Here is a 51,566-nt window from a genome sequence, read left to right as displayed (position 1 = left end):
CCTCGACGATCTGCGGGACCGCGTTGGGCCCCTGCACGACGGTGTTGCGCACCTCGAACCGCACCGCGGGCAGCGGCTCGCGCAGCGGGTAGCAGCCGGTCGGCCCCGGCAACGGGAGTCCGGGAGGGCCGCAGCCTTGATCGCCCGCGTTGCCGGTGATCGCGTCGGGCAGGGTCAACCGCGGCTCGCCGCCCTGACCGGTGCGCGGGAACGGGACCGGCAGTGCCGGAGTGCCGGGCTGCCCGACGCCGGGGTCGACGAGCTCGGAGGGCACCTTGACGGCGGGATCGAGCCCGAGATCGGAGAACGCCGCATCGATGAACGGCTGCGCGAACTGTCCTGGCAGCAGGTTCACCAGCGAGGCCTTGAAGAACGGACCCGACCCCAGCACCTCGCCGAACGACATCGCGTAGCGGCGCAGCAGATACAGGGTCCGTTGCAGCTCCTGCTTGCGGTTGTCGAGGATCTCCAGAACGCCGTTGAGCTTGTCGACCGCGGGCTTGAGCGCGGTTCTGTTGTCGGCGACGAGGCCGGAGATCTGGTGGGACACCGCGGTCAGGTTGGTCATCAACGCGTCCACCGAATCGCGTTGCGCGAGAACCTCGGTGAGCAGCGCATTGCTGTTGGCGACCAGCTGGGCGATCTGGTCGCTGCGCTTGGCCAGCACGGTCGTGACCGTGTTGGCGTCGGCGAGCAGGTGGCGCAGCTGGGCGTCGCGGGCGTTGAGGGTGTCGGAGAACTGGGCGACGCTTCGTAGGGCGTCCCTGAGTTGCGGTGGGGTGTCGGCGAACGTGTCGGCCAGTGTGGTGAGCGACTGGGAGAGCTGGCTGGTGTCCAGCGCGCTGATGGTGGTGGTGAGATCGCCCAGGGCGGTGGGCAGGTCGTACGGAGAGGTGGTGCGCTCCAACGGGATGGCGCCCGAGAGCGTGCCGTCCCCGCGCGGTGTCAGCTCGAGCATCTTGGTGCCCAGGACGGTCTCGGTCTTGATCGCGGCTTCGGTGCGGTCCCCGAGGTCGACGGTGTCGCCGACGGTGAAGTCGACGCGCACCGTGGTGCCGTCGAGGGCCACATCGGACACGCGGCCCACACTCATGCCCGACACGCGCACGTCGCTGCCGGCCTTGATGCCGCCCGCCTCGGTGAAGAACGCGGAATAGTCGTGCGAGCGTTTGATGAACGGCAGTTCGTCGTAGGAGAAGGACGCGACGACGACCGCGACGAGCACCCCGATGCCGACGGCGCCCACGGCGAGTTTGTTGCGTTCGGCGAGTGGCTTCATTTCGGGGTGCACCGTCCTGTGTCCTGGCCGGCCACCTTCACGAAGACCGGTTGGCCGCCTTTACCGTTGAGCTTGAGCACCGCGTCGCAGAGGTAGAAGCCGAAGTAGTCTCCGTAGAGGCCCTGCCGGGCGAGAATCTGGTAGGCATCCGGCAGGGTCTTCACTAGATCGTCGACGTAGTCGCGGTCGGCCATCACCTGCCCCGCCACCCGGTCGGTCTGGGCGACCGTCTGTTTGATCGGTTCTCGGGCCACGGTCAGCAGATCGGCGATCGATCCGGCGGCGGCATTGATGTACGCCACGCCGGTCGAGATGTCGTCACGGCGGTCGGCCAATCCCTGTGCGAGCTGCGAGAGCTTGTCCAGCCCTTCGCCGAACTGGTCGTCGTGTTCGGCGAAGGTGCCGAGGACGGTGTTGAGGTTGGTGATCACCTGGCCGATCAGTTCGTCGCGGCCCGCCAGCGTCGACGTCAACGTCGAGGTCTGCGCCAGCACCGAGGAGATCGTGCCGCCCTGGCCCTGGAACACACGCAGCAGTTCCCCGGACAGGGCGTTGACCTGGTCGGGGTCCAGGGCACGGAACAGCGGGCGGAACCCGCCGATGAGGGCGTCGACGTCGAGCGCGGGCGCGGTCCGGGCCAGCGGAATGGTCTGTCCGGGTTCGAGTTTGCGCACCCCGCCCGGCCCGTCCTCGAGCGCCAGGTAGCGGTCGCCGATCAGGTTCTCGTAGCGCACCACCGCGCGTGTGCCCTCGGTCAGCGTGAGGTTCCTGTCGATGGCGAACTCGACGGTCACGGTGCCGTCCTTGTGCAGCGACATGTCACGGACCTTGCCGACCTCGACGCCGGCGATGCGCACGAAGTTGCCGCCCTTGAGTCCGGACACATTCGAGAAGACCGCTTGGTAGGTGGCGCGCGAGTCGAATCGGAAGTTCCCGAACACGGTGACGAGCGCGAACATGAACACCAGACAGACGGCCGTGAACGCGGCGACTTTGGCGGCGACGCGCGGGAGTCGGGCCCTCACGGTTGACCGCCGGGCGGGGGCGGAGCCACCGGAGCGCCGTAGGGCGGTGCGCCCGGGTAGGCGGGGGCCGGCCCGGGTGCGGGACCCCCGGGATACCGGATCCGGGGTGGTTCCGGATCGGCCTTGGTGACGGGGAAATAGTTGGCGATACCCGGGAAACCGATACCGGGATTGGGCCGGACATCCAGACCGGTGCCGAAGCCGGTGTCGGTGACCAGATACTTGACCGGGAAGTTCTTGCTGACGTCGGGCAGGGAGCCGCAACTCGGTTTGCCGCCCGGACCACCGGTGGCGTTGGTCTTCGGCAGATTGTCGGGATAGCGGTACGCGTCGTCACCGAACAGTAGCGCCGCGTCCATGATCACCGATTTGCCGTTGCCGCCCAGTGCGTCCCGGCCGCCGTGATCGAGGAACCACTGCGCGCCTTGCAGCAGGCAGGTGTAGGTCGGGGAGTATTTCATCAGCAGTGCCGTGGTGGGGTCGAGGATGTTCATCGCGCGCACCAGGGCGCTCTGATTGCCGCCGATCGTGTCGATTCCCGCGCGGGAGAAGCCGACCGCCGAGAGCAGCAGCGTGTCGAGGTCCGCGGCACGGGCGGTGATCGTGGTGCTCGTCGTCGAGAAGGAGTCGAGCACGGACAGGATGTCCTGGGCGGCCTCGGAGTAGGCCTGCGCGGTCTGGCCGAACAGTTGCCAGTCGCGTCGCACGGTGGACATGCGTGGGTTGACCGCCAGCAGAACGTCGTTCGCGCTCGTGATGGCCTCGCCGAGCACCTGGCCCCGGCCGCGCAGCGACTCGGCGACCGCCGACAGGACGGCGTTCAGCTTCGCCGGATCGACCGCACGCACCACCTGGGTCAGGTTCTCGAACACGGTGTTGACCTCGACGGTGACGTTGCGGGAGGGCAGCACCGCGCCCGGTTGGAGTGGTGCGCTGCTCTGCGCGCCGGGCGGCACGATCAGGTCGACGTACTTCGCGCCGAAGGCCGTGCTGGACTTGATCTCGGCTTCCACATTGCTCGGGAGGTACTCGAACGGTCCGGGATCGATCTTCAGCTGCAGCGTCGACAGATTCGCCCCGGCGCCGGTCTCGGTGCCGATCGCGTCGACGCGGCCGATCTCGACGCCGCGCAGCTTCACCTTGGCGCCGTCCTCCATCACCAGGCCGGACCGGTCGGAAACGAGCGTGACCGGAACGCTGCGCCTCAGCGAACCGGAGAAGAGCAGCGCCGTCATGATGCTGATCGCGATCACGACGAGCGCGAGCACGGGCGCCCACCAGATGGGGTCGATGCCGCCGCGGCGGGGTGAGTTGTCCATCCCCTCACCCCGACAGGTGGAAGTTCCCGGACTGCCCGTACACGGACAGCGTGATGGACAGCAGCACGAAAACCGTTGCGGTGATCGAGGTCCGGACAGCCCGCCCGACAGCCTCCCCCACGCCCGCCGGTCCGCCGGTGGCGGTGAACCCGTAGTACGTGTGCACCACCATCACCGCCGCCGCCATCGACAGCGCAGCGATGAACGACCACAGCAGGTCGCTGGGATGCAGGAAGGTGGAGAAGTAGTGGTCGTAGACGCCCCGGGACTGTCCGTAGATGACCGTGGTACCGAATCGGGTGGCCAGGAACGACATCAGCACCGCCACCGTGTAGAGCGGGATCACCACGATGACGCCGGCGACGATGCGGGTCGACGCCAGGTAGGTGACGGCCCGGATACCCATCACCTCCAGTGCGTCGATCTCCTCGTTGATGCGCATGGAGCCCAGCTGGGCTGTCGCGCCGGCGCCGATGGTGGCCGCCAGTGCGACGCCGGCGGTGGCCGGGGCGATGAAACGGACGTTGAGGAACGCGCCGAGAAAGCCGGTGAGCGCTTCGATTCCGACGTTGGACAGCGTGTTGTAGCCCTGCACGGCGATCAGCGCACCGGTGGACAGCGTCAGGAAGCCGATGATGACGACGGTGCCGCCGATCACCGCCAGCGCGCCGGTGCCCATGCCCATCACGGCAATGAGCCGCAGCACCTCACCCGGGTAGCGCCGGATCGCATCGGCCGTCGAGGCCAGCGCGTGCCCGTAAAACGCCGTCTGCTCCCCCAGCTGCCGGGTCCGGTCGACGACGCGCTCGCGGGTGGACGGCCGGTCCTGCACCGTCATGGCGCGACCTTCACGCCGAAGGCGGTCGCCAGGATGTTGATCAGGAACAGCGCCATGAACGCGAACACGACGGTCTCGTTGACGGCGTTGCCGACCGCGGTCGGCCCCCCGCCCACGGAAAGCCCTTTGTAGCAGGCGATCAGGCCCGCCGACAGTCCGAACAGCAGAGCCTTGACCAGTGAGATGATCACCTGGGGCAGCCCGGTGAGCAGCGTCATGCCGAACACGAACGCTCCCGGCGTCACGTGCTGCACGTAGACGACGAACACGTAGCTTCCGGTCAGGCCGACGACGGCGACCACGGAGTAGAGCATCAGCGCGACGAAGGTGGCCGCGACGACGCGGGGCACCACGAGTGCCTGCACGGGATTGACCCCGATCACCTTCATCGCGTCGATCTCCTCGCGGATGGTGCGGGCACCGAGGTCGGCACACATCGCGGTGGCGGCCGCTCCGGACACCACGATCGCGGTGACCACGGGACCCACCTGCGTCACCGAGGCCAGCGCGGCGCCGGCGCCGGAGAGGTCACCGGCGCCGACCTCGATCAGCACGATGTTGAGGGTGAACACGATGAGCACGGTGTAGGGAATGGACAGCACGAGCGTCGGCACGATCGACACCCGGGCGACGAACCAGATCTGCTCGATCAGTTCGCGCCAGGCGAACGGGGGCCGCAGCATGGCAGCGAAGGTTTCCCCGGCGAGGACGAAGAAGTCGCCGACGGCCTCCACCGTCCTGGCGGATCTGGCCACGCTGACGGCCATCGGGTCTCCACTTCTTCGCCGTTGTCGAACGGAACGGGAGTCTAGAGCGCGCCACGGCGGCGTCGACCCGGTCGACGGGTACCCGTGCACACCGATTCAGCAACCGCCATCGCGTTGTCGCCGAGGTCAATTCCGCCCGTCGCCCATCCGGCCACGTCGTGGGGGTCGAGCACCGCCGACCCGCGCGGCCACCACTGCGGCGCCGCTGCTGTGCGCGGATCAAGGATCATCGCGAGCCGAAATGCGGCACCGGTTCCACCGCGCGACGACGGGCGTAACCCGTGTTATCCCATGCGCTTTCCGGAAGGGACAGCAAAGATTTGACCACCCAGCGTCGGTGACGGTGCCGCCGACGCTCGACAAGCGCGCGGAATGCCGGGGATTGCCGCGCGCCGCTGTGCAGACGCGCGCGCTCGCGGAAGGGTGCCCCCGCGCAGGCGGACGGTGGCGGGGCACGGCAACGCCTGCGGGCCGCCGTCAGGTCTCGCCGCGGGGTTCAAATCAGGGCGATCAGAACTCCGCCGACAAGCACCGCGGCCGCACCGAGCACCAGGGTCAGCCACGCCCACGTCGCCGACACGCCCGCCGAGGCCGTCGCCTCGGCGATCCACCACGGTGTCGTCGGATCCTCCACGGGCGCGACCGTACCGCGCGGCCGAGCCGCCCCACAGTTCTGGGACCACGTCGCCCTTCAGAAGCGGCAAGCGATTCCGTTGCCGTGCACCATGTTTCCCGTCGGATCCGGATTAAGATCGCGCTGCGCGCATTGTGGCGAGCGTGCGTGTCTGTTGGAGACACACCGTCTAGATTCACGAGTTTCCGCACACTCGCGCCGATCCTCCACTGCTCCCGCACTCACGACGCTGGCGACCAACGTGCGTGGACTCGCGAAAAACCGCGGCGTGTCGGTCACAGACACGCACGCTCGCGGGCAAAGGTGAGGAGGCTCAGGCCGAATCGGCGTTGGCGATCATCGCGGCGACGACCGCCGCGCCCTGGTTGCGGACGTTCGCGCCACACACCAGCGCCTCGACGACCCGGGCGGCCGCCGCTCCCATCGCATGCTGGCAGCGCCCGTGCACCGAGTTGGTGGACGACTGGCTGACGATGCCGTCGCGAACGTCGACCGGTTCGAGATTCCAGGTCGACGGGGTGGCCCCACCCTGCCTGATCGGGGTGCCGGAACACGCGCTCCACGACAGCTTGGCGAGCTCCAGAAGGTGCTGCGCCTGCTGCGGTGAGCCCACGACCACCACGCTCTGGGCGACCGAGTCGCCGTCGCCGGGCCCCTGCGCCATCCGGGTCAGCGCCGCGGTGGTCCCGGCGTCCCGGTAGACGTTGGCCTCTGCGGTGCGCACCGTACCCGCGCAGCCCGGAGGCACGGTGCCGGCCGCGAGTTCGTCGGTCATCTCCCCCGTGTCGGGCTCACTCCGAATTCCTTTGCTGCCCAACACGTCATCGAGATCGACGTCGCTGAGCAGGATCGAATCAAGACCGCCCGCCGGGGCGGCGACGGGCGTGCCCTCGACCCCGGCACCGCATCCCGTCACGATCGCGGCCAGCAGGACGACGACTCCGCGGCTCCCCCTCCGCAGCATGACGGACCTACTTCTTGGCCTTGTCCGAGGCGGCCTCGGTCGACAGCGCCGCCACGAACGCCTCCTGCGGGACGTCGACCCGGCCGATCGTCTTCATCCGCTTCTTGCCTTCCTTCTGCTTCTCCAGCAGCTTGCGCTTACGCGTGATGTCACCGCCGTAGCACTTGGACAGCACGTCCTTGCGGATGGCCCGAATGTTCTCGCGGGCAATGATCTTCGAGCCGATCGCGGCCTGCACCGGCACCTCGAACTGCTGGCGCGGGATGAGTTCCTTGAGCTTGGTGGTCATCTTGTTGCCGTACGCCGAGGCGCTGTCCCGGTGGACGATCGCACTGAATGCGTCGACGGCCTCGCCCTGCAGCAGGATGTCGACCTTGACCAGCGCGGCCTCCTGCTCGCCCGCCTCCTCGTAGTCGAGGCTGGCGTAGCCGCGGGTGCGCGACTTCAGCGAGTCGAAGAAGTCGAAGATGATCTCGCCGAGCGGCATCGTGTACCGCAGCTCGACCCGTTCGGGCGACAGATAGTCCATCCCGCCGAGCTCCCCGCGTCGGGACTGGCACAGCTCCATGATCGTGCCGATGAACTCGCTGGGCGCGATGATCGTCGTCTTCACCACGGGCTCGTAGACCTCACGGACCTTGCCCTCGGGCCAGTCCGACGGGTTGGTGACGACCATCTCCGTGCCATCGTCTTTGACCACGCGGTAGACGACGTTGGGCGAGGTGGAGATGAGGTCGAGATTGAACTCCCGCTCCAGCCGCTCGCGGGTGATCTCCATGTGCAGCAGACCGAGGAAGCCGCAGCGGAAGCCGAAGCCCAACGCCACCGACGTCTCCGGCTCGTAGGTCAGTGCCGCGTCGTTGAGTTGCAGTTTGTCCAGAGCGTCGCGCAGCACCGGGTAGTCGGATCCGTCGACCGGGTAGAGCCCCGAGTAGACCATCGGCCGGGGTTCGCGGTATCCGGTCAGCGGTTCGGTGGCGCCGTGGCGGGCTGCGGTGACCGTGTCACCGACCTTGGACTGGCGGACGTCCTTCACGCCGGTGATCAGGTAACCCACCTCGCCGACGCCCAGCCCGTCGGAGGCCTTGGGATCGGGTGAGACGATGCCCACCTCGAGCAGCTCGTGGACGGCGCCGGTCGACATCATCTTGATGCGTTCGCGCGGCACGATCTTGCCGTCGACGACACGGACGTAGGTGACCACGCCGCGGTAGGTGTCGTACACCGAGTCGAAGATCATCGCCCGCGCCGGGGCGTCGGCGTCGCCGATGGGGGCCGGCACCTGGCGGACCACCTCGTCGAGCAGTTCGCGCACACCCTCGCCCGTCTTGCCGGACACGCGCAGCACGTCCGACGGCTCGCAGCCGATGATGTGCGCGATCTCTCCGGCGTACCGGTCAGGGTCGGCGGCGGGCAGATCGATCTTGTTGAGCACCGGGATGATCGTCAGGTCGCGATCGAGCGCCAGGTAGAGGTTCGCCAGCGTCTGCGCCTCGATGCCCTGCGCGGCGTCGACGAGCAGCACCGCGCCTTCGCAGGCCTCCAGCGCGCGAGACACCTCATAGGTGAAGTCGACGTGGCCGGGCGTGTCGATCAGGTGCAGGACGTGCTCTTCGTCACCGACTTTCCAGGGCAAACGCACGTTCTGCGCCTTGATCGTGATGCCCCGTTCCCGCTCGATGTCCATCCGGTCGAGGTACTGCGCCCGCATGTCGCGGTCGGCGACCACGCCGGTGAGCTGCAGCATCCGGTCGGCCAGGGTGGATTTGCCGTGGTCGATGTGGGCGATGATGCAGAAGTTCCGAATCAGCGCCGGCGGGGTGAAGGTCTTGTCGGCGAAACTGCTAATCGGGAATCTCCTGGTGAGCGCGGTACGGGTACCGGAAACGGCCAGTCCAGAGTAACGAGCCCACCCCATCGGGACACAATCGACCGATTCGGCGACGCCTAGACTTGGCGGCTATGGCGTCGTCGTCCTCGCCCTTCAAGACCTTCCAGAGGTTGGTGTTCTCCGAAGCGCCCAAGCTCGTACGGCACCTCCAGCGCTCGCAGACCCTGCAGCGCGGGATCGCCCAGGGCATCCGCATCGGTCTGGACGCGATCGCCGGCGCCTCCACCGCGCCCCAGCCCGCCCTGCCCGCCGGCCGCCCGGTGTCGAACACCTTCGTCCCGACCGCGCACCGGGCCCGCAGGGTGGTCTACGCCCCCGACCTGGACGGCCGCGCCGACCCGGGCGAGATCGTGTGGACGTGGGTGGTCTACGAGGACGACCCCACCCGCGGCAAGGACCGGCCGGTGCTGGTGGTCGGGCGTGACCGCAGCGTGCTGCTGGGCCTCATGCTGTCGAGTCAGGACCACCACCGCGAAGACCCGAACTGGGTCGGCATCGGCTCGGGATCCTGGGACTACGAGGGCCGGGCCAGTTGGGTGCGCCTGGACCGCGTGCTCGACGTGCCCGAGGAGGGCATCCGGCGTGAGGGCGCGATCCTCGAGCGCGCCACGTTCGAAGCCGTCGCGGCCCGCCTGCGCGCCGAATACAGCTGGAGCTAGTCCGGGAAGCTCAGCGCGGCGCGCGCCACATCTGCCACATCGTGGGGCCGCCGCCGGGCACGGTGAGCTCGCCGGTCACCTCGAACCCGAACCGCAGGTAGTAGCCCACGTTCGACTCCTTGGTCGACTCCAGGTACGCCGGGGCGCCCTCGGCGTCGCAGCGGTCCAGCCGCGAGGCCATCAGCGCCTGACCGAACCCCGCGCCCCGCACGTCGGGATCGCTGCCGATGACGGCGAGATACCAGTGGGGTTCCTCGGGGTGGTGTTCCTTCATCAGCTCGGAGACCTCCATACCGCGCTTGGCCTCGCCGCGCATCGCCAGCAGGAAGCTCGGCATCATCGCGAGGTCCTCGCGCGTAGTCGTCTTCCACCGGCCCGGCGGGTCCCACAGTGCCGCGGCACCGACCTTGCCGGCGCGGCCTGCCACCTCCACGGCCTCCCCGGCGAGGAAGTGGTGCCGCGTCATCGCGGCGAAGATGCGCGGCAGCGCACTGGTCCGTCGGGCGTCGTCGGGCACCATCCACATCATCACCGGATCGTCGAAGAACGCCCGCCCCAGCACACGGGAGAGTGCCTTGACGTCCGGTCGGCGGGCCGCGGCGACATCGATGGTCACGCGGAAAAACCCTACGCCGCGGAGCCGATCCGCAGAAGCGGCACCACGCCCTCGCCGACGTGGCGGATCTCGTCGATCTGCGGATACCCGGAGAGGATGAACTCGGTCGCTCCGACGTCGACGTAGCGGCCGAGCACAGCGGCGACGTCGGTGTAGCTGCCGACGGCGGCGGTGCCCGCGCCGTCGCGGACCAGGCTGGGTCCCGCCCACAGGCCCGGCTCGATCTCGAGGCTGCGGGCGTCGCGCAGTACCCCGTCGGTCAGGGCCGCCATCCGCCGCTGTCCCTCCGACACGCTCGCGGTGTAGCGGGCATGGGCCTGCGCCACCTGGTCGGGTGTCAGGTCGGCGAGCAGTTCCTCGGCCCGCCGCCAGGCCTGTTCGGCGGTGGGCCGGGCCACGGTGTGCAGGCGCACCCCGAACCGCAGGGTGCGGCCGTGCTCTGCGGCGGCTGCGCGGACCCGGTCGAACTTCTCGGCGACCTGCTCGGGCGTCTCGCCCCAGGTGAGGTAGACATCGGCGTGCTCGGAGGCCACCGCGATGGCCTCCGGCGACGAGCCGCCGAAGTAGACGGTCGGCCGGGTGGTGACCGGGTAGGCGGTCTTGGCGCGCTCCACGGTGTAGAACTCGCCGTCGAACGAGAACTCGTCACCGGACAGGATGCCGTGCACGATGGTGAGGAACTCACCGGTGCGCCGGTACCGCGCGGACTTGTCGACGTCGTCGCCGAAGCGGCGCATCTCGGCGTCGTCCCCGCCGGTGACGACGTTGAGCGCCAACCGGTTTCCGGTGAACCGCTGGTATGTGCTGACCTGCTGGGCCGCCAGGGTCGGGGAGAGCACCCCCGGCCGGAAGGCGACCAGGAACTTCAGCGCGCGGGTGTGCTGGGCCAGCGCCGCGGTGGCCAGCCAGGAATCCTCGCAGTAGGAACCGGTGGGGGTCAGGGCGGCCTCGAACCCGAAATCCTCGGCGGTGCGCGCGAGCGTGGTCAGGTTCTCCAGCGACGGCTCCAGGTAGGACGGCACCCGGGCCCCGGCGCCGGCCTGGTTGTCCGCGATCGTGGCGGTGTCCCCGTGGGTGGGCAGATACCAGTGCATCCGCGGTGCGCCGCTCATGACGCCGCCCGGCTGCGGGTCGTGAGGCGCTCGACACGCGGGATGATCTCCGCGGCAAAGCGTTCCATCTCCGCTTCGAAGGGTTGGAAGGCCAGCATGAAGGTCTCGATCCCGTCGTCGTGCCAGTCCAGGATGCGCTGCGCGACGGTGTCGTAGTCGCCGACGAGACCCGCGGCGGTTCCGCCGTTGGGTCCGATGTGCGGACGTTCCCGCAGCCGCTGCCACATCACCGATGCCGGGTCGGTGTCGGTGCTGAAGCGTTCGATCGTGTCGCCGTCGCCCGCCTTGTCCGCGGCGTTGAGTTCCCAGTGGTGGCGCAGCAGGTCCTCGGCCTCCCCACCGGTGGGCGCGGTGACGACGAACGCCGCCAACCCGAACCGGATCGGGTCGAGACCGGTTCGCGGGCGCCGCCGCACATCGGCGAGGAGATCTCCGGCCTCGGCCCGCGACTGCCCGTTGAGGAACAGCACGTCGGCCTCGGCCGCGGCCAGGTCGCGCGCGGGTGCGGACTCCCCGCCGAGATAGATCCGGGGCCGGCGCCGGTACGTGCCGGTGGGGTGCAGCACGAAGTCGTCGACGTGAAAGTACTTGCCGTGGAACGTCGTGCGCTCCCCCGCGAGCAAGCGGCGGACGATGTGCAGCCACTCCGACCCGTACACGTAGCGCTCGCCGTGCTCGAGCATGCCGATGCCGGAGCGTTCGAGATCGGGGATCCACCAGGCGTTGACGACGTTGACGGCGAACCGGCCGCCGCTGATCTCCTCGATGCCCTGGGCCTGCTTGGCCAGGATCGTCGGGTGGATGATCGACGGCTTGACCGCCGCGATGATCTCGATGGTCTCCGTCAACGCCGCCGCCGCGGCCGCCGCGCTCCATGCGTCGAGTTGGTCGAGCGACTCGTCGAGCGGGTTCATGGTGTGCTGCGCGATCAGGGTGGAGTCGAACCCCAGCCGCTCGGCGAGCAGGATCTGATCGCGCACCCGTCGCCATGACGCGTCGACCGGATCGTCCGGATGACAGAGGGCGGCCATCGTGCCGTGGACGTTGGCCCACACCCCGAACCGGGGACGGTCAGTCATGGGTCGAACGTCGCATCTTCGGCGGCGCGCACGCCAGGGTTAGGGCCACGGTGATCCGAATTACGCTGCGCCCGTTCGAATACCAGTTCAGATCATGGCGATCCCTAGCCTGGGCGCAGTCGGCGTCGGCACCGTAGCTTCGTCAGCCGTGATCGAGATAGAGAACCTGACGAAACGGTTCGGTGACCGCACCGTCCTCGACGGCATCAGCCTGTCGGTGGCCGACGGTGAGATCCTGGCCGTCGTCGGCCCCAGCGGTGCGGGCAAGAGCACGCTGTCGCGCTGCATCAGCTTCCTGGAACGTCCCACCAGTGGAACCGTGCGCGTCAACGGCAAGGACTTCACCACACTCTCGGCCGAGGACCTCGTGGCGGCCCGACGCAACATCGGGGTCATCTTCCAGACTGCACCCCTGTTGCGCCGCCGCAGCGTCGCCCAGAACGTCGCACTGCCGCTGGAGTACCTCGGCGCCACCGCCGCGTCGGTCGACCGGCGCGTCAGCGAACTCCTCGAGCGTGTCGGCCTGACCGACCGCAGTGCCGCGTTCCCCGGGCAGCTCTCCGGCGGGCAGAAGCAGCGAGTGGGCATCGCGCGCGCCCTCGCACTCGGTCCGTCGCTGCTGCTCTCCGACGAGGCGACATCGGGACTCGATCCGGCCACCACCAAGTCGATCCTGGCTCTGCTCAGTCATCTTCGCGACGAGTACGGCCTGTCGATCATCCTGATCACCCACGAGATGGAGGTGGTGCGCGAGATCGCCGACTCGGTGGCCAGGATCGCCGACGGACGCATCATCGAGAGCGGGTCGGTCGAGGACATCATCCTCGACCCGGAATCGCTTCTGGCCCATGAACTGCTACCCGACCGGCCGAGTGTGCCGCTGCGCGGCGACGGCGAAGTGTGGGAGGTCTCGTATGCCTCGCGCGACGTCCCGCTCGACTGGCTCACCTCGATCCAGGACGCGCCCGGCCTGTCAGGCACCCGGGTCAGCGTGCTGAGCGCCAGCGTGGAGTCGATCCGCGGAATCGCCGTCGGCCGAGCGGTGCTGGCGCTCTCGCCGGGCGCGCCGTCCGGTTTCGCGCGCTACCTGACCGAGCGCGGGCTGCACGTCCGGACAGCCGCACGCCCGTCCGCGGAGGCCGCGGCATGACCACGTCCCTGTTCGCGCAGGAGGACTTCAGCACGCCGTGGCACAAGGTACCCGAGTTGCTGCTGCCCGCCTACGTGGAAACCTGGCTGATGGTCGGCATCACGATGGTGCTGGTGGTACTGATCGGCATCCCGGTCGGGGTGATCCTGCACAACACCTCCGATCTGGGGCTGCACCCCAACCCACGGGTGTTCGCGGTTCTCAACACGGTCGTCAACATCGGCCGCTCGCTGCCCTTCCTGATCCTGATGGCGGCCATCATCCCGGTGACCCGCTTCCTGGTGGGCACCACGATCGGTATCCCCGCGGCGATCGTGCCGATGACCACCGCCGGCGTTCCGTTCTTCGCCCGCCTGGTCCAGAACGCCCTGCGGGAAGTGCGCTCCGACGTCACCGACATGGGCCAGGTGTCGGGCGGCTCCACGTTGCAGGTGATCCGCACCGTGCAGCTGTCCGAGGCGCTGCCCGCCCTGGCGGGCGCCCTGACCGTGAACACCATCGCGATGATCGACTACTCCGCCATCGCCGGATCCATCGGCGCCGGCGGCGTCGGCAACCTCGCAATCACTTACGGATACAACCGTTTCGACGACAACATCATGATCGCCACGGCGGTCTCGCTGATCATCACCATCGCCGTTGTCCAATTCGTCGGCGACCGCGTGGTCAAAGCCCTCACCCCGTAACAGGCACCGGAAGGAAACCCATGACCGACCAGATCAGCCCGCCCTCAGGGTCGGGTCTCGACATCGAGATCAAGAAGAAGAAGCGCTGGCCGTGGATCGCGGCCGCGGCCGTGGTCGTCCTGGCCATCGCCGGGGGCATCTCGTATGCCCAGTTCTCCAACAAGGACAAGCCGTTCGGCACCAACCTGCCGGTGGCGACATGGAGCACCGACATCGCCGCCGAGAACCTGCTCAGCTACATCGCCACCAACATCGCGCCCGACCACGGGATCACCATCGAACCCGTCAAGATCGACAACCTCATCGAGATCAACCGTGCCGTCGACGCCGGCACGGTCGCGGGTAACTTCTTCGAACACCAGCCCTTCCTCAACGACGCGATCGCCGCCAACGGGTTCCAGCTGACGCTGGCCGCGCCGACGTTCACCTGGGATCAGGCCACCTACTCCGACAAGTACCGCAGCTGGGACCAGGTGCCGAGCGGCGCCAAGATCGCCCTGCGCGACGACCCCGCCGGACAAGCCATCGCGCTACTGGACCTCGCCCACGATCAACAGATCACGCTCAAGCCCGGCAAGGACACGCTCGCGGGACTGCCCCAACTCGACGACATCGCCACCAACCCGAAGAACTACCAGTTCGTTCAGGTTCCGATCGGCCAGCTGGCCCGCAGCCTCGCCGACGTCGACGCCGTGGTGGTGCACATCTCCGATGTCTACGCCGCAGGGCTGACCGAAGAGCAGATCCTCGCCCGCGAGCCCGCACCGAAAGGCAGCGAGGGCGGCCTGGTGGTCAGCAACAAGCACATCGACGACCCCAACGTCCAGAAACTCATCGACACGTTCAAGGATCCCCGCATCGCCGAGTTCCTCGAGACCACCGACAACAAGCTGATCCGGGACACGCTGGGCCCGATCTCGTGAGCGCGCAACGGCCGCTGTTCTATTCGGCCTTCGTGATGAACACCGCATCCCATGTGCTGCACGGGTTGTGGCGGGCACCCGAGGCACGCAACCACGAGTTCAACAAGCTGCGGCACTGGACATCACTGGCCGCCAGCGTCGAGAAGGCCGGTTACGATCTGCTGTTCTTCGCCGACGTGTTCGGATTGCGAGCGCCGTGGAACGGCAACTGGCGCAAAGCCGTCGAGGGCGGAATCCAGGTGCCGGTCAACGATCCGTCGTCACTGGCCTCGGCGCTGGCGGTCGTCACCGAGAACCTCGGCATCGTGTTCACCAGCTCGATCGTGCAGGACCATCCGTTCAACTTCGCGCGCAAGATGTCCTCGCTCGACCACTACACCGACGGGCGGCTCGGCTGGAACGTCGTGACGAGCTTCAACGCCAACATGTTCCGCAGCTTCGGGTACGAGGGCACCCTGAGCCACGACGAGCGCTACGAGTGGGCCTACGAGTACGTCGACGTCGCCTACAAGCTGTGGGAGGGCTCCTGGGACGAGGATGCGCTGGTTCAGGACAAGGAACGGGGTGTGCACTCCGATCCGGCCGGCATCCATCGGATCAACCACGTCGGCAAGCGCTATTCGGTGGAGGGTCCGCATTTCTCGTCCCCGTCGCCGCAGCGCACCCCGGTGCTGTTCCAGGCCGGCGCTTCGCCCGCGGGACAGCTGTTCTCGGCGCGCAACGCCGAGGGTGTGTACATCAGCAGCCCCGACCCGGCGGCCGCGTACGCGCTGACGTCCGAGACACGCGCGCTGGCCGCCGAGCACGGCCGCGACCCCGACGACATCGCGTTCGCGCAGGGGTTGTCCTTCGTCGTCGGCGACACCCACCGCGACGCGGTGCGGCGCCATGACGAGATCAAGCGGTATCTCGATCTGGAAGGCGTTGCGCTGCATGCGCTCGGCGATGCCGGCGTCGACGCCGGCCACCTGCCCCTGGACACGCCGATCAGCCGGCTCGGCGAGTTCACCGGCGTGCAGGGCTTCGCGCGGTGGGCCGCCGAGGCGTCGGGCAATGCCGAGCCGACGATCCGCGACCTGGCCTGGGTGCTCGAGGGCGCCAACCGGGTGGTCGGCACCGCCGAGGAGATCGCCGACCGCCTGGAAGAGTGGCGGGAGGCCGGCGTCAACGGCATCAACGTCTACCACGCGACGGTGCCGGGCTCCTTCCAGGAGACGGCCGACCGCCTGTTCCCGACGCTGCGGGAACGTGGCCTCATCGCCACCGACAAGTCGGGGACGTTGCGCCACAAGCTGCTCGGGCGCGGCGACCGGCTGCCGGCATCGCACCCGGCGGCGGCCTACCGCGGCGCGTTCAGCGACAACACGCTGCGCGACCCCGTCATCCCTGGGTGATGTAGGCCTGCAGGCGCTGCTGCTCGGTCTCCAGCTCCTCCATCCGCGTCTTGACGACGTCCCCGATGCTGACGATGCCGCGCAGCCGCCCGTCGACCATGACGGGGACGTGGCGGACCCGGTTCGTCGTCATCAGCGCGCTGAGGCTGTCCACCGAGTCGTCCGGTGAGCACGTCGCCACCAGCGTGGTCATGATGTCGGCCACCGGGCGGCGCAGCAGGTCGGCGCCGACCTCGTGCAGTCCCCGCACCACGTCGCGCTCGGACACGATCCCTTCCAGGCCGTCGGCCGAGACCACGACCATCGCGCCGATGTTGTGCACGGCCAGTTCTGTCAGCAGGCCCGCCACCGATGTCTCCGGGGTGATCGTCGCCACGGACGCCCCCTTGGTGCGCAGCACGTCGGATATCCGCATCACGACCTCCTTGTGATGCGGCTCACAATACGCCGGGACAGATCGCCGCAGACCGAAACCGGTGGCCGCCTATAGTCCGGTGCGATGACCGACACGCCCTGGGAGCCGCCGCTGGCGGGTTCGGAACTCGAGCACCTCGTCGGCGCGCTCGAGCGGCTGCGCACCACGTTCCGCTGGAAGGCCGACGATCTCGACGCCGCAGGACTTCAGGCACGTGTCGGCGCCTCGACGCTGACGCTGGGCGGTCTGCTCAAGCACCTGGCCTTCGCCGAGGACGTGCTGTTCACGGACAAGCTGACCGGAGAACCGATCGGCGATCCGTGGGAGTCGGAGTGGGCCGACCTCGCCGAGGTGCCGGAGGACTGGGAGTTCACCTCCGCGGCGGGGGACCCGCCGGACCGTCTGTACGCGTACTGGGACGAAGCGGTGCAGCGGTCCCGACGCCGACTGCAGGACGCGCTGACCCGGGGCGGGCTCGACCAGCTGGTGCACATCAGCGGACCCGACGGCCGGCACGCGAGCCTGCGACGCCTGCTCTGCGATCTGATCGAGGAGTACGGCAGGCACACCGGGCACGCCGACCTTCTGCGTGAAGCCGTGGACGGCCGCACCGGCGAGGATCCGCCGCCGGGATGGGCGCCCGCCTCCGGCACCGTTTAGGCCGCGCCGGATCACCGGTCGCGGTATACCTGGCCCATGATCGAAGTGACGCTGCTCGGCACGGGCAGCCCCATTCCGGATCCACGGCGCGCCGGACCGTCGACGCTGGTGCGCGCCGGCGGGCAGACCTTCCTGGTGGACTGCGGCCGCGGCGTGCTGCAGCGCGCCGCCGCGGTCGGCGTCGGCGCCAACAACCTGACCGCGCTGCTGCTGACGCATCTGCACAGCGACCACATCACCGACCTGGGCGACGTGCTGATCACCCGGTGGGTGGGCAACTTCGCCCCCGACCTGACCCCGCTGCCGATCATCGGGCCGCCCGGTACCGCGGAGGTCGTCGAGAACACGCTCAAGGCGCTGCAGTTCGACATCGGTTACCGCATCGCCCACCACGCCGACCTGACGACGCCCCCACCGGTCGAGGTCGAAGAGGTCACCGAAGGGGTGGTGTGGGGCCGGGACGGCGTCCGCATCCTGGTCGCGCCGACCGACCACCGGCCCGTCGCACCCACGATCGGTTTCCGCGTCGAACACAACGGGGCGTCGGTGGTTCTGGCCGGGGACACCGTCCCATGCCCGACGCTGGACGAACTGGCCGCAGGCGCAGGGGCGTTGGTGCACACGGTGATCCGCAAGGACCTCATCGACCCGATGCCGATGCAGCGCATCCGCGACATCTGCGACTACCACTCGTCGGTGCAGCAGGCCGCCGAGACCGCGACGCGGGCCGGGGTCGGCATCCTGATCCTGACCCACTACGTGCCGGCGCTGGTGCCCGGGCAGGAGGAGGACTGGCGTGCGCTGGCGGCGACGGCGTTCGACCGTCAGATCGAGCTCGGCGACGACCTGCACCGGGTCGAGGTGCACCCGGGGGTGTGCGTCAAGCCAGCCGGGTGATCTCGACGACGACGTCGAGGTCGGTGGACCCCTCCCCGGAGTAGATGCCCTTGAGCGGCGTGACGTCGGAGTAGTCCCGTCCCACCCCGACACTGATGTACTGCTCGTTGATCTCCGCGTCGTTGGTGGGGTCGTAATGCCACCACTCGCCCGTCCACGCCTGGATCCATGCGTGGCTCTGCCCGTCGATGGTGTCCCCGATCTTCGCGTTGCGCTTCGGATGCAGGTAACCCGACACATACCGGGACGGAATCCCCATGCCGCGCAACAACATCAGCGTCAGATGCGCGAAGTCCTGGCACACCCCCTTGCCCTCCCGCAGCGCGTCCACCCCGGAGGTGTGCACCCCGGTGGTGCCGGGGACGTACTGCAACTCCCCCTGCACCCAGCGCGCCGCCTCGATCACGGCCTCGGCCGGATCGTGGTACTTCGCGATGCGACGGCCGACCCGCTCGATGCGCTTGCTCGACGGGACGTAGTGCGTCGGCGCGAGCACCTCGTCATACCGGTCGATGACCGCCTCGCCGGCCAGGTCGGCCCAGGACACCTTGTCCTTGGGCGCCTCGGGACGATCGGTCTCCACCACCGAGGACGACGTCACCTCCAGCTCGGTGTGCGGGGCGTGCAGGTCGAACGCGGTGACCGCGGTTCCCCAGTAGTCGACGTAGCGGTAGGACCGGGTGGCCGGCACCGTCTCGACACGGTTGAGGATGACGTTCTGGCGAGAATCCGAGCGCGGGGTCAACCGGGCCTCGTTGAACGACGCGGTGACCGGCGATTTGTAGGCGTATCCCGTCGCGTGCACCACGCGCATCCGCCACATCTAGATCTCCCCTTCTTCGATCACCAGAGCATTGCGTCCCGCATCGGTCCACGCGACCCACGGAGCGGAGTGGAAGTACTGCAGCGCCAACGACTCTCCCACATCGAAGACCGTCGTCTGCAGCGACGCGAGCCGCTGCTCCAGCGACTCGAGCAGCACCCCCGGCCGGAGGAACTCCAGCTCGCTGCGGGCCCGGCCGAGCAGCCGCTGCGCTTCCGCGGTGGCACCGAGGCGGCCGTGCGGACGGTTCATCAGCTCGTCGAGGCTGTGCTCGGCGAGCTTGAGCGAGTAGAAGATGGACCGCGGGAAAAGCCGGTCCAGCAGCATGAATTCGACCACCCGGCCGGCGTCGAGCACGCCGCGGTAGGTCCGCAGATAGGTGTCGTGGGCGCCTGCCGACCGCAGCAGCGTCACCCACGCCGGCGACGACGCACTGTCCCCGACGCGGGACAGCAGCAGACGCACGGTCATGTCCACCCGCTCCAGCGCGCGGCCCAGCACCATGAAGCGGTAGCCGTCGTCCCGCGACAGCGTGGAGTCCGCCAGCCCGGCGAACATCGCCGCGCGCCCCTCCACGTAGGACAGGAACTCGTGCGGGCCCAGGCGTTTGGCGGCCCGCTCCCGCTCGGGCAGCGCGTTGTAGGTGGTGTTGAGGCACTCCCAGATCTCGGTGGAGGTGACTTCGCGTGCGCCGCGGGCATTTTCGCGGGCCGCGGAGATGGCCTCGACGATCGAGCACGCACCGTAGGTCTCGCGGCTGAACGCCACGATGTCGGTCAGCGACCACACGTCGAGGTACCCGTCGGGCGGCTCGATCCCGAGCACCCGCAGCAGCGTGCGCGACGCCTGATTGGGGTCGACGCTCGAGTCCTCGAGCAACTGGTGCACCGTGACGTCGAGGATCCGGGCCGTGTCGTCGGCACGCTCCACATAGCGCCCGATCCAGTAGAGCGATTCCGCGTTTCTCGCCAGCATCGTCGAAGCCCCCTACTGCTGCTGCTGCTGTTGCTGTTGCTGTTGCTGATCCAGGGTGGCCGACTCGGCCTTGCCGTTGCGGCTGCCGTTCTTGCTCGCGGCGGCCTTGGGCAGCGAGCGCACCACCTCGGCCGCGCCGAGCTCACGGTCGGCCACCGAGGTGCGCGAGGCCAGCACCCACGTGTCCTTCGATCCGCCGCCCTGGCTGGAGTTGACCACCAGCGAGCCTTCCGGCAGCGCCACCCGGGTGAGTCCGCCGGGCAGCACCCAGACGTCGTCGCCGTCGTTGACCGCGAACGGGCGCAGGTCGACGTGACGCGGCGCCAGTTCGTCGCCGATCTGGGTCGGCACCGTGGACAGCTGCACGACTGGCTGGGCGATCCAGCCACGCGGATCGGCGTTGATCTTCTTGGTGATCGTCGCCAGCTCCTTGGGCGACGCGTCGGGACCGAACACGATGCCGTAGCCGCCGGAACCCTCCACGGGCTTGATGACCAGTTCGTCGACCCGGTCGAGCACCTCTTCGCGCTCCTCGTCGAGCCAGCACCGGAACGTGTCGACGTTGGCCAGCAGCGGCTTCTCGCCGAGGTAGTACTCGATGATCGTCGGCACGTAGGTGTAGACGAGCTTGTCGTCACCGACCCCGTTGCCGACGGCGCTGGAGATCACCACGTTGCCGGCGCGCGCGGCGTTGAGGATGCCGGCCACCCCGAGCACCGAGTCGGGCTTGAACTGCATCGGATCCAGGTAGTCGTCGTCGATGCGGCGGTAGATGACGTCGACCTGGCGCTCCCCCTCCGTGGTGCGCATGTAGACGGTGTTGTCGCGGCAGAACAGGTCGCGTCCCTCGACGAGTTCGACGCCCATCTGCCGAGCCAGCAGCGAGTGCTCGAAGTACGCGGAGTTGTAGACGCCCGGGGTGAGGACCACCACTGTCGGGTCGGCGACGTTGTTGGCGGCGGCGTTGCGCAGCGACCGCAGCAGGTGCGAGGCGTAATCCCCCACCGCGCGCACCCGGTGGGTGGCGAACAGGTTCGGGAAGACCCGCGCCATGGTGCGGCGGTTCTCCATCACGTAGGAGACCCCCGACGGCGACCGCAGGTTGTCCTCGAGCACCCGGAAGTTGCCCTGCGCATCGCGGATCAGGTCGATGCCGGCGACGTGGATGCGGACGCCGTTGGGCGGGACGATGCCGACAGCCTCCCGGTGGAAGTGCTCGCAGGAGGTGACCAGGCGGCGCGGGATGACTCCGTCGCGCAGGATCTCCTGCTCGCCGTAGATGTCGTCGAGGTACATCTCCAGCGCCTGCACACGCTGCCGGATCCCGCGCTCCAGCCGCGTCCACTCGGCGGCCGAGATGACCCGCGGCACGAGATCCAGGGGGAACGGCCGCTCCTGACCGGACAGCGAGAACGTGATGCCCTGGTCGGTGAAGGCACGGCCCAGAGCGTCGGCGCGGGCTTCGAGGTCGGCCACATCGGCGGGGGCCAGCTCGGAGTGGATGCTTTTGTACGGGCCGCGGACGTTGCCGTGCGCATCGAACATCTCATCGAAAGCCTGGGCGTACGTGCCGAGCTTGTTGTAGCCCCCGAAGATCCCCTCGTGGCGCCGGCCGGCCTTGGCGGTGCTGCGTGTGGCTCGTGCGGTTTCTGTCGGCAAAGGTCTCGTGCTCCTCCCGTACGCGTGCGTGCGCTCTGTGAACTCAGGCGCACGCATGCCATGCTGCAGCATTCCTGTCGTTTCGGCAGGCCAGTGGGCTCCGCTTTGGTCGATTTACCCGCTCGCTGCTAACCTGAACAGTCGCTGCCCCCGACAGGGCGCCCACAGACTCATCCCATTCAGCCGAGATTGTCGAAGGAATACACGCGTGGCCAACATCAAGTCGCAGGAGAAGCGGAACCGCACCAACGAGCGCCGCAGACTGCGCAACAAGTCGGTGAAGTCGTCGCTTCACACGGCGGTCCGTGGTTTCCGTGCGGCCGTCGATTCCGGCGACAAGGACAAGGCCGGCGAGCTGCTGGTCGCCACCAGCCGCAAGCTGGACAAGGCCGCCAGCAAGGGTGTCATCCACAAGAATCAGGCCGCCAACCGCAAGTCGGCGCTGGCCCGGGCGTTCAACAAGATCTGACCGCCCTTCACTCGCCGACCAGCGAGGCCACCTTGCGCACCGCGCTTTCCAACGCGTAGTCGGCATCGGCCGCCGCGCCCTTGACGTCGGCGTTGAGCGCCGCGACCAGGCGCAGCGCCTCGGCCACCGAATCACGCGACCATCGGCGCGCCTGCTTCTGCGCCTTCTGGACGCGCCACGGCGGCATCCCGAGCTCTCCGGCCAGCCGGTAGGGGTCGCCCGACAGCGGTGCGACCCGCGCGATCGTGTGCACCGCCTCGGCCAGCGCGTCGGCCAGCACCACGTGCGGTTCGCCGGCCATCATCGCCCACCGCAACGCCTCGGCGGCTCCCGCCACGTCGCCGACGACCGCCTTGTCGGCGATGTCGAACCCCTTCACCTCCGCCTTGCCGGAGTGATATCTGCGCACCGCGGCGGCGTCGACCGCGCCGCCGGTGTCGGCGACCAGCTGAGAGCACGCTGACGCCAGCTCACGCAGATCCGAGCCGATCGCGTCGATGACCGCGGTGACGGTGTCGTCGTCGGCCTTGATCTTCAGCGCCCGGAACTCCTTGCGCACGAAGTCGGCACGCTCGCCCGCCTTGGTGATGCGGGCACACGGGTGGACCTCGGCGCCGAGCTTCTTGAGCCGGTCGGCCAGCGCCTTGGCGCGGCCGCCGCCGGAGTGCACCACAGCCAGCAGCGTTCCCTCGGGAAGGTCGGCCGCCGCGTTCTCGATGACGGCGACGGCCTCCTTGCCGGCCTCGGCGGCTGACTCGAGCACCACCACGCGTTCGTCGGCGAACAGGGAGGGGCTGAGCAACTCGGCGAGCTCGCTGACGCTCACCTCCCCGGCGCGCAGGCGGTCGACGGGGACGTCGGCGGTGCCCGCCGAGGCGCGCGCCTGGCGCAGGATGGCCGCGACAGCGCGTTCGACGAGCAGCTCCTCGTCACCGAGGATGAGGTGCAGACCGGTGCTCACCGGACGATGGTGTCACGCCCGCCCGACAGCGCCCAACGCCACATGCCCAGTGCCACACCAGGGCCACGAGCACCGCCACGGCCGCGACGATCCCGACGCCCGCCAGCCCCGACGGAACCGGAACCGACGCGGCGGGCATCGCGGCCGCCCAGCCCGAGACCGCGGTCAGCCACCACACTTCCGGGCCGGTGAAGCGGATGAGCAGCTGCGCACCGGCGGGCCACAGCGGACCCAGCGCCGCGGCGGCCGTACCCACCACCGTGATCGGCGGGATCACCGGCGCGACGAGGAGGTTGGCCGCCACCGAGACCAGGCTCACCGAGCCCGATACACCGGCCACCAGCGGGGCGGTGACCAGCTGCGCGGCCAGCGCGACACTGACCGCGTCGGCCAGCGGGCGCGGCCAGCCCCGGCCGGTCAGCCGCCGCGACCACACCGGCGCGACGAGAACCAGCCCGGCGGTGGCCGACACCGAGAGTGCGAACCCGACGTCGACGGCGAGTTCGGGGGCACCGATCATCAGCACGACCACCGCTGCCGCCAGCGCCGGAAGCGCCTGCCTTCGCCGGTGGGTCAGGACGGCGAGCAGGGTGATCGCGCCCATCACCGCGGCGCGCAGCACGCTGGCCGACGGCTGCACGACGACGACGAAACCCGCCAACGTCAGCGCGGCGAGCACGACCGCGGCGCGCGGCCCGATCAGCGCGGCGGTGAGCAGCACCGCCCCGCACACGATCGTCACGTTGGCCCCCGACACCGCGGTCAGGTGCGTCAGCCCGGCGACCCGGAACTCCCGGGTGACCTCCGGAGGCACCGCCGACGTGTCACCCAGCACCAGCGCCGGCAGCAGCGCGGCCTGCCCGGCCGGCAGCACCAGGCGCACCGCGTCCGCGAACTCCGACCGCACGTGATGTGCGGCGCGGTGCATCAGCGCCGCCTCCCCGAAGTGCGGCCGGCCGGTCGCGGACAGCACCGCCACCGTCAGGTCCCGCCGGGAAGGCGGGCGGACATGCGCCCGGAACCCTGCGGGCCGGCCGGCCTGCAGTCCCGCATAGTCGGCACCGGAGGCGAACACCAGCACCGAGCCCGACGACGGCAGGCCATCGAGGCGCGCCAGCGTCGCGCGGAACATCACCCGCCCGCCGGCGAGCACTCGCGGTGCCTCATCCGGCGTCACGACGACCGCGGTCGCCGACCCGGCGTAAATCGACACGGGATGGTCGCGGACCTCGTCGACCCGCAGGCAGACCGCAACACCGAAGCCGCCTCCGACCAGCGCCACCGCTGTCACGGCACCGAGCAGCGCCCGGCGATCGGTCCCCCCGGCGCGCCGGCTGCCCGCCCACCACCCCGCCGCGACGGTCACGGCGATCGCGCCGGCCAGCGCGGCGAGCACGCCCGCGAGCGCCCACAGGATCCCCGCCGCGGTCACCGCCCACGCCGTCACCGCCGCGGGCACCAACCGCAGGTCGGTCATCCCGCGGTCACGAGGGTGCGCAGCTTGTCCAGGCGTGCCGGACCGATTCCGTCCACATCGCCGAGTTGGTCGACACCGGTGAAGCGTCCGTTGGCGTCGCGCCACGCCACGATCGCGGCGGCGGTCACCGGCCCGATGCCCGGCAGCGTGTCGAGCTGCTCGACGGTCGCGGTGTTCAGATCGATGACACCGGTTGCGCCCGAGGGTGTTTCGCCGATCGGCGCGCCGGGTGCGGGCGCCTGGCCGGACACCACCGAACTCCCCATCTGCGTCGGCCGGCCCGGCTCCGCCCCGATGCCCACCACGATCTGCTCACCGTCGGCGACCCGGCGGGCCATGTTCAGACCCACGACATCCGCGCCGTCCACCACCCCGCCCGCGGCTTCGAGGGCGTCGGCGATCCTGGCGCCCGGTTCGAGGGTGACCAGACCGGGGCGGTGCACCAGCCCGACCACGCTGACGATCACGGGTCCCGGGGCCTGCGGCGCGCCCGAGGGCGCCGGTGCCGCCGACGACACCATCTCCACCGGCGGGAGCTTCGCCGAGACGACCGCCGGTGGCCGGTCCCGGACCAGACTCACCACGGTCACGAGCACCGCGATGAGTCCGACGACGCCCAGCGCGAGGACACCCGCCCTGCCGGGATCGCCCCGGATCCGGGACAACATGGCCGCGGAGCGCCCCGGCCCGGGCTCGGGAAGCCAGCGCGACAGCGACGTCTCGGTGGCCTCGTCGTCTTCGGCGCCGGCGACCTGACCATCGCGGCCGGCGTCGGTCCCGAGGCGGCGCCGGAGCAGTTCGGCGGGCAGTTCGCTCGACATGTCGCGACGGTAAGCATCCGGGCCGACGGCGCCGGCGCACACAGCGGCTGCGCCGACGCGGTCTGTGGATGAACTCGGCTCTGGGGACAGCGGGATAGCATGACCGCATATGAACGGTCGAGCTCCGATGATCGCCGGTGCCGCGTTCGCGGTGCTGTACGCCACGGCCGTGGTCGTCCTGCACGCCCTGCCGGGCTCCGATCCCGCCGTGACCCGGGTCCAGGCTCTGCTGCTGACCTTCGCCACGCTGGCGCTCGTCGTCGTTCTCGCCGTCGCCCGCGACCGGCTCACCGGACCACCCGCGCACCTGTTCACGATCGGCTCCGCGCTGCTGGTCGCCCAGCTCTGCGTCGCGATCTGGTTCGCCGGCGGCCCGTCGCTGCGCCCCGGTCAGGCCACCGCCGGGACCGCCCGCGCCATCGAGGACGTCGGCTCCATGTGGCTGCCGGTGGCCACCATCGCCAACATCGCCGTGGCCGCACCGATCCTGTTGAGCGCCAACGAGGGGCGGCTGCCGCGGTGGCTCGGGATCATCGCCGCGGTGTTCACCGTCGAGCAGCTCATCGAGACGATCACCCTGATCGGACCGCCCGGCAGCTTCATCTCCCCCGGCGGTCCGATGAACCATTACCTCGGCGGCACGCTGTCGGTGGCGTTCGTCCTCGCCCTGGGGATCGCCCTGGCGACGCCGCCGGGAGAGGCCACCGACGACGCAGCGACCGACAGCGCAGACATCGAAGAAGCCGAGAGCACCGAAGAACCCGTAGGAGACTGATGGCGCTCCCCCGCCTGGTACCCCGATCCGGCACTGACCCGTCGGGCCCCGACGAGCTGCGGGCCGAGGTTCGCCGGTTCCTCGCCGAGCAACGCGCCGCGGGTGCCTTCACCCCGTCGGTCGACGCGTGGCTGTCCGGCTGGGACGAAGCGTTCACCGCGGCACTGGCCGAGCGCGGATGGCTGGGCATGACGGTGCCCGTCGAGTACGGCGGGCACGGACGCTCCTTCCTCGAACGGTTCGTCGTCACCGAGGAACTGCTCGCCGCAGGCGCCCCGGTGGCGGCGCACTGGATCGCCGACCGGCAGATCGTGCCGTCGCTGCTCAAGTACGGCACCGAGGCGCAGCGGCGGCATTTTCTGCCGAGAATCGTTGCCGGAGAATGCTTTTTCGGCATCGGCATGAGCGAGCCGGACTCCGGTTCCGATCTGGCGAGCGTGCGTACCCGTGCGGTGCAGGTCGACGGCGGGTGGCGGCTCACCGGGGCGAAGGTCTGGACGTCGGGTGCCCACCTGGCGCACGCGTTCATCGCGCTGGTCCGCACCGCGCCGGTCGATCCGGCGCACCGGCATGCCGGTCTGAGCCAGTTCATCGTCGATCTGCGCGGCCCGGGCGTCGAGATCCGGCCGATCCGATCGATGAACGGGGCGCACCACTTCAACGAGGTGATCCTCGACGACGTCTTCGTGCCCGACGACATGGTGTTCGGTGAGATCGGCGACGGCTGGCGGCAGTGCACCTCGGAGTTGGCCTTCGAGCGCAGCGGCCCGGAGCGGGTGCTGTCGACCTTCATGCTGCTACAGTCCGCCGCCGACGCGATGGCCGCCGGACAGCTGCCGCGGGACGCGAATCTGGGTCGGCTGGTGGGCAGGGTCGCCGGGCTGCACCAGATGTCGTCGGCGGTGGCCGATGCGCTGCAGCGTCACGAACCCGCGGAAGTTCCCGCCGCCGTCGTCAAGGTGCTGGGCACCACCACCGAGGGCGACATCGCCGAGTTCGCTCATCTGGCAACCGATCACACGATCGACTTCGCGGAGCTGGCCGCCGCGGCGGTGGACCAGCGGCCCGGTTTCACGATCAGGGGCGGGACCAACGAGGTGCTGCGCGGCGTGATCGCCCGCGGGCTGGGGATGCGATGAGCGCCCCGCACATCGAACCCGCGCTCGCCGAGATGATGGACGCGGTGTTCGCCGAGCACGGCCGCGACGCCGACCTGTGGAGCCGGCTCGACGACCTGGGTCTGGTCCGGCTCACCGGCACCGAGGACAGCGGGGGCAGCGGCGCGGGGTGGCTGGAGGCCGCCGAACTCGTCTCCGCCGCGGCACGCCACGGCGCCCGGATCCCGCTGGCCGAACACGATCTGCTGGCCTGCTGGCTGCTGGACAGCGCCGGGATACCGGTCGACGGCGCGCGGCGCACCGTGTGCCTGCTCGACGCGCAGGGCCGGGCCACGGGCGTGCCGTGGGCGTCGAGCACAGACCGGGTGGTCACGGTGTGGCAGCGCGGCGACGACCACGTCGTCGCCGACGTCGACCCCACGGAACTGTCGATCACCGCCGGCACCAACATGATCGGCGAGCCGCGGGACACCGTCACCGCCGACCTCGCCACCCTGTCCGGCGCCACCGTCACGGCCGGGCACGTCGCGACGCTGCGGCTCAAGGCCGCGCTGATTCGCGCCCTGCAGATCTGCGCGGCGCTGGACCGGGCGCTGGAGCTCTCGATCGAGCACGCGACGACGCGTGAGCAGTTCGGGCGTGCGCTGTCGAAGTTCCAGGCCGTGCAGCATCTGGTCTCCGACATCGCGTGCGAGGCCGCGCTCGCCCGCTCGGCCACCGAGGCGGCGCTGTCGGCCGCCGTCGGCTCCGACTGGTCGGCTCCGAACCTGGAATTCCTTGTCGCATCTGCCCGGTCGTGCGCCGGCCACGCGACGTCGGTGGTGGTGCGCAACGCCCATCAGGTGCACGGCGCCATCGGCACCACCAGCGAGCACCGACTGCACGCCTTCACCAGGGCGGCGCTGGCCTGGCGTTCGGAGTTCGGCTCGATGCGGCACTGGGACGACCTGCTCACCGACATGACGTTGCACGCCGGCCCGGACGGTCTCTGGGCGCTGATCGCGCCCTGACCCTCACCGCACGATCACCGAACTGGGTTCGCGCGGAGCGCCGAGCATCTCCCGGTGCGACGGCGGGATGCGACCGTCGGCGTCAGTCAGTCCGTAGGTGCGGGCCAGTTCGGCGCCGATCACGGTGCGTCCGCTCACTTCGTCGAGATCGGGATCGGCGAACAGCGCATCGATGAGATAGCCGGTGAACTCTGGGGTTTCGGCTTGCCCAGCGAAGTCGGCGAGGGCATCGGGCTTTCCGTCGAAGGCGCGCCGCAGCCGCTCGGTGAGCAGGATGCCCATCCAGATCGACACCGTCGCCACCCCGGTGCCGCGGAAGTCGACGGCCATGTCCGCGGCCATCTTGTCGACGCCGGCCTTCTGCGCGCCGTAGGCCGGCCCGTGCATGTAGCACACCGACCCCGGTGAGGAGGTGAACGCGATCAGCGCCCGCTCTCGCGCGGTGAGCAGCGGAGCGGCGTACCACGACGCGATATAGGAGGACCGCAACCCGACGTCGAGCACGTCGGCCAGGCCACGCGGCTTCCGCCAGAACGGTTCCGGCCCCACCAGGTCATCGGAGATCACCGCGGCGTTGTTGACCAGCAGGTCCAGCCGGCCGGCCTCGTCCCCGACCCGCTCGAACAGCGCCCCGACGGCGTCGTCGTCGTGATGATCCACCCGCACCCCGACCCCCCAGCCGGGATCCTCGTCGATGCTGCGGCCGGTGCCGTACACCCGCCATCCGCGGGCGGCCAGCGCGATGGCGATGCCGCGGCCCGCACCGCGACTGGCACCGGTCACGACAGCCACGAGCGTCGAGTCAGTCATCTGGCCACCTTAGAGGCGGTAGGTTGACGCCATGCCGACCCAGCAACCTCTGCGCGTCATCCAGTGGACCACCGGCAACATCGGTCGCCGCTCGCTGCACGCGATCATCGGCCGCGACGACATGGAACTCGTCGGGGTCTATGCGCACGGCGCGGACAAGGTCGGTGTCGACGCGGCCGAACTCGCCGGGTGGCCGGAACCGACCGGGGTCCGCGCGACGAACGACATCGAGGAGCTCGTGGCGCTGAAGCCCGACGCGTGCTGCTACAACCCGCTCTGGCCGAGCATCGACGAGCTGGTCCGCCTGCTGGAGTCCGGCGTCAACGTGTGTACGTCGGCCGCGTGGATCACCGGCGGCAAGCAGTCACCCGAAGATCTGCACCGCATCCGAACCGCTTGCGAGCGAGGTGATTCGACGATCTTCGGCAGCGGCGCACATCCGGGCATGTCGAACCTGGTGGGCATGGTCCTCAGCGGTGCCTGCGAGCGCGTCGACGAGATCCGCATCACCGAGTCGGTGGACTGCTCCACCTACGAGTCGGCCGGGACCCAGACCGCGATGGGTTTCTCCCAGGATCCCGACACCCCGGGCTTGGCCGAGAGCGTGCGCCGCGAGAGCGAGGTGTTCGCCGAATCGGCCGCCATGATGGCCGACGCCATCGGCGCGACCCTGGACCGGATGACCTTCGACGTGACGTTCACCGCCGCAACCGGGGACAGCGACCTCGGTTTCATGACGATCCCCGAGGGCACCGTCGCCGGGGTGATGGGCTATCACCGCGGCTGGGTCGGCGAACGCAACGTGGTCAGCGTCGGGTTCAACTGGATCATGGGTCAGCACGTCACCCCGCCCAAGCCCCTCGAGCACGGCCACGTCGTGCAGGTGTTCGGGATACCCAACATGCGCACCGTCGTGCACTGCCTGCCGCCCAGGGACTGGACCGAACCGGGGTTCATGGGGTTGGGCATGATCTACACCGCGATGCCGGTGACCAACGCGGTACCCGCCGTCGTCGCCGCGCCGCCGGGCATCGTCACGCTGGCCGACCTGCCGCCGATCACCGGCCGCGCGGCGGTCTGACCTCAGCGCGCGGCGACCTGCACGGCCACCCCGACCGCTCCGGAACCCACGTGGACCGACAGCACCGGACCCATGTCGGCGACGGTCAGCGAGGTCAACTGCGGAAGCCGTTGTGTCAGTGCGGCGCCCAGCTCGTCTGCGGCGTCGTGGTTGTCGACGTGGTGCACCACCAGGTCGGCAGGCGCCTCACCCACGACATCGACCACCCGGTCCACCAGCGCGGCGTGCGCCTTGCTCACGGTGCGGATGCGCTGATCGAGCACCAGCCGGCCGTCGACATCCAGGCGCAGCAGCGGTTTGAGCGACAGTGCGGTGCCCAGCCACGACGACGCGGTGCCGATGCGCCCACTGCGGCGCAGATTGTCCAGCCGGTGCACGACGAGGAACACGTGTGAGCGCGCCCGGGCGGCGCGGGCGGCCGCCTCCACGGCGTCGAGGTCCCCGCCCGCGGCCGCGCAGCGGGCCGCCTCACCGGCGATGAACCCGACGCCCATCGCCGCCGAGCGCGAATTCACCACGCGCACCGATGATCCGAACTCTCGCGCGGCCGTGACCGCCGCACTGTAGGTGCTCGACAGCGCGGCCGACAGATGCACCGCGACCACGCCGTCGCCGCCGCTGTCGGCCATCGCCTGCCGGTACGTCTCCTCCAGGTCGGCCGGGCTGGCCCCCGCCGTGGTCACCTTGGGTCGGTCCTGGATGTCGTAGGGGATCTCGTCCACGCCGTCGCGCAGATCGTCGCCGTCGACGAGGACGTGCAACGGCACCTCGCGGATGTTCCAGCGCTTCTCGTCATCCACGCCCAGCCGCGACGACGAGTCGCTGACCACCACCACCGGCACGGTCAGCTCCGCGAATCCGACACGGACACACCGGCTTCGGCGAGAGCCTTGACCATCAGCCCGGCGACCGCCTCGTGGGCCTCGAAGTTCCAGTGGATGCCGTCGGGGTTCCCCCGCCCGCTCAGCACGTGTTCGGCGACCGCGGCTTTGAGATCCACGAGCGGCACCCCGTGTTCGCCCGCCCAACGGGTGATGGCCGCCACGGTGCCGGCCCTGCCGTGGTGGGCCTTGCCGTAGGTCGCGGCGATGTGCACCGAGGGCAAAGACGCCACGACCGGAATCCCGGGCCGGTTGAAATCGATGGCTGCCCTGGTCATCTCGAGGTACTCGACCGTCAAATGCGGGGGCAGCGCGGCGCGGGCGATCGGCGAGAGGCGAGGTTGCGCCCACGCGTAGCCGTCGCGCACCCAGCGCCGCACCCACGGCGGCCGCACGTACCGGATCAGTTCCCGCAGCGCCGTCGGCAGCGGCGAGGGTAGCGAGTCCATGCCCGAGGTCGCGAAGATCACCGCACCGGCGCGTGGCAGCGCCGCCCACGACCGTGGGTCCTGCGTCGCGGCCCACCACACGTCACGGCTGGTCCAACCGATCCGGCCGATCAGCTCGATGTCCCAATCCAGATGCTCGGCAACGATATTCGGCCAGATGCGCGGATCGTCGGCGGGCAGGCCGCCGGTCGGGCCGTAGTAGGACAGCGAGTCGCAGAAGATCAGCAGGGTTCTGCGGCCGGAGTCCGCCTCAGAGGACATCGTTGGCGACCTGCGCCGAGGCGTTCCACACGTCGAGGCGCCAGCGGATGTCGTCGAACTGTCCGGCCATCCCGCCGGGACGGGTGTGCCCGGCCAGCTGCACCCAGCTCGCGTTGCCCATACCGCCCAGCACGGGCCAGTTGTCGACCGGCAGGTGCAGCAGCGCCGCGGTCAGCGCCGCGATCAGGCCGCCGTGCGCCACCAGCACGACCGGTCGATCCGGATCCTCGACGCCCCACTCCGGTTGACCGGCGACGAGTTCGCGCACCAGCGGCAGACTGCGGTCGGCGACGTCGACCCGGCTCTCGCCGCCGTGCGGGGCCCAGCGCGCGTCCTCCCGCCAGGCCAGCCGGGCGCCGGGGGCGACGTCGTCGACCTCCAGGTGCGTCATCCCCTGCCAGTCCCCGAGATGTGTCTCACGCAGCCGGGCGTCGATGTTCACCGGCTGACCGCAGCGGTCACCGAGAGCGACCGCGGTGTCCAGCGCCCGCCGCAGATCCGACGAGATGATCAGCAGCGGTTGACGTTTGGCGAGTACCTCGGCGGCGGCCACGGCCTGCTCACGACCCAGATCGGAGAGCTCGGTGTCCAGCTGACCCTGCATCCGGCTGCCGGCGTTGAACTCGGTCTGGCCGTGCCGCAGCATCACCAGCCTACGGATCGTCATGCGCCGTCCTCGGCCGCGCCGTCGAGATCGACGGGCACCAGCGGGCAGTCGCGCCACAACCGGTCCAGGGCATAGAAGTTGCGCTCGTCCTGATGCTGGATGTGCACCACCACGTCGACGTAGTCCAGAAGGGTCCACCGGCCTTCGCGGGTGCCCTCACGCCGCGCCGGCTTGTACCCGGCCCGGCGCATCTTCTCCTCGACCTCGTCGACGATCGCGTTGACCTGGCGTTCGTTGGACGCCGAGGCGATGACGAAGCAGTCGGTGATGACGAGCTGGTCGGACACGTCGATGACGACGACGTCGTCGGCCAGCTTGGCCGCGGCCGCGCGCGCGGCGACCTCGGCCATACGGATGGCTTCTGCTGTGGCGGTCAGGGGCGGTCTCCTTCGGTGGGGCGGTGATAGAGGTTTCTCTTCGAGACGTACTGCACGACGCCGTCGGGCACCAGATACCAGATCGGGCGAGACGTCTCGGCGCGTTCCCGGCAGTCGGTGGAGGAGATGGCCAGCGCGGGCACTTCCACCAGGTGCAGCGCGTCGGCAGGCAGCTCGGCCATGGCGGCGGAGATGTGCTTGCCGTCGAGCTCGTAACCGGGCCTGCTGACCCCGACGAAGCGCGCGATGGAGAACATCTCCTCCCAGTTCTGCCACGACAGGATCGACGCCAGCGCGTCCGCGCCGGTGATGAAGTACAGATCGGCATCGGGGTTGAGTGTCCGCAGGTCCCGCAGCGTGTCCTTGGTGTAGGTGGCCCCGCCGCGATCGATGTCGACGCGGCTGACCGAGAAGCGGGGGTTGGACGCGGTGGCGATGACGGTCATCAGGTAGCGGTCCTCGGCGGCCGTCACCGGCCTGCTGCGCTTCTGCCACGGCTGCCCGGTCGGGACGAAGACCACCTCGTCGAGGTCGAACAGGTCCGCCACCTCGCTGGCCGCGACCAGGTGCCCGTTGTGGATGGGGTCGAAGGTCCCGCCCATCACCCCGAGACGCCGTCGCGATTGCACGAATAGCGAGCTTACGGGACCGAAAACGAGCCCGCGGGTGCGCTCAGACCGACGACAGCCGGTCCGCGCCCAGATCCTCCGAGACCTCGAACGACGCCCGGTCGGCCCGGTAGACGTCGCGCGCGTACTCCACGCACCGGCCCTGCACGTCGCGGGTACTGCGCGTGAGCAGGGTGCCGGCCGACCCGGCGCGCACACCCAACTGCACGCTCGATGCGTCGTCGAGCACGATCGACTCCAGCACGGCCGTCGACCGGGCCAGCTCGATCCCGTAGCGCGAACGCAGCAGTGCCCACAGCGATCCGTCGTCGGGCTCGGTGAGTATCCCGGGGGTCAGCTCAGCCGGCAGGAACGTGGTCTCCAGCGCGAACGGCACGTCGTCCACGCTGCGCAGCCGGTGAAAGACGTGCACGGCCGCACCGTCGGGCAGGTCCAGTGCGCGGCGGACGGCGGGCTTGGCGATCTGGTGCTCGGCCCACAGCAGCTTGGCGGCCGGCCGGCGGCCCATCCGGGCGACCTCCTCGGAGAAGCTGCCGACATGGAAGCGGACCCGCGGCTCGGCGACGAACGTGCCGCGCGGCGGCTTGCGGTACACCGCACCTTCGCTCTCCAACAGAGACAGCGCCTGGCGCGCGGTCATCCGGCTCACGCCGTGCTGTTCGGCGAGCTCACGCTCCGACGGCAACAGCGTGTGCGGGCCCAACTGCTCGGTGGCGATCCGGTCGCGGACGTCCGCGGCGATCGACATGTAGAGCGGCGTGCCGGAAGCCATCCCAGCAGCGTAGTCGCGCGGAGGGGCCGCGGGCGTACATGACGGCCAGGTAAAAGATGCCCCCGTGGCGTTGACGCGCCCGGTCCCCACCCCGATACTTTGGTTCAACCACATGGTCTATACCAACCCCAGGAGGCCCCGTGCCCGATCCGTCGCCGCGCAGCGATTCTCGCGATTCGGCAGAGCTCGCGCAGTTCGGCTATGCGCAGTCGCTGGAACGCAGAACCGGCCGGTTCGCGTCGTTCGCGGTCGCGTTCGCGTTCGTCTCGATCGCCACGGGCATCTTCACCACCTACGGGGCGGTGCTCAACAGCTCCGGGCCGGTCGGGATCTGGACGTGGCCCATCGCGGTGGTCGGACAGTTGGCGGTGGCGTTCGTGCTCGGCGCGCTGGCCTCCCGGATCCCGGTCACCGGCTATCACTACCAGTGGATGTCGCGGCTGGCGAACCCGATCCTGGGCTGGATCATCGGCTGGATCTCGTTCACGTTCCTGGCGATCGTCGTCGTGGCGGTCGACTACACGATCGCCTCGACGATCCTGCCCGTGCTGCTCGACTACGAGAGCACCGCGACGATCGCCTGGGTGATGACGGCAGCCGTTCTGGTCATCCAGGCGCTGCTGGTGGCGTTCTCGACGCCGTGGGCCGAGCGGGTCAACAACAGCCTGGTCACCCTCGAGCTCGTGGGTATGGCGCTGCTGACCGTGCTGTTGCTCGTCGTCGCCGCGGTGCGCGGCGACATGGACTTCTCGAACCTGTTCAGCAAGGGCGCCGTGCCGGCCGAGGGGTTCTGGAGCTTCGGGGACTGGACGTCGGCCGGGCCGTGGATGCTCGGCTTCCTGCTCGGCGCGTTCACGATCGTCGGCTTCGAATCCGCGGCCAACCTGGCCGAGGAGACCCACGACCCGGAGCGGGTGGTGCCGCGCGCGATGTGCAACGCGGTGCTCGCCTCGGGCGTGCTGGGCTTCGTGTTCCTGATCGCGGTGACGCTCGCCGCCGGGGATCCCGTCGCGCTGGCCGAGTCGGGCACCCCGATCGCGGACGTGATCAACACGACCCTCGGATCGGTGGTCGCCACACTGCTGCTACTGATGGTGGTGCTCGCGATCTTCGCCTGCGGGCTGGTCATCATGATCACCGGCGTGCGGCTGACGTGGGCCATGTCCCGCGACGAACGGTTCCCGGGCTGGCAGCAGTGGAGCCAGATCTCGCCGCGCTTCCACACCCCGTTCAAGGCCACGCTGCTCTACCTCGCTCTGGCCCAGCTGATCCTGGCGATCTTCGCGCATTCGGAGACCGCGCTGTTCACACTGTTCAGTGCCGCGACACTGCTCCCGGCAGTGATGTACGCCTCGACCGTGGTGCTCTACTTGGTCAAGCGCACGTCGCTTCCCGTGAACGGCAAGTTCGACCTCGGAAAGTGGGAGATCCCGATCCTGGTGGTGGCGGTCGTCTGGCTGGCTTTCGAGCTGGCGCTGTTCCGTGACGCCGCCTTCAAGCAGGCCTGGGCCTACGTGCTGGTCATGGTCGCTATCGGCGCCGCCTACCTGGGCTACCTGCTGATCCGTCGCGGCCGGGCCGGCCTGACGATGCCCGCCATGGCTTCGATCGACGCCGAGCTGCGGGAGTGACCGGACACATCCTGGCGATCGACCAGGGCACCTCGGGCACCAAGGCCGTCGTCGTCGACGACCGCGGCCGCGTGTGTGCTCTTGCCGAGGTGGCCCTGCGTCCGCAGTACCTGCCCGGGGGCGGTGTCGAGCAGGACCCCGAGGCGCTGTTCGACAGCGTGGTCACCGCGGGGCGGCGGGCGCTGGCCGACGCGGGCGTGCCCGTGCTCGCCGTGGCGCTGGCCAATCAGGGCGAGACCGTGCTGGCCTGGGACCGCGACAGCGGGCGCGCGTTCAGCCCGGCGATCGTCTGGCAGGACCGCCGCGCCGAGGCACTCTGCGCGCCGCTGGCCGACCACGCCGCCGACGTCGCGCAGCGGACCGGGCTCGTGCTGGACCCCTACTTCTCGGCGCCGAAGATGGCCTGGCTGCGGGCGAACCTCACCCGCGACGGCGTCGTGACGACGACCGACACCTGGCTGGTGCACCGGCTGTGCGGCGCGTTCGTCACCGACGTCTCGACCGCCAGCCGATCCTTGCTGACGACGCTCGACGACCCGGCGTGGGACGACGACCTCGTCGCCCTGTTCGGCCTGTCCGGCGAAGCCCTGCCCGAGATCGTGGCCTGCGACCAGATCGTCGGCCACACCGACGTTTTCGGGCCGACACTGCCGGTGGGCGGACTCATCGTGGACCAGCAGGCCGCGCTGCTCGCCGAGAGCTGCCTGGAGGCCGGCTCGGCGAAATGCACGTACGGCACCGGGGCGTTCCTGCTGGCGCAGCTCGGCAGCCGGCCGGTGCGCTCCCAGTGGGGGCTCACCACGTCGGTGGCCTGGCGGCTGCGCGACCAGACGGCCTACTGCGTCGACGGCCAGGTCTACACCGCGGCGTCGGCCGTCCGGTGGGCCGTCGACCTCGGCCTGGTGCCCGCCGCCGACCAGGTCGACGCGGTGGCCGCCCCCTCGAGCGACGGCGTGCTCTGCGTGCCCGCGCTGGCCGGGTTGGCCGCGCCGTGGTGGAACGCCGCAGCCACCGCCAGCTTCACCGGCATGACCCTGTCCAGCGAGCGCGGGCACCTGGTGCGCGCACTCCTGGAGGGGATCGCCGCGCAGGTGACGGCGCTGACCGAGCTGGTGTCGGCCGATCTCGGCCGGCCGCTGAGCCGGCTGCGGGTCGACGGTGGCCTCACCCGGTCGGCGGCGCTGATGCAGGCGCAGGCCGACCTGGCCCGGATGCCCGTCGACGTCTATCCGTCCCCGCACGCCACCGCGCTCGGCGCCGCGGCCTGCGCCCGGCTCGCCGTCGAACCCGGTCTGGCCGTCGCGGACGCGGTCGGCACCTGGGCGCCGCACCACACCTACCACCCGGAATGGCCGGCCGAACAGGCCGCCGAGTTCCTGGCGCGTTGGCGCCACGCCGTAGAGGAGAGCACGCCATGAGTTCCGACGTCACCGCCGACGTCGTCGTCGTGGGGGCCGGGATCGTCGGATGCGCGATCGCCCGGGCCCTGGCCGGCACCCATCTGACCGTCACGCTGGTGGAGGCACGCGACGACGTCGGTGACGGCACCAGCAAGGCCAACACCGCCCTGCTGCACACCGGTTTCGACGCCACGCCGGGCACGCTGGAGTCCCGGCTGGTGGCCCGCGGCTACGACCTGCTCGGCGCATACGCCGAGCAGACCGGCATCCCGGTCGAGCGCACCGGCGCGATGCTGGTGGCCTGGACCGAGGAGGAGGCCGACGCGCTGCCCGGCCTGATGGTCAAGGCCGAACGCAACGGCTACCGCGACTGCGGCCTGGTGCAGACCGAGGAGATCTACCGCCGGGTGCCCGATCTCGGGCCCGGCGCGCTGGCCGGACTGACAGTGCCCGGTGAGTCGATCATCTGCACCTGGACCACCAACCTCGCGCTGGCCACCGACGCCGTCGCCCGGGGCGCCACCCTGCTGCGCGGCGCCCGGGTGACCGGCGCGACCGTGGGACCCGAGCACACCACCGTGCACACCACGCGCGGCGACGTGCGGGCCCGGTGGGTGATCAACGCGGCCGGCCTGGGCGCGGACCTCCTCGACGCCGAGTTCGGCCACCAGCGCTTCACCGTCACACCGCGGCGCGGTGAGCTGCTGGTGTTCGACAAGCTCGCCCGGCCGATGGTGCCGGTGATCGTGCTGGCGGTGCCGTCGTCGCGGGGCAAGGGTGTGCTGGTCAGCCCGACCATCTACGGCAACGTGATGGTGGGTCCGACATCGGAGAATTTGATCGACCGCACCGCGACCGGCACCTCCGAGAGCGGTTTCGAATTCCTGGTGTCGAAGGGCCGTGCGCTGATGCCCGCACTGTTCGACGAGGAGATCACCGCGACCTACGCCGGGCTGCGCGCCGCCAGCGATCACGACGACTACCTGATCGACGTCGACGCCGCCGCCCGCTACCTGCTGGTCGGCGGCATCCGGTCCACGGGCCTGACGTCGGGGATGGCGGTGGCCGAGTACGTCACCGGTCTGCTCGCCGAGGCAGGCGTGGACGTCACCGAACGCGACGGACTGCCCCCGCCGCCGCGGATGCCGAACATCGGCGAGGTCGGTGTGCGGCCGTACCAGGACGCCGAACGCATCGCCGACGACCCGGAGTACGGCCGCATCGTGTGCTTCTGCGAACGGGTCAGCGCCGGCGAGATCCGCGATGCGTTCGCCTCGCCGATCCCGCCTGCCGACCTGGACGGCCTGCGCCGGCGCACCCGGGTGATGAACGGCCGGTGCCAGGGCTTCTACTGCGGCGCGCACACCGCGCAGCTGCTGGCCGCCGGGACCGCGAGATGAACCGCGTCGCGGTCGCGATCATCGGCGGCGGCCCCTCCGGATTGACCGCCGCGGCGGCACTGGCTCCGGAGGTCGACGGCGAGGTGCTGGTGCTCGAGCGGGAAGCCGAGACCGGCGGAATCCCCCGGCACAGTGACCATCCCGGATACGGCCTGCGCGATCTGCGGCGGTTCGTCTCCGGGCCGGCGTACGCGCGGCGGCTCACCGCGATGGCCGCCGATGCGGGCGCACGCCTGGAGACCGAGGCGATGGTCACCGGGTGGGCGGGTGCGCGGACGCTGCAGATCACCTCGCCGCGCGGCGTACGCACGGTCGCTGCCGACGCGGTGATCCTGGCCACCGGCGCGCGGGAACGGCCGCGTCCGGCCCGGTTGGTCCCCGGCGACCGGCCCGACGGCGTCTACACCACCGGTCAGTTGCAGAACCTCGTCCACCTGCACCACGGACGCGTCGGCAGCCGCGCCGTCATCGTCGGCGCCGAACTGGTCAGCTGGTCGGCCGTGCTGACCCTGCGCGACGCCGGGTGCGCCACGGTGGCGATGGTGAGCGGTTACCCCCGAGCCGAGGCGTATGCCGCGTTCCGCGTGGCGGGCCGCGCGCTACTCAAGGGCCCGGTGCTGACCGAAGCCCGGCTGGTCGCCGTGCACGGCAAGGGCCGGGTGCGTTCGGTCACCGTGGAACGCGGCGGCAAACGCCATGAGATCGCCTGCGACACGGTTGTTTTCACCGGCGACTGGATTCCCGACCACGAACTGGCCCGGACCGCGGGCCTGCAGATGGACCCTGCGACCCGGGGCCCGGCCGTCGACGCCGCGCTGCGGACCAGCCACCCCGGTGTGTTCGCGGTCGGCAACCTGCTGCACCCGGTGGACACCGCCGACGGGGCGGCGCTGGACGGGCGCCATGTCGCGACCGCGGTGCGGCACTGGCTGCGCACCGGCGACATCGCGGAACCGGAACCTGCCGCCGCCCGCATCCGGGTCCCGGAGCCCTTGAGATGGGCTGCGCCACAGATCGTCTCGATGGACGGCGGGACTGCGGCGCGCGGCGACCTGCTGCTGTGGACCGACGAGTACCGACGGCTGCCCGTGCTGCGGGCGGTGCAGGACGGCCGGGTGCTGGGCACCGCGCGCACGCTGTGGCCGGCGGCGCCGGGGCGGATCTACCGGGCGCCGTGGTCGCTGGTCGCCGACGCCGACCCCAAGGGCGGCGACGTCACGGTCTCCTTCGCCTAGCGCCGAAACTGTATTCCACGCGCGAAATCTTACGAAAGCCGCGCATGGAATACAGTTTCGGCGGAAGGTCTAGACGGGCAGCAGCGCGTCGATCACCGAGGCCAACTGCTTGGCCGAGCGGCACTCGTGCATCGTGATGACGTCTTCGTAGCGCGGCACCGCCGAATCGCCGCTGCCCCACAGGTGCCGCGGCTCGGGGTTGAGCCAGTGCGCGTGGCGGCTGGCGTTGACCATGTGGGCGAGCAGGTCGGTCTCGGGATTGCGGTAGTTGTTGCGGGCATCGCCGAGCACCAACAGGGAGCTGCGGGGCGACAGCACGTTCGGGAACTTGTCGAGGAACGACACGAACGCGTGGCCGTAGTCGGAGTGCCCATCGCGGGTGTAGACGCCCGCCTCCCGCGTGATGCGCTGCACCGCGACAGCCAAGTCGGCGTCGGGGCCGAACAGTTCGGTCACCTCGTCGGTGGTGTCGATGAAGGCGAACACCCGCACGCGCGAGAACTGTTGGCGCAGTGCGTGCACCAGCAGCAGCGTGAAGTGGCTGAAGCCGGCCACCGAGCCCGAGACGTCGCACAGCACCACCAGCTCCGGCCGGGCCGGGTGCGGCTTCTTGAGCACCACGTCGATCGGCACGCCGCCGGTCGACATCGACTTGCGTAGCGTCTTGCGCAGATCGATCTCGCCCGCGCGCGACCGTCGTCGGCGGGCGGCCAGCCGGGTCGCGAGCGTGCGCGCGAGCGGCGCCACCACCCGGCGCATCTGCCGCAGCTGCTCGCCCGAGGCCCGCAGGAACTCGACGTTCTCGGCCAGCTGCGGCACCCCGTAGGTCTGCACGTGCTCACGGCCGAGCTGCTCGGCGGTGCGTCGCTTGGTCTCCGCCTCCACCATCCGGCGGAGCTGCGCGATCCGTTGCGCAGCAAGCGCTTTGGCGATCTGCTCCTGCGTCGGACTCGGCTCCTCGCCGTAGGGCGCCAGCAGACCGGCCAGCAGCCGGCCCTCGAGGTCGTCCAGGCTCATCGCCTTGAGCGCCTGATACGACGAATACGACGGCCCGCGGCTGGAGTTGTACCGGCCGTACGCCTCCACGATCTGAGCGATCATCGCGGCCAGCCGCTCGTCGAGGTTGGCCAGTTCCTCGTTGTCGGAGAGCATGTCGACCAGCGCCTGGCGCAGCGCCTCGACGTCGTCGGGCGGCAGACCCTCGCCGTCCTCCGCGTCAGCCAACACGGTCCTGGCGCCCAGCGCGGCCGGGAAGTACAGATCGAACAGCGCGTCGTAGGTGTCCCGGTGATCCGGTCGGCGCAGCACCGCGCACGCGATGCCCTCCCGCAGCGCCAGCCGGTCACCCAGGCCGAGCACACTCATCACCCGGCCGGCGTCCACCGTTTCCGACGGACCCACCGCGATCCCGGACCCGCGCAGCGCCTCGACGAATTCGACCAGGTGGCCGGGGATTCCGTGCGGCGCCAGGGGCTGGGGCGGGCGGATGCGTCGGGGCGCCATCAGTTGAGCCTCAGCTCCCCCGACGCCTTGACCTGATCGGACTGGTGCTTGAGCACCACTCCGAGGGTCGCGGCGATCAGCTCGTCGTCGATGGTGTCCAGACCCAGCGCCAGCACCGTGCGCGCCCAGTCGATCGTCTCCGCCACCGACGGCACCTTCTTCAGCGCCATGCCGCGCAGCACCCCGACGATGCGCACCAGCTCGTCGGCCAGGTGCTCGGGCAGCTCGGGCACCCGCGACAGCAGGATGCGCCGTTCCAGATCCGGGTCGGGGAAATCGATGTGCAGGAAGAGGCAGCGCCGCTTGAGCGCCTCGGACAGCTCGCGGGTCGCGTTGGAGGTCAGCACGACCAGGGGTTTGCGTTCGGCGACGATCGTGCCGAGTTCGGGCACGGTGACCGCGAAGTCGCTGAGGACCTCGAGCAGCAGGCCCTCGATCTCGATGTCGGCCTTGTCGGTCTCGTCGATCAGCAGCACCGTCGGGTCGGTGCGCCGGATCGCGGTGAGCAGCGGCCGGGACAGCAGGAACTCTTCGGAGAAGACGTCCATCTTGGTCTGATCCCAGTCCCCCGACCCGGCCTGGATCCGCAGGATCTGCTTGGCGTGGTTCCACTCGTAGAGCGCGCGGGCCTCGTCGACGCCCTCGTAGCACTGCAGCCGCACCAGCCCCGAGCCGGTGGCCTGGGCGATGGCGCGGGCCAGTTCGGTCTTGCCCACGCCCGCCGGACCCTCGACCAGCAGCGGCTTGCCGAGCCGGTCGGCGAGGAACACCGCGGTCGCGGTGGCGGTGTCGGGCAGATAGCCGGTCTCGGCCAGCCGGCGCGCGACATCGTCGATGTCGGCGAACAGCGGCGCCGGGCGTGCGGGGACGCTCACGTGGTGTTTTCTCCTGACTCAGGCCGGACGGGTGTGGCCGTCACCCCAGACGATCCATTTGGTCGACGTCAACTCGGGCAGCCCCATCGGGCCGCGGGCGTGCAGCTTCTGGGTGGAGATGCCGATCTCGGCGCCGAAACCGAACTGCTCTCCGTCGGTGAACGCCGTCGACGCGTTCACCATCACCGCCGCGGCATCCACCCGTTCGGTGAACCGTTGCGCGGCAGCGAGATCCGTGGTGACGATGGCCTCGGTGTGGCCCGTCCCGTAGGTGTTGATGTGGTCGATCGCCGCGTCGATGCCGTCGACCACCGCCAGCGCGATGTCCATCGACAGGAACTCGGCGCGCAACTCCTCCTCGGACGGGTCGGCGTGCACCGTCACCCCGGCCGCCTGCAGCGCGCTGGTCAGCCGCGGCACCGCGACGTCGGCGACCGCCGCGTCGATCAGCAGCGACTCGGCGGCGTTGCAGACGCTGGGCCGGCGCGTCTTGGCGTTGAGCACGATGGCCTCGGCCATGTCGAGATCGGCCGAGGCATGAACGTAGACATGGCAATTGCCGACACCGGTCTCGATCGTGGGCACCTGCGCATCGCGCACGACCGCGTCGATCAGCCCGGCTCCGCCGCGCGGGATCACCACGTCCACCAGGCCGCGTGCCTGGATCAGGTGGGTGACGCTGGCCCGGTCCTCGCTCGGCAGCAGCTGCACCGCCTCGACGTCGAGTCCCTCGGTGGCCAACGCGGCGCGCAGCGCGTCGACCAGCGCGGCGTTTGACCGCGCCGCCGACGAACTTCCGCGCAGCAGCACGGCATTGCCGGATTTCAAGGTGAGTCCGAACGCGTCGACGGTGACGTTGGGCCGGCCCTCGTAGACGATGCCGACCACGCCGAGCGGGACGCGCTGCTGACGCAGCTGCAGTCCGTTGGGCAGCGTGCGCCCGCGCAGCACCTCACCGATCGGGTCGGGCAGGCCGGCGACCTGGCGCAGTCCGTCGGCGATGCCCTCGACCCTGGTTGCGGTCAGCGCGAGCCGGTCCAGCATCGCCTCCGGGGTACCCCCATCCCGCGCCGCGGCCAGATCCGCCGCATTCGCCTCGAGGATCGTGCGGGTGTTCATCAGGACGTGGTCGGCGGCCGTGCGCAGCGCCTGGTTCTTGGCCTCGGTGCTCAGCGTCGCGAGTCCGCGCGATGCGACGCGGGCGCGGCGGGCGGCGGCGTGCACCTGCCCGCGCAGATCGTCGGCCACCGCGCTCCGCTCCGGTGCGTGCAGACTCATTAGCCCAGCGTAGCGTTGCCGCGATGGCGAGGATCTGCGTGGTCGGCAGTGTCAATGCCGACCTGTCTTTCACGGTCGCGTCGCTGCCCCGGCCGGGTCAGACGGTGCTGGCGTCGGAGCTCGCGCTCTCCCCGGGCGGCAAGGGCGCCAATCAGGCCGTCGCGGCGGCCCGGGCCGGTGCGAAGGTCGACCTCGTCGCCGCCCTGGGCACCGATGCCGCGGCGGCCGAACTGCGGGCGCATCTGCGGGGCAACGGCGTCGGCGTGGAGGCGACGGTCGAGGTGCCCGGCCCCAGCGGGACCGCCGCGATCATCGTCGACGCCGACGCCGAGAACTGCATCGTCGTCGCACCGGGAGCCAACGCACATCTGGCGCTCAGCTCGGCCGCCATCCGGTCGGTGATCGCCGACAGCGACGTCGTGCTCATCTCGCTCGAGATCCCGATCGCCACCGCCATCGCCGCGGCCGGCGTCGGGCGGGAGGCGGGGGCGGTGGTCATCGTCAACGCCTCGCCGGCCGTCACCGACCCGGCGGACCGCGGGCGCCTGGCCGACCACGCCGACGTCATCGTCGTCAACGAGACCGAGGCGCCCGACTGGGCCGAGACCCGCGTGGCGCACCTGGTGACGACCCGCGGCGCCGCGGGCGTCTCCTACCGCGGCGACGGCGGCACCGTCGACGTCCCCGCACCCGCGGTCGAGGCGGTGGACACGACGGGGGCCGGCGATGTGTTCGCCGGCGTGCTGGCCGCGGCGTGGACCACCGGCGTCGAGGGTGCGCTGCGGCGCGCCGCAGCAGCGGGGGCACTGGCGACGCTGGTGCACGGCGCCGGCGACTGTGCGCCCTACAGTGAGGCCATCGACGACGTCCTCGGCCAAGACATGTGACGTCCCGACCGTGAGGACGACCGCCGTGACGACCCCACCCCGCCCCCCCTGACGGCGACTGGCTCGGCACACCGTATCTGCGCTTCACCCGGGAAAAGGCGTTCGGGGTGTGCACCCTGGACCGTCCCGAGGCGCGCAACGCGATGACCCCCGCGATGTACTTCGGCATCAAATACGCGGTCACGCACGTCGACAACGATCGAGATCTGGCGGGCCTGCTCATCACCGGCACCGGCGACGTCTTCGCTCCGGGCGGCGACATGGGCGGCGGCGGGGCCGACAACTGGCTGACCTTCGGGTCGGCGCTCGGCATGGACGCGCTGCCGTTCGACACGCTGCGCCAGTCCGCCAAGCCCGTCGTCGCCGCGGTCAACGGGCTGTGCCAGGGCGGCGGTCTGCAGATCGCGCTGTGCGCCGACATGGCCGTCGTGAGCGACCGGGCGACCTTCCGTGTTCCCGAGCTCTACCGCGGCATCGCCGACACGTACTACAGCCAGATGCTCGCGCGCCTGATCGGTCCGGTGCGCACCCGGGACCTGATGTTCACCGGCCGCACGCTCTCGGCGGCCGAGGCGCTGGAGTGGGGCATGGTCGCGCGGGTGGTGCCGCATGACGAGCTGCAGGACGCGGCCCGGGAGGTGCTCGCGCAGTGTTGTCGCACCGCGCCGCATGCCCGGTCGGTGATCAAGGCGAGCCTGGACAGCTATGTCGGGCTCTACGACCGCATCGGTATGCAGGCCAGCCTCGGAGCGCCCGAATCGATCGAGGGATTCCTGGCGTTCAAGGAGCGTCGCTCACCTGACTGGGTGCACCCGGACTTGCGCCTCGACGGCCGGCTCTGAGGCCCGTTGAGACTGCGCTCAGAGCGGCGACACGCCGGGCAGGGGCGTCCTGAGCGCAGTCTCGACATCCGACAGTTCAGGGTTTTCTGAATCCAGAGTGCGATGTACTGTCAGCGGCATGCGGACCGCGATCGACAGTGACGCCCTCTCCCGGTTCGGGTACGCCCTGTCCGATGCGACACGTGCCGAGATCCTGCTGATCCTGCGCGACGGACCCGGCTACCCGTCCGACCTGGCCGACCGGATCGGGGTGTCGCGCCAGATCCTGTCCAACCACCTGGCCTGCCTACGCGGCTGCGGCCTCGTCGTCGCGACCCCGGAGGGCCGGCGCAGCCGCTACGAACTTGCCGATCCGCGGATCGCCCACGCTCTCGGCGACCTGCTGGGCCTGGTGCTCGAGGTCGATCCGGCCTGCTGCCCCACCGCCGACGAGCAGGGGTGCTGCTGATGACGATCTCCGCCGACCGCCGGGCGGTGCTCACCCGCCGCGTGCGCCTGCTCGTCGCCGCCACGATCACCTACAACGTCGCCGAAGCCGTGGTGGCGCTCGCCGAAGGAACGCGGGTGTCATCCTCGGCGCTGGTCGGCTTCGGGCTCGACTCCGTGATCGAGGTGTCGTCGGCCGCCGCGGTGGCCTGGCAGTTCTCGGCGGCGGATCCGGAGAGCCGGGAGAAGGCAGCGCTGCGCTTCATCGCGTTCTCCTTCTTCGCCCTGGCCGCCTACGTCACCGTCGACGCCGCCCTGTCCCTGGCCGGAATCCGGGAGCCGCGGCCCACCCTGCTGGGCATCGCGATCGCCGCGCTGAGCCTCGCGGTGATGCCGGTGCTGTCGCTGGCTCAGCGCCGGGCGGGACGCGAGCTGGGCTCGCGGTCGGCCGTCGCGGATTCGAAGCAGACCCTGCTGTGCACATACCTGTCCGCCGTGCTGCTGGTCGGACTGGTGCTCAACAGCACTCTCGGCTGGGACTGGGCGGATTCGGTTGCCGCACTGGGCATCGCAGCGATCGCGGTCCGCGAGGGCGTCAACGCGCTGCGAGGGGACCCGTGCTGCGCATGACAACTGCCCGCGGCTAGCTCTCCGGCACGCAGCGTTCGATCTCGTCGATCCAGGTGCGTGCCGACATGTCCGACGGTGCGCGCCAGTCGCCGCGCGGCGACAGTGAGCCACCCGCGGACACCTTGGGCCCGTTGGGCAGCGCAGAGCGCTTGAACTGGCTGAACGAGTAGAAGCGCTGCGCGAATACCTCCAGCCAGTGCCGAATCTCCTTCAGCGTGAAGGACGGTCGCTTCTCCTCGGGAATGCCGAAAGGCCAGTCGCCACGATCGGCATCGCTCCACGCATGCCAGGCCAGGAACGCCACCCGCGAGGGGCGGAACCCGTAGCGCAGCACCTGGAACAGCGAGAAGTCCTGCAGCACATACGGACCCACCTTGTCCTGGCTGCTCTGGATCTCCTCGTCCTCGCCGGCGGGTACCAGCTCCGGACTGATCTCGGTGTCGAGGACGTCGGCGAGCACCTCGTTGACCGTGTGGTCGAACTGCTCGGAGGAGATCACCCAGCGGATCAGATGCTGGATCAGCGTCTTCGGCACCCCGCCGTTGACGTTGTAGTGCGACATCTGGTCGCCCACCCCGTAGGTCGACCAGCCCAGCGCGAGCTCTGACAGATCTCCGGTGCCCAGCACGATGCCGCCCCGGAAGTTGGCCAACCGGAACAGGTAGTCGGTGCGCAGGCCCGCCTGCACGTTCTCGAACGTCACGTCGTAGACCTTCTCGCCGCGCGAGAACGGATGGTCCATCTCCTTGAGCATGAGCTCGGCGGTGGCCCTGATGTCGATGGTCTCGAACGTGACACCGAGCGCCTCGGCCAGGCGGGTCGCGTTGTTCTTCGTCCGCTCGCCGGTCGCGAAACCCGGCAGCGTGTAGGCCAGGATGTCGCTGCGCGGACGCTCTTCGCGGTCCATGGCATGCGCCGCGACGATCAGCGCGTGCGTGGAATCCAGACCGCCGGACAGGCCGAGCACCACCTTGGGGTAGTGCAGCGCGCGCAGCCGCTGCTCGAGCCCGGAGACCTGGATGTTGTAGGCCTCGTAGCAGTCCTGCTCGAGCCGGGCCGGATCGTTGGGCACGAACGGGAACCGCTCCACCTCGCGCAGCAGCCCGATGTCGCCCCCGGGCGGATCCAGCCGGAATCCTATGCGGCGGAACGCATCGTCATCGATCAGGTGATGACGCCGGTTGTCGTCGAAGGTGCCCATCCGCGTCCGCTCGTTGCGCAGCAGCATCAGGTCGACGTCGGCGACCGAGCGCCGCTCGCCCTTCGGGAACCGTTCGGACTGCGCGAGGCAGACGCCGTTCTCCCAGATCATGGTCTGCCCGTCCCAGGCCAGATCCGTGGTCGACTCGCCCTCCCCCGCCGCGGCGTAGACGTAGGCCGCCAGGCATCGCGCCGAGGCCGAGCGTGCCAGCAGCGCGCGGTCCTCGGCGCGGCCGATCGTGATGGGGCTGCCCGAAAGGTTGGCGAGCACCGTCGCGCCGGCCAACGCAGCTTCGGCACTCGGCGGCACGGGCACGAACATGTCCTCGCAGATCTCCACGTGCAGCACGAAGTTGGGCAGATCCTCGGCTGCGAACAGCAGATCCGGCCCGAACGGCACGTCCGAGTCGCCGATCCGGATCTCCCCGCTCTCGTCGTCGCCGGCGGCGATCTGGCGCTTCTCGTAGAACTCGCGGTAGGTCGGCAGGTAGGACTTGGGCACCACGCCCAGCACCCGGCCCCGGTGGATCACCACCGCGGTGTTGTAGACGCGGTGCCGGTGCCGCAGCGGTGCGCCGACGACGAGCACCGGCAGCAGCGCCGCCGAACCGGCCGCCACCTGCAGGACCGCGTCCTCGACGGCCTCGAGCAGCGCGTCCTGCATGACGATGTCCTCGATCGAGTAGCCCGACAAGGTCAGTTCGGGGAACACCGCCAGACCGATGTTGTCCTCATCGCAGTCGCGGGCGATGCGCAGCACCGTCTCGGCGTTCGCGGCGGGGTCGGCCAGCGCGGTGTGATGGGTGCACGCGGCGATACGGACGAAGCCCTGCTGATACGCCGAGTAAAAGTCCATGCCTCATTGTGTCCCCGCAATTTTCCCGGGTATGCACGACCCCATGAGCGACACGGTCATTCTCGTCATCGACATGATGAACACGTACCGGCACCCGGACGCCGAAGCGCTGATCCCCCACGTCGAGCCGATCATCGATCCGCTGAGCCGGCTGGTGTCCGAGGCCCACGATCGCGACGACGTCGATCTGGTCTACGTCAATGACAACTACGGCGACTTCAGCGCCGAGTTCAGCGACATCGTGCGCAGCGCCCTGGACGGGGAACGGCCCGATCTGGTGGAACCGATCGTGCCGCAGCACGGTCTGCGGTTGATGACGAAGGTCCGCCACAGCGCCTTCTACGCGACCCCGCTGGCCTATCTGCTCACGCAGCTCAAACCGGACCGTCTCGTGCTGACCGGGCAGGTCACCGAGCAGTGCGTCCTCTACACCGCTCTGGACGCCTACGTCCGGCACTTCCCGGTGGTCATCCCCCGAGACGGCGTCGCCCACATCGACCCGGCGCTGGGTGAGGCCGCCCTGCAGATGATGGAGCAGAACATGAGCGCCGAGATCATCGCGGCGGCCGACTGCCTACCCTGAGCAGTGCGGACGCTCGGGCACCTATCCTCGACAGCGTGGAATCCCCTGAGTTGATCACCGCCCTGCGGGGCCGGCGCGTGGCCGTCCTCACCGGGGCGGGGATGTCGACGGACTCCGGGATTCCGGACTACCGCGGACCGGACTCGCCGCCGGCCAACCCCATGACGATCCGACAGTTCACCTCTGATCCGGTGTTCCGGCAGCGCTACTGGGCCCGTAACCACGTCGGGTGGCGACACATGGACGAACGCCGACCCAATGCGGGGCACCGCGCCCTGGCCGCGCTGGAACGCGCCGGTGTCGTGACGGGGCTGATCACCCAGAACGTCGACCTGCTGCACACCAAGGCCGGCAGCCGGGCCGTCATCAACCTGCACGGCACGTACGTACACGTGGTCTGCCTGGACTGCGGGCACGGCATGTCCCGGGCGGCACTCGACGAACTGCTCGAGGCGGCCAACCCGGGCTTTCGGGAGAGAGTGCGCGGCGTGGACAGCATCGCGGTCGCCCCGGACGCCGACGCGGTGGTCGGCGACACCTCGAGCTTCCGGATCGTCGACTGTCCGGCGTGTGGCGGGATGCTCAAACCCGACATCGTCTATTTCGGGGAGAGTGTGCCGAAAAGCCGTGTGGATGAAGCGTATTCGATGGTCGACGACGCCGACGCGCTGTTGGTCGCCGGTTCGTCGCTGACCGTGTACTCCGGTTACCGCTTCGTGCGGCACGCCGCCGCCCGGGGCATCCCAATCGCGATCCTCAACCGCGGCCGGACCCGGGGGGACGATCTGGCGACGGTCACGATCGACAACGGGTGCTCACCGATGCTCGCGCTGCTCGCCGACGAGCTTCCCGCGCTGGCGAGGTCGGCGTAACCGTGGTCACGTCCGTACTGCCGAGGCTGCGGCTCCCGGCCGGGCCGGTGTCGGGGCGGTGGAGCGCCGGCATCGGCGACGCCGTCGCCGGGCTCACCCGCGCGCCCGCGCCGCTGAGCAATGTGTTGCGTCTGCTGAATCACGTCGGCAGCCTGGGTATCAGCGCTGACGCGGTGGAGTTCGACGGCGACACGGTGGACTGGGCCGACGTCAAGAGCGTCGAGACCCACAGCCTGGTCGGTTACCTGCTCTCCGACGCGCTCGACGCCCAGATCGGGAAGCTGCCGCTGCCCCGCTTCCCCGGGCGAGGGCTGCTGCTCGACCTGGCGTCCGACGCGGTGCTGACGGCGCTCGTCGCGGCGGCCGGGGGCACGGTGGGGGGTCTGCTGGACGTGCGCATCCCGGCGGAGGTCAACTACCGGGGCATGATCCGCAACCGCACACTGTCGGCGGGCGTGCTCGCCACGCTGTTGATGGCCGATCCGGCCGTGCGCGACGCGCTGATCGCGACCGCGCAGGCGCATGGTGTGCCGGTCCGCCGCGCCGACGACGATGCGATCGACGCCGCCGAGCGGCGCGTGCGGCGGTGGAAAGACCGCTAGACCGCTGATCGGTCCGACCTGTCGGACCCCTTTGTCATGATGGTGGCATGTCCTCGCCGGCAACGCCTTTGGTCACCTCCCGGCGTATCGACGAGCGGTTGGACGTGTTGTTCGACGAGCTCGCCGAGTTGACCGGTCAGCGCAACGCGATCGACGGCCGCATCGTGTCGATCGTCGCCGAGATCGACCGCGACGNGGACGTGTTGTTCGACGAGCTCGCCGAGTTGACCGGTCAGCGCAACGCGATCGACGGCCGCATCGTGTCGATCGTCGCCGAGATCGACCGCGACGGGCTGTGGGCCGCTGCGGGCGCACGCTCGGTGGAGAACCTGGTGGCCTGGAAGACCGGGGTGTCGCCGAACCGAGCCAATGTGGTTGCCGCGGTGGCCCACCGGATCGAGGAGTTCCCCCGCTGTGTCGCCGGGCTGCAGGAGGGGCGGCTGTCGCTGGACCAGGTCGGCGTGATCGCCCAGCGCGCCGCCGACGGCTCCGACGAGCACTACGCCTCCCTGGCCGCCAGCGCGACGGTGGCGCAGCTGCGCACCGCGCTCAAGCTCGCCCCCAAGCCCACACCCGAGCCCGAACCCGAAGAGAATCCCAAGTCCGACGAGGAGCCCGATCCCGGACCGCAGCCGTCTGTCACGAGTACCACCGACGAGCAGTACACCTGCTGGCAGATCCGATTGCCGCACGTCGAGGCCGCGACGTTCGAGGCGGCCCTGCAATCCCACAAAGACGCCCTGATCGCGCAGTGGAAAGCGCTCGACCCCACGGCCACCCGCCCCCCGATGCCTAACCTCGCAGACGCGTTCCTGCGCTTGATCGACGCGGGCTGGGACGCCGACGCCGCCGCCCGCCCGCACGGGCAGCGCACCACCGTGGTCGTGCACGTCGACGTGAAAGACCGCGTCGGGGCACTACATCTGGGGCCGCTGCTGTCCGACGGCGACCGGCAGTACCTGAGCTGCGACGCCACCTGCGAGGTGTGGTTCCACCGCGACGGGCAGATCCTCGGCGCGGGCC

53 protein-coding genes are annotated in these 51,566 nt (G+C 70.0%); 24 read left to right on the top strand and 29 right to left on the bottom strand.

Translation table 11 applies throughout. The features are described from left to right. The 8 genes from MCHUDSM44219_RS27765 to lepA all read right to left on the bottom strand — a co-directional run. The coding region (locus tag MCHUDSM44219_RS27765; protein ID WP_082162429.1) for an MCE family protein at positions 1-1,279 on the bottom strand (1,279 nt) is incomplete at its 3' end. Next, entirely contained in the window at positions 1,276-2,304 is a 1,029-nt protein-coding gene (locus MCHUDSM44219_RS27760; protein WP_048421501.1) for an MCE family protein, read from the bottom strand. The genes MCHUDSM44219_RS27760 and MCHUDSM44219_RS27765, both read right to left, overlap by 4 nt. After that, on the bottom strand, positions 2,301-3,623 hold the full coding sequence (locus MCHUDSM44219_RS27755; RefSeq protein WP_048421500.1) for an MCE family protein: 1,323 nt from the start codon (positions 3,621-3,623) through the stop codon (positions 2,301-2,303). The genes MCHUDSM44219_RS27760 and MCHUDSM44219_RS27755 overlap by 4 nt, the downstream gene beginning before the upstream one ends. Before the next feature lie 4 nt (positions 3,624-3,627). Next, positions 3,628-4,461, bottom strand: coding sequence for an ABC transporter permease (locus MCHUDSM44219_RS27750; RefSeq protein WP_048421499.1), 834 nt, complete (start codon positions 4,459-4,461; stop codon positions 3,628-3,630). Then, positions 4,458-5,228, bottom strand: coding sequence for an MlaE family ABC transporter permease (locus MCHUDSM44219_RS27745; RefSeq protein WP_048421498.1), 771 nt, complete (start codon positions 5,226-5,228; stop codon positions 4,458-4,460). Before MCHUDSM44219_RS27745 ends, MCHUDSM44219_RS27750 begins: the two co-directional genes overlap by 4 nt. Before the next feature lie 496 nt (positions 5,229-5,724). Continuing rightward, complete coding sequence (locus MCHUDSM44219_RS30105) at positions 5,725-5,862, bottom strand: hypothetical protein (RefSeq protein WP_156090909.1); 138 nt, start codon at positions 5,860-5,862, stop codon at positions 5,725-5,727. 313 nt (positions 5,863-6,175) lie between these two features. Further along, the gene (locus tag MCHUDSM44219_RS27740; protein ID WP_048421497.1) at positions 6,176-6,826 is read right to left on the bottom strand and encodes a sensor domain-containing protein; all 651 of its coding nucleotides are present in this window, start codon (positions 6,824-6,826) and stop codon (positions 6,176-6,178) included. Positions 6,827-6,833: 7 nt separating this feature from the next. Further along, positions 6,834-8,744 carry a translation elongation factor 4 gene (gene lepA, locus MCHUDSM44219_RS27735; RefSeq protein ID WP_048421496.1) on the bottom strand — a complete coding sequence of 637 codons (1,911 nt, stop codon included), beginning with the start codon at positions 8,742-8,744 and terminating at the stop codon, positions 6,834-6,836. A gap of 44 nt (positions 8,745-8,788) precedes the next feature. Here lepA and MCHUDSM44219_RS27730 point away from each other — a divergent pair, with 44 nt between their 5' ends. Then, positions 8,789-9,376, top strand: a complete 588-nt coding sequence (locus tag MCHUDSM44219_RS27730) for a type II toxin-antitoxin system PemK/MazF family toxin (protein WP_048421495.1) — start codon at positions 8,789-8,791, stop codon at positions 9,374-9,376. A gap of 10 nt (positions 9,377-9,386) precedes the next feature. Here the strand turns inward: MCHUDSM44219_RS27730 and MCHUDSM44219_RS27725 are convergent, their stop codons facing one another. Genes MCHUDSM44219_RS27725 through MCHUDSM44219_RS27715 form a run of 3 tightly spaced genes read right to left on the bottom strand, consistent with a single transcriptional unit; the run spans position 9,387 to position 12,183 of the window. Beyond that, positions 9,387-9,992 carry a GNAT family N-acetyltransferase gene (locus tag MCHUDSM44219_RS27725; protein WP_048421494.1) on the bottom strand — a complete coding sequence of 202 codons (606 nt, stop codon included), beginning with the start codon at positions 9,990-9,992 and terminating at the stop codon, positions 9,387-9,389. A gap of 11 nt (positions 9,993-10,003) precedes the next feature. Next, positions 10,004-11,104, bottom strand: coding sequence for an LLM class flavin-dependent oxidoreductase (locus tag MCHUDSM44219_RS27720; protein WP_048421493.1), 1,101 nt, complete (start codon positions 11,102-11,104; stop codon positions 10,004-10,006). After that, positions 11,101-12,183, bottom strand: coding sequence for an LLM class flavin-dependent oxidoreductase (locus tag MCHUDSM44219_RS27715; RefSeq protein ID WP_048421492.1), 1,083 nt, complete (start codon positions 12,181-12,183; stop codon positions 11,101-11,103). Before MCHUDSM44219_RS27715 ends, MCHUDSM44219_RS27720 begins: the two co-directional genes overlap by 4 nt. Positions 12,184-12,331: 148 nt before the next feature. Here MCHUDSM44219_RS27715 and MCHUDSM44219_RS27710 point away from each other — a divergent pair, with 148 nt between their 5' ends. Genes MCHUDSM44219_RS27710 through MCHUDSM44219_RS27695 form a run of 4 tightly spaced genes read left to right on the top strand, consistent with a single transcriptional unit; the run spans position 12,332 to position 16,336 of the window. Further along, entirely contained in the window at positions 12,332-13,333 is a 1,002-nt protein-coding gene (locus MCHUDSM44219_RS27710; protein ID WP_048421491.1) for a methionine ABC transporter ATP-binding protein, read from the top strand. Further along, positions 13,330-14,019, top strand: coding sequence for a methionine ABC transporter permease (locus MCHUDSM44219_RS27705; RefSeq protein WP_048421490.1), 690 nt, complete (start codon positions 13,330-13,332; stop codon positions 14,017-14,019). The genes MCHUDSM44219_RS27710 and MCHUDSM44219_RS27705 overlap by 4 nt, the downstream gene beginning before the upstream one ends. A 20-nt stretch (positions 14,020-14,039) precedes the next feature. Then, positions 14,040-14,942 carry a MetQ/NlpA family ABC transporter substrate-binding protein gene (locus MCHUDSM44219_RS27700; protein WP_048421489.1) on the top strand — a complete coding sequence of 301 codons (903 nt, stop codon included), beginning with the start codon at positions 14,040-14,042 and terminating at the stop codon, positions 14,940-14,942. 35 nt (positions 14,943-14,977) lie between these two features. Further along, positions 14,978-16,336: an NtaA/DmoA family FMN-dependent monooxygenase gene (locus MCHUDSM44219_RS27695; protein WP_048421507.1), complete on the top strand. Its 1,359-nt coding sequence runs from the start codon at positions 14,978-14,980 to the stop codon at positions 16,334-16,336. Here the strand turns inward: MCHUDSM44219_RS27695 and MCHUDSM44219_RS27690 are convergent. Beyond that, positions 16,323-16,751, bottom strand: coding sequence for a CBS domain-containing protein (locus tag MCHUDSM44219_RS27690; RefSeq protein WP_048421488.1), 429 nt, complete (start codon positions 16,749-16,751; stop codon positions 16,323-16,325). The genes MCHUDSM44219_RS27695 and MCHUDSM44219_RS27690 overlap by 14 nt on opposite strands. 84 nt (positions 16,752-16,835) lie before the next feature. Here MCHUDSM44219_RS27690 and MCHUDSM44219_RS27685 point away from each other — a divergent pair, with 84 nt between their 5' ends. Both MCHUDSM44219_RS27685 and MCHUDSM44219_RS27680 read left to right on the top strand, forming a co-directional pair. Continuing rightward, positions 16,836-17,411, top strand: coding sequence for a mycothiol transferase (locus MCHUDSM44219_RS27685; protein ID WP_048421487.1), 576 nt, complete (start codon positions 16,836-16,838; stop codon positions 17,409-17,411). Between the two features lie 36 nt (positions 17,412-17,447). After that, on the top strand, positions 17,448-18,308 hold the full coding sequence (locus MCHUDSM44219_RS27680) for a ribonuclease Z (protein WP_048421486.1): 861 nt from the start codon (positions 17,448-17,450) through the stop codon (positions 18,306-18,308). Here MCHUDSM44219_RS27680 and MCHUDSM44219_RS27675 read toward each other — a convergent pair. Genes MCHUDSM44219_RS27675 through MCHUDSM44219_RS27665 form a run of 3 tightly spaced genes read right to left on the bottom strand, consistent with a single transcriptional unit; the run spans position 18,292 to position 21,822 of the window. After that, complete coding sequence (locus MCHUDSM44219_RS27675) at positions 18,292-19,131, bottom strand: transglutaminase family protein (protein ID WP_048421485.1); 840 nt, start codon at positions 19,129-19,131, stop codon at positions 18,292-18,294. The genes MCHUDSM44219_RS27680 and MCHUDSM44219_RS27675 overlap by 17 nt on opposite strands. Further along, positions 19,132-20,106, bottom strand: coding sequence for an alpha-E domain-containing protein (locus MCHUDSM44219_RS27670; protein WP_048421484.1), 975 nt, complete (start codon positions 20,104-20,106; stop codon positions 19,132-19,134). Between the two features lie 12 nt (positions 20,107-20,118). Then, positions 20,119-21,822: a circularly permuted type 2 ATP-grasp protein gene (locus MCHUDSM44219_RS27665; RefSeq protein WP_236695608.1), complete on the bottom strand. Its 1,704-nt coding sequence runs from the start codon at positions 21,820-21,822 to the stop codon at positions 20,119-20,121. Positions 21,823-21,973: 151 nt separating this feature from the next. On the opposite strand from MCHUDSM44219_RS27665, the gene rpsT reads away from it, so the two are divergent. Then, a complete protein-coding gene (gene rpsT / locus MCHUDSM44219_RS27660) occupies positions 21,974-22,234 on the top strand; it encodes a 30S ribosomal protein S20 (RefSeq protein ID WP_048421483.1) in 261 nt (86 codons plus the stop codon). A gap of 7 nt (positions 22,235-22,241) precedes the next feature. Here rpsT and holA read toward each other — a convergent pair whose 3' ends face one another. Genes holA through MCHUDSM44219_RS27645 form a run of 3 tightly spaced genes read right to left on the bottom strand, consistent with a single transcriptional unit; the run spans position 22,242 to position 25,493 of the window. Further along, positions 22,242-23,195: a DNA polymerase III subunit delta gene (holA, locus tag MCHUDSM44219_RS27655; RefSeq protein WP_048421482.1), complete on the bottom strand. Its 954-nt coding sequence runs from the start codon at positions 23,193-23,195 to the stop codon at positions 22,242-22,244. After that, positions 23,164-24,672 (bottom strand): ComEC/Rec2 family competence protein, encoded by a 1,509-nt coding sequence (locus MCHUDSM44219_RS27650; protein WP_172506270.1) that lies wholly within the window; start codon positions 24,670-24,672, stop codon positions 23,164-23,166. The genes holA and MCHUDSM44219_RS27650 overlap by 32 nt, the downstream gene beginning before the upstream one ends. Then, the gene (locus MCHUDSM44219_RS27645) at positions 24,669-25,493 is read right to left on the bottom strand and encodes a ComEA family DNA-binding protein (RefSeq protein WP_048421481.1); all 825 of its coding nucleotides are present in this window, start codon (positions 25,491-25,493) and stop codon (positions 24,669-24,671) included. The genes MCHUDSM44219_RS27650 and MCHUDSM44219_RS27645 overlap by 4 nt, the downstream gene beginning before the upstream one ends. A gap of 109 nt (positions 25,494-25,602) precedes the next feature. Here MCHUDSM44219_RS27645 and MCHUDSM44219_RS27640 point away from each other — a divergent pair, with 109 nt between their 5' ends. The 3 genes from MCHUDSM44219_RS27640 to MCHUDSM44219_RS27630 are packed head-to-tail and all read left to right on the top strand — an operon-like array spanning position 25,603 to position 28,396. After that, positions 25,603-26,268 carry a hypothetical protein gene (locus MCHUDSM44219_RS27640; protein WP_053081408.1) on the top strand — a complete coding sequence of 222 codons (666 nt, stop codon included), beginning with the start codon at positions 25,603-25,605 and terminating at the stop codon, positions 26,266-26,268. Continuing rightward, on the top strand, positions 26,268-27,407 hold the full coding sequence (locus tag MCHUDSM44219_RS27635; protein WP_048421479.1) for an acyl-CoA dehydrogenase family protein: 1,140 nt from the start codon (positions 26,268-26,270) through the stop codon (positions 27,405-27,407). The genes MCHUDSM44219_RS27640 and MCHUDSM44219_RS27635 overlap by 1 nt, the downstream gene beginning before the upstream one ends. Next, positions 27,404-28,396, top strand: coding sequence for an acyl-CoA dehydrogenase family protein (locus MCHUDSM44219_RS27630; protein ID WP_048421478.1), 993 nt, complete (start codon positions 27,404-27,406; stop codon positions 28,394-28,396). Before MCHUDSM44219_RS27635 ends, MCHUDSM44219_RS27630 begins: the two co-directional genes overlap by 4 nt. 3 nt (positions 28,397-28,399) lie before the next feature. Here the strand turns inward: MCHUDSM44219_RS27630 and MCHUDSM44219_RS27625 are convergent, their stop codons facing one another. Beyond that, positions 28,400-29,206 (bottom strand): SDR family NAD(P)-dependent oxidoreductase, encoded by an 807-nt coding sequence (locus MCHUDSM44219_RS27625; RefSeq protein ID WP_048421477.1) that lies wholly within the window; start codon positions 29,204-29,206, stop codon positions 28,400-28,402. A 31-nt stretch (positions 29,207-29,237) separates the two neighbouring features. On the opposite strand from MCHUDSM44219_RS27625, the gene MCHUDSM44219_RS27620 reads away from it, so the two are divergent. Then, positions 29,238-30,287: an NAD(P)H-dependent amine dehydrogenase family protein gene (locus tag MCHUDSM44219_RS27620; protein ID WP_048421476.1), complete on the top strand. Its 1,050-nt coding sequence runs from the start codon at positions 29,238-29,240 to the stop codon at positions 30,285-30,287. Between the two features lie 2 nt (positions 30,288-30,289). On the opposite strand, the gene MCHUDSM44219_RS27615 is transcribed toward MCHUDSM44219_RS27620, so the two are convergent. The 6 genes from MCHUDSM44219_RS27615 to MCHUDSM44219_RS27590 are packed head-to-tail and all read right to left on the bottom strand — an operon-like array spanning position 30,290 to position 34,323. Next, positions 30,290-31,129 (bottom strand): DegV family protein, encoded by an 840-nt coding sequence (locus MCHUDSM44219_RS27615; protein ID WP_048421475.1) that lies wholly within the window; start codon positions 31,127-31,129, stop codon positions 30,290-30,292. A 2-nt stretch (positions 31,130-31,131) separates the two neighbouring features. Continuing rightward, entirely contained in the window at positions 31,132-31,878 is a 747-nt protein-coding gene (octT, locus tag MCHUDSM44219_RS27610; RefSeq protein ID WP_048421474.1) for a diglucosylglycerate octanoyltransferase, read from the bottom strand. After that, a complete protein-coding gene (gene gpgP, locus MCHUDSM44219_RS27605; RefSeq protein ID WP_048421473.1) occupies positions 31,868-32,545 on the bottom strand; it encodes a glucosyl-3-phosphoglycerate phosphatase in 678 nt (225 codons plus the stop codon). Before gpgP ends, octT begins: the two co-directional genes overlap by 11 nt. Further along, positions 32,542-32,922, bottom strand: a complete 381-nt coding sequence (gene rsfS, locus MCHUDSM44219_RS27600; RefSeq protein ID WP_048421505.1) for a ribosome silencing factor — start codon at positions 32,920-32,922, stop codon at positions 32,542-32,544. Before rsfS ends, gpgP begins: the two co-directional genes overlap by 4 nt. After that, positions 32,919-33,551 carry a nicotinate-nucleotide adenylyltransferase gene (gene nadD / locus MCHUDSM44219_RS27595; RefSeq protein WP_082162427.1) on the bottom strand — a complete coding sequence of 211 codons (633 nt, stop codon included), beginning with the start codon at positions 33,549-33,551 and terminating at the stop codon, positions 32,919-32,921. Before nadD ends, rsfS begins: the two co-directional genes overlap by 4 nt. A 43-nt stretch (positions 33,552-33,594) precedes the next feature. Then, positions 33,595-34,323 carry a GntR family transcriptional regulator gene (locus MCHUDSM44219_RS27590; protein ID WP_048421471.1) on the bottom strand — a complete coding sequence of 243 codons (729 nt, stop codon included), beginning with the start codon at positions 34,321-34,323 and terminating at the stop codon, positions 33,595-33,597. Positions 34,324-34,463: 140 nt separating this feature from the next. Between MCHUDSM44219_RS27590 and MCHUDSM44219_RS27585 the strand changes: the two genes are divergently transcribed. Genes MCHUDSM44219_RS27585 through MCHUDSM44219_RS27570 form a run of 4 tightly spaced genes read left to right on the top strand, consistent with a single transcriptional unit; the run spans position 34,464 to position 39,989 of the window. Beyond that, positions 34,464-35,954, top strand: a complete 1,491-nt coding sequence (locus tag MCHUDSM44219_RS27585) for an amino acid permease (protein WP_048421470.1) — start codon at positions 34,464-34,466, stop codon at positions 35,952-35,954. Next, positions 35,951-37,372, top strand: a complete 1,422-nt coding sequence (locus MCHUDSM44219_RS27580; RefSeq protein WP_048421469.1) for an FGGY family carbohydrate kinase — start codon at positions 35,951-35,953, stop codon at positions 37,370-37,372. The genes MCHUDSM44219_RS27585 and MCHUDSM44219_RS27580 overlap by 4 nt, the downstream gene beginning before the upstream one ends. Further along, the gene (locus tag MCHUDSM44219_RS27575) at positions 37,369-38,754 is read left to right on the top strand and encodes an NAD(P)/FAD-dependent oxidoreductase (protein WP_048421468.1); all 1,386 of its coding nucleotides are present in this window, start codon (positions 37,369-37,371) and stop codon (positions 38,752-38,754) included. The genes MCHUDSM44219_RS27580 and MCHUDSM44219_RS27575 overlap by 4 nt, the downstream gene beginning before the upstream one ends. After that, positions 38,751-39,989, top strand: a complete 1,239-nt coding sequence (locus tag MCHUDSM44219_RS27570; RefSeq protein ID WP_048421467.1) for an NAD(P)/FAD-dependent oxidoreductase — start codon at positions 38,751-38,753, stop codon at positions 39,987-39,989. Before MCHUDSM44219_RS27575 ends, MCHUDSM44219_RS27570 begins: the two co-directional genes overlap by 4 nt. A gap of 69 nt (positions 39,990-40,058) precedes the next feature. On the opposite strand, the gene MCHUDSM44219_RS27565 is transcribed toward MCHUDSM44219_RS27570, so the two are convergent. From MCHUDSM44219_RS27565 to MCHUDSM44219_RS27555, 3 genes are read right to left on the bottom strand one after another with little or no spacing between them, the layout of a single operon-like run. Next, on the bottom strand, positions 40,059-41,492 hold the full coding sequence (locus MCHUDSM44219_RS27565) for a vWA domain-containing protein (protein ID WP_048421466.1): 1,434 nt from the start codon (positions 41,490-41,492) through the stop codon (positions 40,059-40,061). Continuing rightward, entirely contained in the window at positions 41,492-42,367 is an 876-nt protein-coding gene (locus MCHUDSM44219_RS27560; RefSeq protein ID WP_048421465.1) for an AAA family ATPase, read from the bottom strand. The genes MCHUDSM44219_RS27565 and MCHUDSM44219_RS27560 overlap by 1 nt, the downstream gene beginning before the upstream one ends. Before the next feature lie 18 nt (positions 42,368-42,385). Then, positions 42,386-43,645, bottom strand: coding sequence for a glutamate-5-semialdehyde dehydrogenase (locus MCHUDSM44219_RS27555; RefSeq protein WP_048421464.1), 1,260 nt, complete (start codon positions 43,643-43,645; stop codon positions 42,386-42,388). A gap of 23 nt (positions 43,646-43,668) precedes the next feature. On the opposite strand from MCHUDSM44219_RS27555, the gene MCHUDSM44219_RS27550 reads away from it, so the two are divergent. From MCHUDSM44219_RS27550 to MCHUDSM44219_RS27535, 4 genes are all read left to right on the top strand, one after another. Then, positions 43,669-44,532: a PfkB family carbohydrate kinase gene (locus tag MCHUDSM44219_RS27550; RefSeq protein ID WP_048421463.1), complete on the top strand. Its 864-nt coding sequence runs from the start codon at positions 43,669-43,671 to the stop codon at positions 44,530-44,532. A gap of 107 nt (positions 44,533-44,639) precedes the next feature. Then, a complete protein-coding gene (locus MCHUDSM44219_RS27545) occupies positions 44,640-45,374 on the top strand; it encodes an enoyl-CoA hydratase/isomerase family protein (protein WP_236695607.1) in 735 nt (244 codons plus the stop codon). A 118-nt stretch (positions 45,375-45,492) separates the two neighbouring features. After that, complete coding sequence (locus MCHUDSM44219_RS27540) at positions 45,493-45,822, top strand: ArsR/SmtB family transcription factor (RefSeq protein ID WP_048421461.1); 330 nt, start codon at positions 45,493-45,495, stop codon at positions 45,820-45,822. Next, positions 45,822-46,430, top strand: a complete 609-nt coding sequence (locus MCHUDSM44219_RS27535) for a cation efflux transmembrane domain-containing protein (RefSeq protein WP_048421504.1) — start codon at positions 45,822-45,824, stop codon at positions 46,428-46,430. Before MCHUDSM44219_RS27540 ends, MCHUDSM44219_RS27535 begins: the two co-directional genes overlap by 1 nt. A 13-nt stretch (positions 46,431-46,443) precedes the next feature. Here the strand turns inward: MCHUDSM44219_RS27535 and MCHUDSM44219_RS27530 are convergent, their stop codons facing one another. Then, complete coding sequence (locus tag MCHUDSM44219_RS27530; RefSeq protein ID WP_048421460.1) at positions 46,444-48,486, bottom strand: NAD(+) synthase; 2,043 nt, start codon at positions 48,484-48,486, stop codon at positions 46,444-46,446. A 43-nt stretch (positions 48,487-48,529) separates the two neighbouring features. On the opposite strand from MCHUDSM44219_RS27530, the gene MCHUDSM44219_RS27525 reads away from it, so the two are divergent. The 4 genes from MCHUDSM44219_RS27525 to MCHUDSM44219_RS27510 all read left to right on the top strand — a co-directional run. After that, positions 48,530-49,069 carry a cysteine hydrolase family protein gene (locus MCHUDSM44219_RS27525; RefSeq protein ID WP_048421503.1) on the top strand — a complete coding sequence of 180 codons (540 nt, stop codon included), beginning with the start codon at positions 48,530-48,532 and terminating at the stop codon, positions 49,067-49,069. Between the two features lie 35 nt (positions 49,070-49,104). Beyond that, positions 49,105-49,941 carry an NAD-dependent protein deacetylase gene (locus MCHUDSM44219_RS27520; RefSeq protein WP_048421459.1) on the top strand — a complete coding sequence of 279 codons (837 nt, stop codon included), beginning with the start codon at positions 49,105-49,107 and terminating at the stop codon, positions 49,939-49,941. 2 nt (positions 49,942-49,943) lie between these two features. Beyond that, positions 49,944-50,543: a hypothetical protein gene (locus tag MCHUDSM44219_RS27515; RefSeq protein WP_048421458.1), complete on the top strand. Its 600-nt coding sequence runs from the start codon at positions 49,944-49,946 to the stop codon at positions 50,541-50,543. A gap of 200 nt (positions 50,544-50,743) precedes the next feature. Then, a partial coding sequence (locus MCHUDSM44219_RS27510) for a DUF222 domain-containing protein (protein ID WP_048421502.1) occupies positions 50,744-51,566 on the top strand: 823 nt, incomplete at its 3' end.

The organism is Mycolicibacterium chubuense (genome assembly GCF_001044255.1).
In the GTDB taxonomy this organism is placed as follows: domain Bacteria; phylum Actinomycetota; class Actinomycetes; order Mycobacteriales; family Mycobacteriaceae; genus Mycobacterium; species Mycobacterium chubuense.
The sequence above is the reverse complement of the archived record's forward strand: the minus strand, read 5'-3'. Positions and strand labels throughout refer to the sequence as shown.

Coding starts and splice junctions, on each gene's coding strand:
- MCHUDSM44219_RS27700 (WP_048421489.1), top strand. CDS start 14,040: ATGACCGACCAGATCAGCCCGCCCTCAGGGTCGGGTCTCGACATCGAG.
- lepA (WP_048421496.1), bottom strand. CDS start 8,744: ATGGGGTGGGCTCGTTACTCTGGACTGGCCGTTTCCGGTACCCGTACC.
- MCHUDSM44219_RS27730 (WP_048421495.1), top strand. CDS start 8,789: ATGGCGTCGTCGTCCTCGCCCTTCAAGACCTTCCAGAGGTTGGTGTTC.
- MCHUDSM44219_RS27675 (WP_048421485.1), bottom strand. CDS start 19,131: ATGTGGCGGATGCGCGTGGTGCACGCGACGGGATACGCCTACAAATCG.
- MCHUDSM44219_RS27680 (WP_048421486.1), top strand. CDS start 17,448: ATGATCGAAGTGACGCTGCTCGGCACGGGCAGCCCCATTCCGGATCCA.
- MCHUDSM44219_RS27550 (WP_048421463.1), top strand. CDS start 43,669: ATGGCGAGGATCTGCGTGGTCGGCAGTGTCAATGCCGACCTGTCTTTC.
- MCHUDSM44219_RS27755 (WP_048421500.1), bottom strand. CDS start 3,623: ATGGACAACTCACCCCGCCGCGGCGGCATCGACCCCATCTGGTGGGCG.
- MCHUDSM44219_RS27630 (WP_048421478.1), top strand. CDS start 27,404: ATGAGCGCCCCGCACATCGAACCCGCGCTCGCCGAGATGATGGACGCG.
- MCHUDSM44219_RS27540 (WP_048421461.1), top strand. CDS start 45,493: ATGCGGACCGCGATCGACAGTGACGCCCTCTCCCGGTTCGGGTACGCC.
- MCHUDSM44219_RS27720 (WP_048421493.1), bottom strand. CDS start 11,104: ATGAGCGGCGCACCGCGGATGCACTGGTATCTGCCCACCCACGGGGAC.
- MCHUDSM44219_RS27525 (WP_048421503.1), top strand. CDS start 48,530: ATGAGCGACACGGTCATTCTCGTCATCGACATGATGAACACGTACCGG.
- MCHUDSM44219_RS27555 (WP_048421464.1), bottom strand. CDS start 43,645: ATGAGTCTGCACGCACCGGAGCGGAGCGCGGTGGCCGACGATCTGCGC.
- MCHUDSM44219_RS27705 (WP_048421490.1), top strand. CDS start 13,330: ATGACCACGTCCCTGTTCGCGCAGGAGGACTTCAGCACGCCGTGGCAC.
- MCHUDSM44219_RS27565 (WP_048421466.1), bottom strand. CDS start 41,492: ATGGCGCCCCGACGCATCCGCCCGCCCCAGCCCCTGGCGCCGCACGGA.
- MCHUDSM44219_RS27750 (WP_048421499.1), bottom strand. CDS start 4,461: ATGACGGTGCAGGACCGGCCGTCCACCCGCGAGCGCGTCGTCGACCGG.
- MCHUDSM44219_RS27645 (WP_048421481.1), bottom strand. CDS start 25,493: ATGTCGAGCGAACTGCCCGCCGAACTGCTCCGGCGCCGCCTCGGGACC.
- MCHUDSM44219_RS27640 (WP_053081408.1), top strand. CDS start 25,603: ATGAACGGTCGAGCTCCGATGATCGCCGGTGCCGCGTTCGCGGTGCTG.
- MCHUDSM44219_RS27575 (WP_048421468.1), top strand. CDS start 37,369: ATGAGTTCCGACGTCACCGCCGACGTCGTCGTCGTGGGGGCCGGGATC.
- MCHUDSM44219_RS27665 (WP_236695608.1), bottom strand. CDS start 21,822: ATGCGTGCGCCTGAGTTCACAGAGCGCACGCACGCGTACGGGAGGAGC.
- MCHUDSM44219_RS27650 (WP_172506270.1), bottom strand. CDS start 24,672: ATGACCGACCTGCGGTTGGTGCCCGCGGCGGTGACGGCGTGGGCGGTG.
- MCHUDSM44219_RS27690 (WP_048421488.1), bottom strand. CDS start 16,751: ATGCGGATATCCGACGTGCTGCGCACCAAGGGGGCGTCCGTGGCGACG.
- MCHUDSM44219_RS27685 (WP_048421487.1), top strand. CDS start 16,836: ATGACCGACACGCCCTGGGAGCCGCCGCTGGCGGGTTCGGAACTCGAG.
- MCHUDSM44219_RS27535 (WP_048421504.1), top strand. CDS start 45,822: ATGACGATCTCCGCCGACCGCCGGGCGGTGCTCACCCGCCGCGTGCGC.
- gpgP (WP_048421473.1), bottom strand. CDS start 32,545: ATGACGATCCGTAGGCTGGTGATGCTGCGGCACGGCCAGACCGAGTTC.
- octT (WP_048421474.1), bottom strand. CDS start 31,878: ATGTCCTCTGAGGCGGACTCCGGCCGCAGAACCCTGCTGATCTTCTGC.
- MCHUDSM44219_RS27570 (WP_048421467.1), top strand. CDS start 38,751: ATGAACCGCGTCGCGGTCGCGATCATCGGCGGCGGCCCCTCCGGATTG.
- MCHUDSM44219_RS27670 (WP_048421484.1), bottom strand. CDS start 20,106: ATGCTGGCGAGAAACGCGGAATCGCTCTACTGGATCGGGCGCTATGTG.
- MCHUDSM44219_RS27715 (WP_048421492.1), bottom strand. CDS start 12,183: ATGACTGACCGTCCCCGGTTCGGGGTGTGGGCCAACGTCCACGGCACG.
- MCHUDSM44219_RS27530 (WP_048421460.1), bottom strand. CDS start 48,486: ATGGACTTTTACTCGGCGTATCAGCAGGGCTTCGTCCGTATCGCCGCG.
- MCHUDSM44219_RS27635 (WP_048421479.1), top strand. CDS start 26,268: ATGGCGCTCCCCCGCCTGGTACCCCGATCCGGCACTGACCCGTCGGGC.
- MCHUDSM44219_RS27745 (WP_048421498.1), bottom strand. CDS start 5,228: ATGGCCGTCAGCGTGGCCAGATCCGCCAGGACGGTGGAGGCCGTCGGC.
- MCHUDSM44219_RS27740 (WP_048421497.1), bottom strand. CDS start 6,826: ATGCTGCGGAGGGGGAGCCGCGGAGTCGTCGTCCTGCTGGCCGCGATC.
- MCHUDSM44219_RS27620 (WP_048421476.1), top strand. CDS start 29,238: ATGCCGACCCAGCAACCTCTGCGCGTCATCCAGTGGACCACCGGCAAC.
- MCHUDSM44219_RS27590 (WP_048421471.1), bottom strand. CDS start 34,323: ATGGCTTCCGGCACGCCGCTCTACATGTCGATCGCCGCGGACGTCCGC.
- MCHUDSM44219_RS27625 (WP_048421477.1), bottom strand. CDS start 29,206: ATGACTGACTCGACGCTCGTGGCTGTCGTGACCGGTGCCAGTCGCGGT.
- MCHUDSM44219_RS27695 (WP_048421507.1), top strand. CDS start 14,978: ATGAACACCGCATCCCATGTGCTGCACGGGTTGTGGCGGGCACCCGAG.